Annotated in this window: 50 protein-coding genes (2 of these 50 cut by a window edge); 22 read left to right on the forward strand and 28 right to left on the reverse strand. The window is 64.3% G+C overall.

All coding sequences use genetic code 11. The annotated features are described in order from the left end of the window. The 9 genes from llg_RS00700 to llg_RS00740 form a co-directional block, all read left to right on the forward strand. Window positions 1-11 carry the 3' end of a FecR family protein gene (locus tag llg_RS00700; RefSeq protein WP_338287579.1) on the forward strand. The gene continues 814 nt to the left of window position 1, outside the view, so 11 of the gene's 825 nt are visible here — the last part of the coding sequence; the start codon falls outside the window, past its left edge; its stop codon occupies window positions 9-11. A gap of 98 nt (window positions 12-109) precedes the next feature. Next, window positions 110-388, forward strand: a complete 279-nt coding sequence (locus llg_RS00705) for a BrnT family toxin (protein WP_338287580.1) — start codon at window positions 110-112, stop codon at window positions 386-388. 15 nt (window positions 389-403) lie between these two features. Continuing rightward, window positions 404-676: a CopG family antitoxin gene (locus tag llg_RS00710; RefSeq protein ID WP_338287581.1), complete on the forward strand. Its 273-nt coding sequence runs from the start codon at window positions 404-406 to the stop codon at window positions 674-676. A gap of 12 nt (window positions 677-688) precedes the next feature. Continuing rightward, on the forward strand, window positions 689-1,075 hold the full coding sequence (locus llg_RS00715) for a VanZ family protein (protein WP_338287582.1): 387 nt from the start codon (window positions 689-691) through the stop codon (window positions 1,073-1,075). A gap of 19 nt (window positions 1,076-1,094) precedes the next feature. Then, a complete protein-coding gene (gene lepB / locus llg_RS00720; protein WP_338287583.1) occupies window positions 1,095-1,661 on the forward strand; it encodes a signal peptidase I in 567 nt (188 codons plus the stop codon). A 61-nt stretch (window positions 1,662-1,722) separates the two neighbouring features. After that, window positions 1,723-4,671, forward strand: a complete 2,949-nt coding sequence (gene ligA / locus llg_RS00725; protein ID WP_338287584.1) for an NAD-dependent DNA ligase LigA — start codon at window positions 1,723-1,725, stop codon at window positions 4,669-4,671. A gap of 121 nt (window positions 4,672-4,792) precedes the next feature. Further along, complete coding sequence (locus llg_RS00730) at window positions 4,793-5,311, forward strand: hypothetical protein (RefSeq protein WP_338287585.1); 519 nt, start codon at window positions 4,793-4,795, stop codon at window positions 5,309-5,311. A gap of 50 nt (window positions 5,312-5,361) precedes the next feature. Further along, a complete protein-coding gene (locus llg_RS00735) occupies window positions 5,362-6,027 on the forward strand; it encodes a response regulator transcription factor (RefSeq protein WP_338287586.1) in 666 nt (221 codons plus the stop codon). Continuing rightward, window positions 6,024-7,382, forward strand: a complete 1,359-nt coding sequence (locus llg_RS00740; protein WP_338287587.1) for an ATP-binding protein — start codon at window positions 6,024-6,026, stop codon at window positions 7,380-7,382. The genes llg_RS00735 and llg_RS00740 overlap by 4 nt, the downstream gene beginning before the upstream one ends. A gap of 10 nt (window positions 7,383-7,392) precedes the next feature. Here llg_RS00740 and llg_RS00745 read toward each other — a convergent pair whose 3' ends face one another. After that, on the reverse strand, window positions 7,393-7,839 hold the full coding sequence (locus tag llg_RS00745) for a hypothetical protein (RefSeq protein WP_338287588.1): 447 nt from the start codon (window positions 7,837-7,839) through the stop codon (window positions 7,393-7,395). 466 nt (window positions 7,840-8,305) lie between these two features. Between llg_RS00745 and llg_RS00750 the strand changes: the two genes are divergently transcribed. From llg_RS00750 to llg_RS00760, 3 genes are all read left to right on the forward strand, one after another. After that, window positions 8,306-9,514 carry a DUF3142 domain-containing protein gene (locus tag llg_RS00750; RefSeq protein WP_338287589.1) on the forward strand — a complete coding sequence of 403 codons (1,209 nt, stop codon included), beginning with the start codon at window positions 8,306-8,308 and terminating at the stop codon, window positions 9,512-9,514. Next, window positions 9,511-11,826: a hypothetical protein gene (locus tag llg_RS00755; RefSeq protein WP_338287590.1), complete on the forward strand. Its 2,316-nt coding sequence runs from the start codon at window positions 9,511-9,513 to the stop codon at window positions 11,824-11,826. Before llg_RS00750 ends, llg_RS00755 begins: the two co-directional genes overlap by 4 nt. Window positions 11,827-11,895: 69 nt before the next feature. Beyond that, window positions 11,896-14,181, forward strand: coding sequence for a hypothetical protein (locus llg_RS00760; protein WP_338287591.1), 2,286 nt, complete (start codon window positions 11,896-11,898; stop codon window positions 14,179-14,181). A gap of 55 nt (window positions 14,182-14,236) precedes the next feature. Here llg_RS00760 and llg_RS00765 read toward each other — a convergent pair whose 3' ends face one another. Then, window positions 14,237-15,199, reverse strand: coding sequence for a cysteine synthase family protein (locus llg_RS00765; RefSeq protein WP_338287592.1), 963 nt, complete (start codon window positions 15,197-15,199; stop codon window positions 14,237-14,239). Window positions 15,200-15,315: 116 nt separating this feature from the next. On the opposite strand from llg_RS00765, the gene llg_RS00770 reads away from it, so the two are divergent. Continuing rightward, the gene (locus llg_RS00770; protein ID WP_338287593.1) at window positions 15,316-16,023 is read left to right on the forward strand and encodes a DUF1080 domain-containing protein; all 708 of its coding nucleotides are present in this window, start codon (window positions 15,316-15,318) and stop codon (window positions 16,021-16,023) included. 263 nt (window positions 16,024-16,286) lie between these two features. Here the strand turns inward: llg_RS00770 and llg_RS00775 are convergent, their stop codons facing one another. From llg_RS00775 to purD, 5 genes are all read right to left on the reverse strand, one after another. After that, window positions 16,287-17,567 (reverse strand): dihydroorotase, encoded by a 1,281-nt coding sequence (locus llg_RS00775; RefSeq protein WP_338287594.1) that lies wholly within the window; start codon window positions 17,565-17,567, stop codon window positions 16,287-16,289. Window positions 17,568-17,641: 74 nt separating this feature from the next. Further along, window positions 17,642-18,571, reverse strand: coding sequence for an aspartate carbamoyltransferase catalytic subunit (locus llg_RS00780; protein ID WP_338287595.1), 930 nt, complete (start codon window positions 18,569-18,571; stop codon window positions 17,642-17,644). Then, window positions 18,561-19,112 carry a hypothetical protein gene (locus llg_RS00785; RefSeq protein ID WP_338287596.1) on the reverse strand — a complete coding sequence of 184 codons (552 nt, stop codon included), beginning with the start codon at window positions 19,110-19,112 and terminating at the stop codon, window positions 18,561-18,563. Before llg_RS00785 ends, llg_RS00780 begins: the two co-directional genes overlap by 11 nt. Continuing rightward, window positions 19,109-19,639: a bifunctional pyr operon transcriptional regulator/uracil phosphoribosyltransferase PyrR gene (gene pyrR, locus llg_RS00790; protein ID WP_338287597.1), complete on the reverse strand. Its 531-nt coding sequence runs from the start codon at window positions 19,637-19,639 to the stop codon at window positions 19,109-19,111. The genes llg_RS00785 and pyrR overlap by 4 nt, the downstream gene beginning before the upstream one ends. Before the next feature lie 8 nt (window positions 19,640-19,647). After that, window positions 19,648-20,901: a phosphoribosylamine--glycine ligase gene (gene purD, locus llg_RS00795; protein WP_338287598.1), complete on the reverse strand. Its 1,254-nt coding sequence runs from the start codon at window positions 20,899-20,901 to the stop codon at window positions 19,648-19,650. An 85-nt stretch (window positions 20,902-20,986) separates the two neighbouring features. Between purD and llg_RS00800 the strand changes: the two genes are divergently transcribed. Next, entirely contained in the window at window positions 20,987-21,397 is a 411-nt protein-coding gene (locus llg_RS00800) for a DUF6210 family protein (RefSeq protein WP_338287599.1), read from the forward strand. Between the two features lie 177 nt (window positions 21,398-21,574). On the opposite strand, the gene llg_RS00805 is transcribed toward llg_RS00800, so the two are convergent. The 7 genes from llg_RS00805 to llg_RS00835 form a co-directional block, all read right to left on the reverse strand. Beyond that, window positions 21,575-21,976, reverse strand: a complete 402-nt coding sequence (locus llg_RS00805) for a hypothetical protein (protein ID WP_338287600.1) — start codon at window positions 21,974-21,976, stop codon at window positions 21,575-21,577. A 190-nt stretch (window positions 21,977-22,166) separates the two neighbouring features. Continuing rightward, entirely contained in the window at window positions 22,167-24,713 is a 2,547-nt protein-coding gene (locus llg_RS00810; RefSeq protein WP_338287601.1) for an ATP-dependent Clp protease ATP-binding subunit, read from the reverse strand. Continuing rightward, window positions 24,710-25,837, reverse strand: a complete 1,128-nt coding sequence (locus llg_RS00815; RefSeq protein WP_338287602.1) for a protein arginine kinase — start codon at window positions 25,835-25,837, stop codon at window positions 24,710-24,712. Before llg_RS00815 ends, llg_RS00810 begins: the two co-directional genes overlap by 4 nt. Before the next feature lie 44 nt (window positions 25,838-25,881). Beyond that, complete coding sequence (locus llg_RS00820; RefSeq protein WP_338287603.1) at window positions 25,882-26,337, reverse strand: UvrB/UvrC motif-containing protein; 456 nt, start codon at window positions 26,335-26,337, stop codon at window positions 25,882-25,884. A gap of 263 nt (window positions 26,338-26,600) precedes the next feature. Beyond that, entirely contained in the window at window positions 26,601-27,470 is an 870-nt protein-coding gene (gene ilvE, locus llg_RS00825) for a branched-chain-amino-acid transaminase (protein ID WP_338287604.1), read from the reverse strand. Window positions 27,471-27,545: 75 nt separating this feature from the next. Continuing rightward, the gene (locus tag llg_RS00830) at window positions 27,546-28,013 is read right to left on the reverse strand and encodes a CYTH domain-containing protein (RefSeq protein ID WP_338287605.1); all 468 of its coding nucleotides are present in this window, start codon (window positions 28,011-28,013) and stop codon (window positions 27,546-27,548) included. A 3-nt stretch (window positions 28,014-28,016) separates the two neighbouring features. After that, entirely contained in the window at window positions 28,017-28,574 is a 558-nt protein-coding gene (locus tag llg_RS00835) for a hypothetical protein (RefSeq protein ID WP_338287606.1), read from the reverse strand. 111 nt (window positions 28,575-28,685) lie between these two features. Here llg_RS00835 and llg_RS00840 point away from each other — a divergent pair, with 111 nt between their 5' ends. Beyond that, window positions 28,686-29,201 (forward strand): 5-formyltetrahydrofolate cyclo-ligase, encoded by a 516-nt coding sequence (locus llg_RS00840; protein WP_338287607.1) that lies wholly within the window; start codon window positions 28,686-28,688, stop codon window positions 29,199-29,201. On the opposite strand, the gene llg_RS00845 is transcribed toward llg_RS00840, so the two are convergent. Next, window positions 29,179-29,565 (reverse strand): ApaG domain, encoded by a 387-nt coding sequence (locus llg_RS00845; protein WP_338287608.1) that lies wholly within the window; start codon window positions 29,563-29,565, stop codon window positions 29,179-29,181. The genes llg_RS00840 and llg_RS00845 overlap by 23 nt on opposite strands. Before the next feature lie 178 nt (window positions 29,566-29,743). Here llg_RS00845 and thiD point away from each other — a divergent pair, with 178 nt between their 5' ends. Genes thiD through llg_RS00860 form a run of 3 tightly spaced genes read left to right on the forward strand, consistent with a single transcriptional unit; the run spans window position 29,744 to window position 33,138 of the window. Beyond that, a complete protein-coding gene (gene thiD / locus llg_RS00850; protein ID WP_338287609.1) occupies window positions 29,744-30,550 on the forward strand; it encodes a bifunctional hydroxymethylpyrimidine kinase/phosphomethylpyrimidine kinase in 807 nt (268 codons plus the stop codon). Between the two features lie 48 nt (window positions 30,551-30,598). Next, a complete protein-coding gene (gene coaD / locus llg_RS00855) occupies window positions 30,599-31,084 on the forward strand; it encodes a pantetheine-phosphate adenylyltransferase (RefSeq protein ID WP_338287610.1) in 486 nt (161 codons plus the stop codon). A gap of 5 nt (window positions 31,085-31,089) precedes the next feature. Further along, the gene (locus llg_RS00860) at window positions 31,090-33,138 is read left to right on the forward strand and encodes a carbon starvation CstA family protein (RefSeq protein ID WP_338287612.1); all 2,049 of its coding nucleotides are present in this window, start codon (window positions 31,090-31,092) and stop codon (window positions 33,136-33,138) included. On the opposite strand, the gene llg_RS00865 is transcribed toward llg_RS00860, so the two are convergent. Beyond that, window positions 33,139-33,801: a hypothetical protein gene (locus tag llg_RS00865; protein WP_338287613.1), complete on the reverse strand. Its 663-nt coding sequence runs from the start codon at window positions 33,799-33,801 to the stop codon at window positions 33,139-33,141. A gap of 440 nt (window positions 33,802-34,241) precedes the next feature. After that, the gene (locus tag llg_RS00870; RefSeq protein WP_338287614.1) at window positions 34,242-36,278 is read right to left on the reverse strand and encodes a UvrD-helicase domain-containing protein; all 2,037 of its coding nucleotides are present in this window, start codon (window positions 36,276-36,278) and stop codon (window positions 34,242-34,244) included. Window positions 36,279-36,459: 181 nt separating this feature from the next. Between llg_RS00870 and llg_RS00875 the strand changes: the two genes are divergently transcribed. After that, the gene (locus tag llg_RS00875; RefSeq protein WP_338287615.1) at window positions 36,460-37,623 is read left to right on the forward strand and encodes a substrate-binding domain-containing protein; all 1,164 of its coding nucleotides are present in this window, start codon (window positions 36,460-36,462) and stop codon (window positions 37,621-37,623) included. 52 nt (window positions 37,624-37,675) lie between these two features. Here llg_RS00875 and llg_RS00880 read toward each other — a convergent pair whose 3' ends face one another. After that, window positions 37,676-40,765: a hypothetical protein gene (locus llg_RS00880; protein ID WP_338287616.1), complete on the reverse strand. Its 3,090-nt coding sequence runs from the start codon at window positions 40,763-40,765 to the stop codon at window positions 37,676-37,678. 350 nt (window positions 40,766-41,115) lie between these two features. Here llg_RS00880 and rlmN point away from each other — a divergent pair, with 350 nt between their 5' ends. Further along, complete coding sequence (gene rlmN / locus llg_RS00885) at window positions 41,116-42,195, forward strand: 23S rRNA (adenine(2503)-C(2))-methyltransferase RlmN (protein ID WP_338287617.1); 1,080 nt, start codon at window positions 41,116-41,118, stop codon at window positions 42,193-42,195. A 107-nt stretch (window positions 42,196-42,302) separates the two neighbouring features. Here the strand turns inward: rlmN and llg_RS00890 are convergent, their stop codons facing one another. The 3 genes from llg_RS00890 to clpB all read right to left on the reverse strand — a co-directional run bounded on the left by llg_RS00890 (window position 42,303) and on the right by clpB (window position 46,705). Then, a complete protein-coding gene (locus llg_RS00890) occupies window positions 42,303-43,190 on the reverse strand; it encodes a GAF domain-containing DNA-binding protein (RefSeq protein ID WP_338287618.1) in 888 nt (295 codons plus the stop codon). 220 nt (window positions 43,191-43,410) lie between these two features. Next, window positions 43,411-44,037 (reverse strand): metallophosphatase domain-containing protein, encoded by a 627-nt coding sequence (locus tag llg_RS00895; protein ID WP_338287619.1) that lies wholly within the window; start codon window positions 44,035-44,037, stop codon window positions 43,411-43,413. 91 nt (window positions 44,038-44,128) lie between these two features. Beyond that, on the reverse strand, window positions 44,129-46,705 hold the full coding sequence (clpB, locus tag llg_RS00900; protein ID WP_338287620.1) for an ATP-dependent chaperone ClpB: 2,577 nt from the start codon (window positions 46,703-46,705) through the stop codon (window positions 44,129-44,131). Between the two features lie 177 nt (window positions 46,706-46,882). Between clpB and llg_RS00905 the strand changes: the two genes are divergently transcribed. Further along, window positions 46,883-48,403, forward strand: coding sequence for a phosphopentomutase (locus tag llg_RS00905; protein WP_338287621.1), 1,521 nt, complete (start codon window positions 46,883-46,885; stop codon window positions 48,401-48,403). A gap of 57 nt (window positions 48,404-48,460) precedes the next feature. Here the strand turns inward: llg_RS00905 and llg_RS00910 are convergent, their stop codons facing one another. Then, entirely contained in the window at window positions 48,461-48,853 is a 393-nt protein-coding gene (locus llg_RS00910; RefSeq protein ID WP_338287622.1) for a helix-turn-helix transcriptional regulator, read from the reverse strand. Between the two features lie 188 nt (window positions 48,854-49,041). Here llg_RS00910 and lpxD point away from each other — a divergent pair, with 188 nt between their 5' ends. Beyond that, window positions 49,042-50,058 carry a UDP-3-O-(3-hydroxymyristoyl)glucosamine N-acyltransferase gene (gene lpxD / locus llg_RS00915; RefSeq protein WP_338287623.1) on the forward strand — a complete coding sequence of 339 codons (1,017 nt, stop codon included), beginning with the start codon at window positions 49,042-49,044 and terminating at the stop codon, window positions 50,056-50,058. A gap of 223 nt (window positions 50,059-50,281) precedes the next feature. On the opposite strand, the gene llg_RS00920 is transcribed toward lpxD, so the two are convergent. From llg_RS00920 to llg_RS00945, 6 genes are all read right to left on the reverse strand, one after another. Further along, a complete protein-coding gene (locus llg_RS00920; RefSeq protein WP_338287624.1) occupies window positions 50,282-51,337 on the reverse strand; it encodes a response regulator in 1,056 nt (351 codons plus the stop codon). A gap of 1 nt (window position 51,338) precedes the next feature. Further along, entirely contained in the window at window positions 51,339-54,068 is a 2,730-nt protein-coding gene (locus tag llg_RS00925; RefSeq protein WP_338287625.1) for an ATP-binding protein, read from the reverse strand. Then, window positions 54,061-55,476, reverse strand: a complete 1,416-nt coding sequence (locus llg_RS00930) for a class I SAM-dependent methyltransferase (RefSeq protein WP_338287626.1) — start codon at window positions 55,474-55,476, stop codon at window positions 54,061-54,063. Before llg_RS00930 ends, llg_RS00925 begins: the two co-directional genes overlap by 8 nt. A gap of 144 nt (window positions 55,477-55,620) precedes the next feature. Then, on the reverse strand, window positions 55,621-56,298 hold the full coding sequence (locus tag llg_RS00935) for an ElyC/SanA/YdcF family protein (protein WP_338287627.1): 678 nt from the start codon (window positions 56,296-56,298) through the stop codon (window positions 55,621-55,623). Beyond that, complete coding sequence (locus tag llg_RS00940; RefSeq protein WP_338287629.1) at window positions 56,295-57,263, reverse strand: diacylglycerol kinase family protein; 969 nt, start codon at window positions 57,261-57,263, stop codon at window positions 56,295-56,297. Before llg_RS00940 ends, llg_RS00935 begins: the two co-directional genes overlap by 4 nt. Before the next feature lie 113 nt (window positions 57,264-57,376). Next, on the reverse strand, window positions 57,377-57,490 hold the 3' end of the coding sequence (locus llg_RS00945) for an outer membrane beta-barrel protein (protein WP_338287630.1). The gene runs 615 nt beyond the window's last position; only the last 114 of its 729 coding nucleotides appear in the window; its start codon lies off the right edge, out of view; it ends in the stop codon at window positions 57,377-57,379.

Below are 57,490 nucleotides of genomic sequence, written 5' to 3' on the forward strand. Positions count from 1 at the left end.
CCGGCCCGTGACCCACCCGGGCGAAATGCCCGCCGAAAGGGGGATTTACCGCTTCCCCCGCGCCCTCCGATCCGCTTTTCTTTCCCCGCATCCCATTCAATCAAGCCACATGGAACTCGACATCATCGACGTGCATTTCGACCTCCGGGACATCAAACCGAAGGAGATCGAGGAAGCGCTCGAGGATCCGTTTTCCGTCCGCTTCATGCCGGATGTGGACCGTTCCGATGGCGAGGCCCGCTTCTACGCACTGGGCCGCACGGTTTCGGACCGCTACTTGTTCCTGTGCTTCCGCACCGATGGCAAGGCCACGCGCATCATCGCCGCCCGCAACATGAGCGATGGCGAGCAGCGCTTCTACGACCGCAAGTACAACGAACTCCGCTGACCCCTTTTCCGCCTGATGAAACCAATCACCCGCTGGTCCGATATCCCGGAGTTCGCCGACGAGGAGGCCGAAGCCATCTTCTGGCGCGAGCACGAACTGGATTCCCGCCTCATGGCCACCTCCGTGCAGGAGTCCGACACGAAGGAATCGACCACCATCACGCTGCGCTTCGACCCGCGCATGCTCTCCCGCATCAAGCGCATCGCCCGCTCCCGCTTCCTCAACTACCAGTCGATGATGAAGCAGTGGCTCGCCGAGCGCCTCGAGGACGAGATGCGCAAGCAGTAAGCGGCCTCCCGCATGCGCCTGCCCCGCCATCCAGTCTTCTGGTTGATCGCGTGGATCGCCTGGGGCGGGACCCTGTGGTGGCTGTCCTCCGCGTCCCGTGAGATCCCGGGGACGCAGGACATCGTCAATTTCGACAAGCTCTGCCACTTCGGCTACTTCTTCGGCGGTGCGGGCCTGTTCTCCGCCTTCGTCTACCGCCTCCGCCCGGCCAAGCCGGACTGGGGCACCCTCTTCGCCCTCTGCATGCTCGCCGGCATGGCCATGGGCCGCCTCGACGAGTGGCACCAGATGTCCGTCCCGAACCGCTCGGGCAACGACATCAACGACTTCCTCGCCGACATGACCGGCACCCTCTGCGGCGCGTTGGTCTTCCGGCGGCTGCACCGGTGGGTGGGGTGATTTGTCACGTGCCGAGCCCATGGCAACCGTTCGAATGATCAAGAAGCTCACTTGGTGGCAGGCTTTTCTGGGTCTCCTGATAGTGGCTTTCGTGGGCCTCCTCGTTTGGGTCCGTCCCAAAGCCTACCGCATCCCCACCAGCGCCATGGAGCCCACGCTCCAGGGAGGGGACACCATCCTATCCGGTCGCCCTTTGAAATCCGGCGACAAGCTCTTCCGAGGCTCCGTGGTGATCTTCGATGGCCCCAAAACCCGCATCAAGGGGCTCGGTGGCTCCCAGATCAAGCGGTTGATCGCCTTGCCGGGAGATCGCATCGAGGTCTTGAACGGAGAACTCACGGTCAATGGTATCCCCCTCCCCACCCGCGGAGGGGAGCACGCCAAACCACCCGGAAACGCCTACACGCCAGCGATGTCCACTCCGCGCTATCCCTTGGTGGTGCCTGAAGGAACCGCCTTTGTTTTGGGAGATCACTATTCCAACAGCCTGGACAGCCGCTACTACGGTCTCATTCCAATCATCGCGATCGAGCGAATCGCGTGGGCACGGTTGTTTCCAATGCGGCACGCGGGAAAAATCGAATAAGGGTCCGGCGGGAAATCCGGTTGGAGAGAGGGGAACCCTGCGCTCTAATCGCGGGAGCCGCATGGACGACCTTTTCAGCCAGACTTCTCCGGAATCCCGCATCCGCCAGCTCCGCGCCGAGCTGGCCCACCACAACCGGCTCTACTACACGGATGCCGCGCCGGAGATTTCCGATGCCGAATACGACAAGCTCTACCGCGAGTTGGAGGAGTTGGAAGCGAAGCACCCGGAGTTCGACGATCCGGATTCACCCACCAAGCGCGTGGGCGGCGAGCCGATCGAGGGCTTCCAACAGGTCCGCCACCGGGTGCCGATGCTGAGCATCGACGATGTCTTCGAGCTGAAGGACGCGGAGGTGCCGGAAGCGGAGTTGATCGATTTCTACAAGCGTCTCCAGAAGGGCCTCGGGCGTGAAAACGTCGAGGTCACCATCGAGCCGAAAATCGACGGCGTGGCGGTGTCCCTGCTCTATCGCGACGGCAAACTGGAATACGCCGCCACCCGCGGCGACGGCACGACCGGCGACGACATCACCCACAACGTGCGGACGATCCGCAGCATCCCGCTTTCGCTGACCGCCAGCATCAAGGCCGGAACCGGGCAGGACGTTGACTTGGAGGTCCAGCTCCCTTACCTTCCCGCCGATGGAAGCCACCAATCAAGCGAAGGCCATGGCGGAACGTTTGCACCGGGCACGGCAGAAAGCCTCGGAGCAAGGCTCGCGCATGACCTCCGCGGAAGCGATGGCGCAGATTTTTCGGAACGGCTCAGACAGGAAGCCCAATCCATTCTTGAATGGGGAGCTGAAACTGGCCGCATCCTCGACCCGGAGCGCTTCCTCGAAGTCGTAAGCCACTGGCAGGAACTCGGAGGCCAGTCCGAGCACACGGTATTCCATTTGGCCGGCCTGAACCGGGTGGTGAAGTTCACCCTCCCCCCGAACTTCGGAGCCCAAGGCGCAGAGGCGTATTTGAGAAACCTGGGAGCGAGCAACCGGCTCTTCGGGGATAGTATCCGCTTCCACGGGATCCTACCCACCGACAAGGGACCCGCATTCGTCATTTCCCAGCCTTTCATCAAAGGGGATGTACCGTCCCAGCAGGAAGTCGAGGAATGGTTCACGGCCGACGGCTACCGGTCGATCGGCCACAATAGGTGGATCAACGATGCAACCGGCACGGAGATCGCGGATGCCCATGTTGGAAACCTGATCAAGGCCGAAGACGGGGAGCTTATCCCCATCGATCTCCAGGTTCTGAAGGAGGGAGCGGTCAAACTGACTCAGGAAGTCCCCCCTCTCATCGAAGTCCGCGGCGAGATCTTCATGCCGAATGAGGGCTTCGCGGCGATGAACGCGGAGCGCGACGAGGCCGGGCTGCCGACCTTCGTCAACCCGCGCAACGCCACCGCGGGCACCTTGAAGCAGCTCGATCCGAAGATCGCGGCGAAGCGCCCGCTGCGGTTCCTGGCCCACGGGCTCGGTGCCTATGACGGTCCCGAGCTGGCGAGCGAAGACCAGTTCCACGACCTCCTCGACGCGCTGCGCCTCCCGCGCAACAAGCCGGTGATCCACGCGGCCGGCCTCGATGCCGTGCTCGCCGCCATCAAGGAGATCGACACGCTGCGCCACCAGCTCGACTACGGCACCGATGGCGCGGTGGTGAAGGTGCTGGCCCGCGCCGAGCGGGAAAAACTTGGCTTCACTTCGCGCGCGCCGCGCTGGGCCGCCGCTTACAAGTTCCTGCCGGAGCAGAAGGAAACCCGCCTCCATTCCGTCACCGTGCAGGTCGGCCGCACCGGCGTGCTCACCCCCGTGGCGGAGCTCGATCCGGTGTTCGTGTCCGGCACCACCGTCTCCCGCGCCACCCTCCACAACGAGGAGGAGATCCAGCGCAAGGACGTCCGCCTCGGCGACACGGTGGTCATTGAGAAAGCCGGCGAGATCATCCCCGCGGTGGTGAAGGTGGTGATGGAGAAACGCGATCCCGCGTCGGTGCCGTTCTCGCTCTTCGACCACGTCGGCGGCAAGTGCCCGTCCTGCGGCGGACCAATCACCAAGGAGGAAGGATTCGTGGCGTGGCGCTGCCTGAACTTCGAGTGCCCCGCACAGGCGGTTTCGAAGATCAAGCAGTTTGCCTCCCGCAAGGCGCTGGACATCGAGGGCGTCGGTGAAACGGTGGCCGAAGCCCTCGTTGGCCGGGAAATGTGCCGCACGCCGCTCGACCTCTTCACCCTCACCGAGGAGTCGCTGGGCGCCCTGAACCTCGGCACCGACACCGAGCCGCGCCGTTTCGGCGAGAAGAACGCCGCGAAGGTGATCGAGGCGCTGGCTGCCGCGCGCTCGAAACCGCTCGACCGCTGGATCTTCGCCATGGGCATCCGCCAGGTCGGCGAATCCGCAGCCAAGGAACTGTCCCGTTTGTTCTCCAGCCTGAGCGAGCTCACCACCTCGGAGTTGCTGCCCGCGATCGGCGAGCGCGGTTTGAAGGACACCTGGCTGAAGGCCAATCCGGTGAACCCGAAAAAGGAAAAGCTGGACGACTCGGAGAAGGAACGTCGCAAGCAGATCGCCACGGAATACAAACCACGCATCGCTGAACTGACGGAACTGCTCGCGCCCTACGGCATCAGCCCGGAGCTGGGCGGCGTGGCGGCCCAGAGCACGGTGGACTATTTCGCCTCCGAGGCGGGTCGCCATGTGTTGGAGCGCCTGCACGAACTGGGCATCGATCCGAAATCGGACAATTACCTGCCGAAGGCGGCCGAGGCCGACCTTTCCGCGCTACCGCTGGCGGGCAAGACCTTCGTTCTCACCGGCACGCTCAGCATCGACCGCGATGACATGAAGCGCCTGATCGAGGACAAGGGCGGCAAGGTTTCCGGCTCGATCTCGGCGAAGACCCATTTCCTCGTCGCCGGGGAAGGCGGCGGCTCGAAGCGCACCAAGGCGGAATCGCTCGGCGTGGCGGTGATCGACGAGGAAACCGTGCGCGGGATGATGGAAGGCTGACCGGCGGAAAAATTCCAAACCCGCGCGGTTTTTCCGCCACGTCATCCTGCGATCATCTGGACCCCGCTAGCGTTCGCCTCATCCGGCCACCCGGCCGCATGAACCACAAACCAATCGATCCATGAAAATCGCCACCACGCTCATCGCCACCGTCCTCGCCCTGCCTCTCGCGGCCAGCGCCAAGGACGGCGGGCTCACGCTCGAACAAATCCCCGCCAAGGCCGCCGCCGCGATCCAGGCCGCCGCGGGCAAGGAAGCCGTCAAGATCGAAGCCGAGAAGGAAGACGGCACCGAATCCTACGAGGCCAAGTGGACGGCCGGCGGCACCAAGCACGAGATCTCCGTCACCGCCGACGGCACCGTGCTGCTGCGTGAGGATGTGATCGCGCTGGAAGCCGCCCCGGCCCCGGTGCAGGAGGCGATCAAGAAGGTGGCCGCCGCCGGCAAGCTCGAGAAGGTGGAGCAGGAAACCGGCAAGAAATACACCGGCACGGTCTACGAAGCGGAAATCAAGACCGCCGAGGGCAAGCTGGAGGTGAAGTTCGATGCCACCGGCAAGGAGATCGAACGGGAAACCGAGAAGGAGAAAGAGGACGAGGAAAAGGAAGACGGGGAAAAAGACGACGACGATAACAAGTAAGATCTCCCCGGGCCACCCGCTTCCGGGTGGCCCGACTTCCCCATCTCCGCGTGCGCGTCCTTTACGTCGAAGATTCCGAAAGCCTCCGCCGCACGGTGAGGAGGGCGCTGGTGCATGCCGGCCACGCGGTGGATGTGGCTGCGGATGGGGAAAGCGGCCTGGAAGCCGCGGAGCTGAACGATTACGAGGTGATCGTGCTGGACGTGATGATGCCGAAGCTCGACGGACTCGCCCTGCTGAAGCACCTGCGGGCGGCACGAAAGAACGTCCATGTCCTGCTGCTGACCGCCCGTGATACGGTGGAGGACCGGGTGACCGGTCTGCGGGAAGGGGCGGACGATTACCTGGTGAAACCCTTCGCCCTGGAGGAACTGCTTGCCCGTGTGGACGCACTGGGACGGCGCCTGCGGGGGGACAAGTCGAGCCTGCTGGAACTCGGGCCCATGACCGTGGATTTCCACAAAAAAAAGCTCGCCCTGGATGGAAAAGACATCGACCTGACCCCCCGCGAGTGGCGCTTGTTCGAGTGCCTGGTCCACCGCCGCGGGCAGGTGGTGTCCCGTACCGAGATCGAGGAACGGATCTACGATGAACGGGTGGAGCCGATGAGCAACGTGGTGGACACCGCGGTTTATGGCCTGCGCCGGAAGCTCGGCCGGGATTGCATCCACACGCGCCGCGGCCTTGGATACGTGCTGGAAGTTCCCGCGTCATGAATTCGCTGCGGTTCAAGCTGACCCTCCGGTTTCTCGTCGGCGGCATGGTGCTGCTGGGGATCGCGGCGCTGGTCTTCGAGTGGAGCATGCGGGTGGCACTCACCCGGGATTTCGATTCCTCCCTCTCCCTGACGCTCGAGACCCTGCGCCCCTTCGTGGAGGAGGAGAACGGCAAGGTGCGGATGGATTCCGACGTGAAGGAGATGCCGGAGTTCAACCAGTCCAAGGGCAGCGCCGTGCATTTCCTATTGGTAGACGGGGTGGAGGTCTCGCGGTCCAAGTCGCTGGGAAACTCGCGGGTATTCGTGTCCCTGCCAGCCGACCAAACCTCCGCGTCATTCGATGCGCGCTTGGGGGACGGGCGCAAGTTCCGCTTCCTGGCGCGGGCCTTGCCGACCGTCGAAGGCCAGCGTCCGGTGCTGGTGGTGGGGCGCTATCAAAAGCCCCTCGAACACACCTTGGAGAACCTCGGCGAAAGCCTGATGACTGCCGCCTGCGCCAGTCTGGCGATGCTGGCCGCGCTGGTGTGGTGGAGCGTCCGCGGCGGACTCAGGCCCCTCAACCGGCTGGTGGTGGAAATCGACGCGGTCAAGGCCGAGTCGCTTGGCACCCGGTTCGCGTCCACTCCCCTGCCCGCCGAGCTGCGCCCCATCGCGGAACGTCTGAATGAACTCCTGGCCCGACTGGAAGCGGCCTTCGCCCGCGAGAAACGTTTCACCGCGAACGTGGCCCATGAACTCCGCACGCCCTTGGCGGAACTGCGCGCGCTCGCCGAGGTGAGCCTCATGGCCCCGGCCGACACACCGGAAGAAAGCGCCGCCTGCTGGCGGGACGTGAAGGACGTGTCCGGACACATGGAAGCTCTCGCGCTCCGCTTGTTGGAACTCGCCCGGGCGGAAAACCCGGCACTCGCGATCCAGCGAAGCGAGGTGAATCCCGCCGCCCTTCTCGATCAGATCTGGAAGCGCCATGCCGCACGGGCCGCCGAACGGGGGATCACCTTGCAGCAAGGGATTCCGGAAAGCCTGGTGCTCGAAAGCGATCCGGTGCTGCTGGAAATGGCGCTTTCCAATCTCTGTGGCAACGCGGTGCAGCACGCACCGGAACACTCCCTGCTGCGCGTGGCGGCGGACGAGCACACCATCCGCTTCCTCAATCCGGCACCGGCACTTTCGCCGAACGACCTGCCGCACCTCTTCGAGCGTTTCTGGCGCAAGGATGCCTCCCGCACCGACCGCCGCCACCACGGGCTCGGCCTGGCTCTAGCCGCGGAAACCGCAGTCCTATTAGGGGGGCGCCTCGAAGCCCGGCTAACGGGACAGGGTGAGCTGGAAATGAGCATCCATCTCCCCTGAGTCTACGCGTTCATTTGTCTCCTGGACCGTCGGTAAAGCTGACCAGCACGGTCACCGGATCATCGAGTTCATTCCGGACTTCATAGGAACCCTTCCCATCGGCAACGGCCAGGCCCTGCCCGACCTTGTATCTCGTTCCGGCAATGAACCTACCCGACTCCCCATCCCGCAATATCACCGACTTCTCGGAGCCCCGGTACTTATCACGCAGATCCCACGCCTCCTTCACCCAGAGCCAAATCGAGACCTCTTTCCGCGCTCCGAAATCCGCCTGAAGCCGGATGGAGCCACCTGGTGCCAACTGAACCACACCAATCGGTTGCTCCTGAGGGCGGAGAGTGAAGCCCTCGTAGCTGGAGGCTTCCGTCCCATTCCGCTGGCCGCCGTTCTCATTCGCCCGTTCGCATCCCGTAACCATCGAACAAACGAGGCAGGCCACCATCAGGGCCGTTTTCATGTTCCGCCCGGGAAGAGACCGGAAGTGGAGGCTCAAGCGCGGCATGCAGGAGAGACATAGCCATTCTTTCCGGCTGCACCAAGGTCGAACACCCCCAGCCTGCCGAACGCAAAAACGCCCGATGACAGCGGACTGCCACCGGGCGTGATCATTGCTCTATTGCTATTACCCAAGAAAGGGAGCGGGGCGATGGAAGGCGTCGCCGGGGCCGTTCGTTTCCATGGATCCCGGCACCGCGCAAACAACGGCGGTGGCAACACTCGGATGGAGCGGCAAAGTCATCGGGATTCGGAAAACAAACGGCAAAAGGAACGAGGCCATGGTTACGCGGCAAATCGCATCCAACAATCAGGCTGCTGCTTGAAAATCTGCTCAGCTCTGTTATCCAGATGACAAAAGCGCGGATTTTTTCTCACCCGCTATTGGCAAGCGGGAGGCTTTGCCTCACATCGCCCCTGTCACCGCCGTGCCACACCGTTGGCTGATTCTCCTGGCCCTTTTCCTCACCGCCTGCCGGAAGGAAGCACCGCGCCCCGCCCCTGCCATTGAAGCCTACGTCTGGCAATCGCCCGCACGGTCCGGCGTGGCCACGGCGATCGAGCGCAGCCGCGGCGCGGTAGCCACCCTCCACGTCCGCGCTGCCGAGATGCGCTGGACAGGGAAGACCTTCGACACGAACCGGGCGATCACCGGCAGCCTGCCGACTCCCGGCTGCGGGCTGGTGCTCCGGATCGGAGCCTCGGCCTCGCAACTGGAATGGACGCCCGACCAGATCGCACCGGTGGCAAAGGTGGTGAAGGAACTCGCCGCCCTCGGTCCGAAGGAGATCCAGTGCGACTACGATTGCCCGCAGTCGCGGCTCGATCGCTACAGCCGCCTGTTGGACTCCCTGCAAACCAGTGCCGGAAACGTGCCGCTGGTTCCCACCACCCTGCCCTCGTGGCTGGATGAACCGACATTCCGCAAGCTGGTGGCGAAGCACCCCGGTTACGTGCTGCAGGTTCACTCGCTGCAACTCCCCAAGCAAGCCGGACAGCCGGTGATGATCTTCGATCCATCCGCCGCACGTTCGGCGGCGAAGAAGGCCTCGGCCCTCGGCGTGCCCTTCCGGATCGCCATGGCCACCTATGGCTGCGAGGTCTGGTTCGGCTCCGACGGCAAGGTGATGGAGGTCGTCTCCGAAGACACCGCGCCCCTGACCAAGGCCCCCGCCAGCCGGGCGTATGCCTTGGCCGATCCCACGGAAAGCGCGCGCCTCGTCCGCGAGTGGAGTGCTTCGCCTCCCTCCGGTCTCCAGGCCGTGATCTGGTACCGACTGCCGGTGGAAGGCGACCGACGGAACTGGCCGTGGGTGACCTTCCAGCACGTCATCCGCGGTGAGGAGGCCGCGCCCGATCTCACGCTCGAAAGCACGGATCACGATGGCACCTTCGATTTGCACATCGTGAATCGCGGGGATTTTCCCGTGCCTCTTCCCGCCGACGCCATCGTCACCACTCCCGTCATCTCCGCCGATGGCGTGGGTGCCTATCGTCTGGAAAAACGGGCGGATGGCATGCATTATCTCCGCCGCGACGGCATCTGGCCCTGGCTCGATCCCGGGAAGAAAATTCCCGCGGGATGGTTGAGAACCCACGAGCCGGTTTCACGTATTGATTGGCACTTCACTCCATGAACCTCCGCGTTCTTCCCGGGCTGCTTGCCTGGACCGTTCTCTCCCCCATCGCGACCGCCTGCGGCCCGTTCTTCCGCGATACCGTATTGGACAAACCCCAAGCCGCAATGGCCGTGCCCTTGGTATCCTACGTCACGGAACTATCCAACATCGCGGGGGTGCCTTGCCCACCAGAATCCCCTGATCCACACGATTCCACGTTCCTTGCCCAGATTCCCGAGGAATTGAAGGAGCTGAAACAGCTCTGGACCGAGCTCAAAGTAGAGCCGACGGAGATCGAACGCCGGCTCACGCGTTACGCGGAAGTGAGGAAGACCTTGCTGGAGGACGTGGGGCCGACATGCATCAACCGGTTCCCCACCCAGACCGGAGCTCTGGTGCACTCGATGCGGGAAAGACCATTGGACTTCAGTTTCCCACCGGAAGTAGCGGATTACGTGGAAGCGGCCCGTCTCCATGCCATTGGCCAAGGTGAGCAAGCTCGCGCGCTGTGGAAGGCCATTCTCGATCGCCCCATCGAGCAACGGAAATTGAGGTGCATCTGGGCGGCTTGGATGCTGGCGAAGACCTCGCCTGACGAATCCGAATCGTTGTCTTGGTATGAGCGGGTCGAAAAGGAAGCAGCAGCAGGTGGCACCGATGCCGTCGGACTGGTGGCAGCCTCCATGGGCTGGAGGGCAATGTTGACAAACGACCTGAATGTAAAACTCCGCCTCTATTTCGAGGGGGTGCGCCGCGGCCACGCCAAGGACATCACCGAAGTCAGACAGTGCTCGGAGGCCATCCTGAACTCTACCAACCCGGATCAACTCGCCGCGGCTGCGGCCGATCCCCTCCTGCGACAGCTCATACACCTCCAATTGCAGGCGAAACTGGATCATCCACGTCCTGAAATCCGGGCCGATCATGCACCATCGTTGGTTCCCGAGGCATGGCTAACCGCCGTCCAGCAGCACGCAAAAGCCCCCTTGCCCGATGGACCGCGTCTGGCATGGGCGCTCTACGCCTCAGGTCAGTTCGACGAGTCCAAGCACTGGCTGGATCTTTCGGATCCCGGTGCTCCGCTTGCCCTTTGGCTCCGTGCGAAATTCGACCTGCGAGCAGGCAAGCTGGAAACCGCCCAGCTTCACCTCGATGCAGCGCTCAAGAAACTGCGGGCCACCGCACACTGGAATCCGGGCAATCCCCACCGGGACGCAGGCTGGAGTGAATCCGAGCTCATGCGGTCCAAAGCAAACCAAGGCCGCCTGTTCGCGGATGCGGGCTTGGTCGCCCTCGGACGAGAAGACTATCTACAATCCCTCGAACTGTTGCGCCAGGGCGGCTACGATGCCGACGCCGCATACATCGCGGAGCACCTCGTTTCGACGTCCTCCTTGCTGAAGCATGTCAAAGCGGTGGCTCCCCATGACTCGGATCGACCGGCAGGGGAGCAGGGCTACTTTGAAAGGTATTCCCTCGAAGACGCGCCACCGGAAGTCGATCCGGCCACCTGCCTGGAACCCGACCGGATCGGCGTCTACCAGTGGCTCAGAAATCCCGACAACCGCTTGCGCTATGAACTGGCCCGAAGACTGGGCCGCGAAGGCCGGCTGGACGAAGCCATCGCGTTCATGCCCCCCCAGTTGAAAAAACTCTCGCTCCACTACGCCGACTTGGATCGAGCCAGACGTTCGAAACGTTACAAAGGCCCGGCTCTCGCCGCCATCATCTGGCGGCAAGCCCGGATCCACCGGTGGTGGGGAGCTCAGCTTTTTTCGACGGACAGCAGCCCGGACGGCGGGATCTACGATTGGGGATATCCGGCTCCCGATTTGAAAAGCATGCGGCGTTTCCGTGAAGGATGGTCGATCACCTGGCCGGACCGCTACCCGACTTTCCCGACGGCGGCGCAAATCGGCCCAGCACTCCAACCTGCCGATACCGCGGTGCCCCGCGTCACGGCGGACGAAGTCCGGCGGATGTCGATCGAACGGCTACCCTACAACCTGCGCTACCACTACCGCATGGTGGCCGCCGACCTCGCATGGCAGGCAGCAGCCCTGTTGCCCGACGACGACCCGAACCTCGCGCCCCTTTATCACACCGCCGGATTGTGGGCGGTGGCCGGCGATGGAGGGAAACGGTTCTATGATGCGATGATGAAGCGTTGCCCAAGAGCGGAAGCCGCTATCGCAGACGCGCGTGCCGGCGGGTTCGATTGGCAGCAGCCCCATTTGGCCGAACTGCCGGGATTCCCCACCGCGCTTGCGCCGAAGAAATCCGATCATCCGTGGACTCCCCGCAAGGAACCTTTGCTGCCGGAAAATTGAGTCTCCACATTGGCCCGCTTGAATGAGAAGCCGCTCCTCGAATCCCTGTATTCCTCCTGACCCCACCCCATGAACCGCCGCGTTCTCCCCGGGCTGCTTGCCTGGACCGCCCTTGCTCCCTTCGCGGCCGCGTGCGGACCGTTCTTTCCGGACACCGTCCTCGACAAGCCTCAGGCCGCACTCGACGTGCCGCCGGTTTCCTACATGGCCGAGCTGCACCGGATCGCGGGCACGCCCATGGCCCGGAACAACCCGATGCAGGCCGATACCCCGTTCCTCGCCCAGATTCCGCTGGAGGAGGCGCAGCTCCGTCTGGAATGGCAGACGGCCGGGGTGCCGGCGGCCACGATCGACGAACGACTGAAGCTCTATGTGGCGGTGCGCACGACCTTGCTGACCGGCATCGATGGCGCCGGCCTGATGGATTTTCCGGTCGGCCAGGGCGGCGCGGCCGGCCTGATCGTGCGTCCCATCGGAGACGGATTCCCGGCGGATGTGTCCGACTACGTGGAAGGCGCGCGGCTGCTCGCGACCGGCCATGCCGTGGAGGCGCGCACGCTTTGGAAATCCATCCTGGGACGCCCGGCCGCGGAAAAACGCCTGCGCGGCACCTGGGCGGCCTGGATGCTGGCGAAGACCTCCACCGAAATGCCGGAGTGCCTGGGTTGGTATGAACGCGTGGAAAAGGAAGCCGCGGAGGGAGGCATCGACATCCTCCGCCTCTCCGCCGCGGCGAAATCCTGGCGGGCCTCCCAAGCGGAAAAGCCCGTCGAGCGCCTGCGCCTGTTCTACGATGCGTTCCGTAGCGGCAAGGACTCGGCCGCGCTGGACGTGAGACAGACCACCGAGGCCATCCTGGCCACGAAGGACGCCGAAACACTGGATGCCGCAGCCGGAGACCCGGTGATCCGCCGTCTCCTGAACCTCCACCTCCAGGCCCTCCTCGATGGCCCGCGGGTGACCGACCGCCTCACGGAGGAAAGCGAGCCCGGGGACGGCGAGGAGAAGAAAGACGAACCCCTGCCTCCGGACGAATGGCTTGCCGCGCTGGAAGCCCACGCGCCCCTGCCTCTGGAGGAAGGTGCCCGTCTCGCATGGGCGCTGTATGCCGCCGGGCGCTATGACGAAGCCTTCCACTGGCTGGAAATTTCGGTGCAAACCGAGCCGCTGGCCCAATGGCTGCGGGCGAAGTTCGACCTGCGCTCTGGCGACACCGGGGCCGCCCGCCAACATCTCGCGTCCGCCATCCGCGCCTACTCCGCCACCCCGGACTGGAAGCCGGACAATCCCTATCTCGCGGACCTTTGGCTGGACGGCGGGCAGGAACGCCTCCGCGGCTTCCAAGGACGCCTGTTGGCGGATGCAGGCATGGTGGCGCTCTCGCTGGAAGACCGCTCGGCCGCCCTCGATCTGTTGGCGACGGGTGGCTACGACGAGGACGCCGCCTACATCGCGGAACAGGTGCTATCCACCGATGAACTGCTGAAGCACGTTCGGGAAAAGGCCCCGATGTGGGAACAAGCCACTCATCCAAGAGCTGAGGACGAGGATGCCTACGGCCTCGATCACGATTCCGATCCCGTCGATCCCGCCACCTGTCTGGAGGGAGACTCGATCGGCAACTACTCGTGGAACATCACGCCGAAGAACCGCCTGCGCTACGAACTGGCCCGGCGGCTGGCGCGTGAGGGACGTCTCACCGAAGCCGGCGATTTCATGCCACCCGCCTTGAAGCCCTTGTTTGCCCACTACCGGGCCCTCGATGAAGCGCGGCTGTCCGGACGTTTCACAGGAGAAGCCCTCGCCGCCATCACCTGGCGGGAAGCCCGCATCCACCGCTACTGGGGTGCCGAGCTGTTCTCCTCGGACGGAGCGCCGGACGGCGGCATCCATCAATGGGCCTTCGAGGCCACCGATTTCGCCGCTCATCGCGCCCACCGCGATGGATGGACCGTCGAATGGAAGGAGACCATTGAGATCCGGGATGCGGAGCTGGAAGAGGACCGTGCCGTGCCGATGATCCATGAAAGCGAGCTCCAGCGGGTGAAGCAGCACCCGATGCCGAACACCAACCGTTTTCACTACCGCTACATCGCGGCGGAGCTCGCGGGCAAGGCCGCCGACTCGCTGCCGGACAACCACCCGCAGCTCGCGCCGCTCTACAACACCGCCGGACAATGGCTCGCCGCCCGCGATCCCAAGGCCGCCGACGTCTACTATCAGGCGATGGTGAAGCGCTGCAAAGAGACGGAAATGGGACAGGCCGCGGACAAGAAGCGCTGGTTCCTCGGCGAGGCGGAAACGCTGAAGGACCTACCGGGACTGCCCGCGGAGCTGATGCCGAACCAGCCTTAGCGTCTCTGTGTGTCCGTGCCCGGGAGAACGCGGCCACATCATTCGATCTGAACTACTACATCCGTAGTCCGTCGAAGATCTTGTGGGAGAAGTAACGCTCCATCCGGTCCGGGAACACGGTCACCACCTTCGCATCGGGCCCCTTTTCCCGCAGCACCTCGAGCGCCGCGGCATAGTTCAGACCGGAGCTGGGCCCGACCGGGAAACCGAGCTTCCACAACTCGCGGGTCAGCTCCAGGCAGCGGCGGTCATCGATCCGCCACTCCCGCAGGTTCCCGTTGTCCCCGCCCTGCTTCCAGGATTCGTAGATCGCGGAGAGGCATTCCACCACCCCCGGCACATCGGAGCTGAAAGCCAGGCTGCAACATTCCGCGTTCGCGCCGAAGACCTCGCCGCAGCAGGGAATCGCGGCATGCGCGGACACATCGCAGCCGGCATCGCGGAAGGCTTCCCACAATCCACGCAGCGTTCCACCGGTGCCCACACCGCTCACCACGGCATCCACGGACGAGCCCCCGATTTGCGACAGAATTTCCGGACCGGTGAACAACCGGTGCGCCTCGGTGTTGTCCGGGTTTTCAAACTGCCGGGACTCGAACCAACCCTCGGTCGCCGCCGCCTCGCGCGCCGCCTCCAGCACCCGCGCCATTCCTCCCTCCACCCGGATCACCCGCCCGCCCAGCGCTTCGATCATCAGGCTGCGCTCGTTGGTGGCGGACGAGGGAATGAACGCGACGAACTTCATGCCCATCTGCGCACAGGCCAGCGCGAGCGCGATGCTGGTGGAACCGCTCGAGGCCTCCACCACCGTGTCGCCCGGTTTCAACACGCCGCGGCGGCGCGCCTTCTCCAGGATATGGCGGGCGATGCGGTCCTTGGTCGAGCCGCTGGGATTGAGAAACTCCAGCTTGCACCACACCGGGCCCAGCGCCGGATCGAGCGTCACCGCCGCGAGCGGGGTCGGGCCGGTGCGATGGAGGAATTCGCCGGTGGGAGCAAACGACGGAGCGGAAAGCATCCCGTCATTCCACACCCCCATATCCCGACAGCCAAGCTGCAATGTTTTCCTGACTTTCCCGGGCAATCTCCTCTGGTAGCAAGATCCCTCCTCGGGTAATCGTTATATCCACGACCATGACCCGCTCATTCATTGCACTCGCCTGCTGCCTCGTCCCCCTCGCCCACGCGGAGGAAAAGAAGCTCTTCAACGGCAAGGACCTCACCGGCTGGGAAGGCCAACCCGGCTTCTGGTCCGTGAAGGACGGCGTCCTCACCGGCCAATCCACCGCCGAGCACCCGGTGAAGGAAAACACCTTCCTGATCTGGAAGGACGGCGAGGTTTCCGATTTCGAACTGACCTTCAAATACCGCATCGTCGATCAGGACGGCGGCACCAAGGGCTTCGGCAACAGCGGCGTGCAGTACCGCAGCCGCATCGTGAAGCCGGAGTATTCCGTGGTCGCCGGCTACCAGGCGGACTTCGAGGTGGGCACCACCTACAGTGGCATCCTCTACGAGGAAAAGGGCCGCGGCATCCTCGCCAAGCGCGGCGAGAAGGTGACCATCACCGACGGCGAGCAGCCCGGCAAACCGAACATCCAGGTCACCGGCCAGCTTGAGAAGTCCGAGGAAATCCAGGCCGCCATCAAGCCCGGCGATTGGAACGAATACAAGGTCGTGGCCAAGGGCGGCCACCTCCAGCACTTCATCAACGGTCACCAGACCGTCGACGTGCAGGACAACTCGGAGATCGGCGCGCTCAAGGGCGTGATCGCCCTCCAGCTCCACGCCGGCAAGCCGATGACCGTCCAATACAAGGACCTCGTCTTGAAGGCGGATTGAAGTAGCACAAGTTTTTAACTTGTGAGTGCTAGCGGCGGACCGTGCGGAGATGGCTGGAGCCTCTCTACCGGTCCGCTTTTCATTTCACATGAAAGGGACCGCGGATGACGCAGATTGAATTCAAGAATCTGATCTCTTAATCAGCGTAATCCGTGGTCAAATCATGCTGAGGATCAGACGCCCGTGATCCTACTTCACAGGAAGCTTCGAGTCTCGCGAGAGCGATGAACCGCACCGTTCGCAAGTTGCAAACTTGCGCTACTTCACCTTTCCAGCAGCACCTGGTCGCCGAGCACGACCAGATCGACACGGCCCTTGAGGGTCTTGTCGAGGAACGGCGTGTTGCGGCTCTTCGACCTCATGAAGTCGAGCGAGAAGGTGGTTTCCGCTTCCGTGTCGAAGAGGATGAAATCGGCGGGCTTGCCCTCCTCCACCGGCACCGGCTCGAGGCCCATCATGCGGCGAGGTTCCGCGGAGTAACGCTTCACCACCAGATCCCAGCCGAATTTCCCGGTGGCGACGAAGTAGTGGTAGAGCGAGACGAGCGCGGTTTCGAGGCCGGTGATACCGTTCGGCGCGCTGACGAAGTCCTGCGATTTCTCGAACGGAGTGTGCGGCGCGTGATCGGTGGCGATGAGATCGAACACACCCTCGATGAGTCCCTGCAGCAGCGCCTCGGTATCGGCCTTGGTGCGCAGCGGCGGGTTCATCTTGTAGTGGGTGTCGAAGTCACCGATGTCCTCCTCGGTGAAGAGCAGGTGATGCGGTGCGACCTCGGCGGTGACCTTCACGTCGCCGCGCTGCTTCCACCAGCGGATGGTTTCCATGCCGACCTTGCTGGAGACGTGCTGGATGTGGATGTGCGCGCCCGCGGCATGGGCCAGGCGGATATCGCGGTCGATGATGATTTCCTCGGCGGCGGCGGGCGTGCCCTTGATGCCGAGGCGGTAGGAAACGACGCCCTCGTTGAGCGCGCGCGGACCGGCCAGCTCCGGCACTTCACAGTGGCTGGCGAAGAACATGCCGAACTCGGTGGCATACTGCATCGCGCGCAGCAGCACGGCCGGATCGGCCACGCTGTCGCCATCGTCAGTGAGCATCTTCACCCCCAGCCCGCGCATGCCATCGATGCCCGCCAGCTCCTTGCCGGCGCGGTCCTTGGTGATGCAGCCGGAGGTGTAAACGGGGATGCGGGAATTCTTCGCGGCGCTGTCCAGCACCATGCGCACCACCGGCGCGGAGTCGATGGCGGGCTTGGTGTTCGGCATCATCACCACCCCGGTGATGCCACCGTTGATCGCGGCCTCGGTGCCGGTGGCGATGGTCTCCTTCGCCTCCTGGCCCGGCTCGCGGAAATGGACGTGCGCGTCGAACATCGCCGGCATCAGCAGGCGGCCCTTGGCGTCGATCACCTTCGCCCCCTCCGGCGCGGACAGGCCGGTGCCGATGGAACAGATGATGCCGCCCTCCACGAGCACGTCTCCATCACGGAGCGAGGTGGAGTCTTCGGAGGCGATGCGGGCGTTGCGGATGAGGAGGGACATTTGGTTATACGTTAAAAGTTACGGGTTATAGGGAAGAGGCGCGGGGAACTCACTTCCCCAATCACAAATAACCTCTAACCGACAACCTCCCCGCCCGGCTTCAGCCAGTAGAGGACGGCCATGCGGACGGCGATGCCGTTCTCGACCTGGTCGTTGATGAGGCTGCGCGAGTAATCGAGCACGCCGTCGCAGAGCTCCACCCCGCGGTTCACCGGGCCGGGGTGCATGATGTAGAGGCCCTCGCCATCGATGCGGCGCAGGCGTTCCTCGGTCACCCCGTAGAGGCGGTGATACTCGCGGAGGCTGGGGAAATACTGGACGTCCTGGCGCTCCATCTGGACGCGCAGCAGATAGACGATGTCCGGCTTCCACTTCATCGCTTCCTCGTAGTTCGTGAAGCGGAGGACATTCTCCGGTCCGACCTTCGGCACCAGCGAGCCCGGCCCGAGGTAGGCGACCTCCAGGCCGAGCTTCTTCAGAATGGTGCTGGTGGAACGGGCCACGCGGCTGTGGAGGATGTCGCCGACGATCAGCACGCGCTTGCCGGTGGGATCGGGGAACTTCTCCTTGATCGTGAAGGCATCGAGCAGCGCCTGGGTCGGGTGGGCGTGCGCGCCGTCACCGGCGTTGATCACGCTGGCCTTCGTCATCCGCGCGATGGTCGAGGGCAGGCCGGAACGGCTGTGGCGGACGATGATGTAATCGGTCCGCATCGCCTGGAGCGTCTCGACCGTTTCGCGGACGGATTCGCCCTTCACGATCGACGACTGGGCGACGGCGAAGTTCGTGACATCCGCGGAGAGGCGGTTGGCCGCCACCTCGAAGGACGAGAGCGTGCGGGTGCTGGGCTCATAGAACAGGGTCAGCACCGACTTGCCCTTCAACGCCGGGACCTTTTTGACCGATCGTGTGAAGAGTTCTTTGAAGGGAACGGCTTGATCGAGGAGGCAATCGATTTCCTCCCTCTCAAGCGACACGATATCGAGCAAATCCTTACGAGGCATGGACCGGGTTGAGGTTCGGGAACAAGTACAGGGCACCGAAGGCGACGACAAGCACGGCGATCATCACCATCAAGCCGGCGTGGTGCCGCGAGTAGGGTTTCTTCAGGGCGATATACAGGGCCACCGGAAATGCGCCCACTCCGCCGCCAAACGCCAGCGCGTAGCCGAGCGCGATCAGAGCGGGATGGGCGAGCGATTTCTTCAGGTGGGCCACGGCCGGCGGCACCTCGGCGCTGAGCGCCGTCATTGCCTCCTGGCGGCGCATCCGGTCCAGCTCCCGCTCGCTGTGGCGGCGGGCGGGAATCGCGGACGAACCGGCAGGCGCAGAAGCCGGGGAGACCTCCGGAGCCGGCTGGCGTTCGGAGCGTCTCAGGGAACGAACCGCCTTGGCCGCCGGCTTCGGGCGCGGCGGCTCGGGTTCGGAAACGTCTTCCTTGGGAGCCTCAGCGGGAGCATTCGTCGCCGCCGAGGGAAGGCCCATCTCCTCGCGGAGCTTGGCGATTTCCTCGGCCGACTTCTTCCGCTGGGGCAGCGCGCTCATTTCGATTCCGGTTCGACGACCTCGATGAAGTCCTTGCCGTCGGTGTTCTCCAGCGAGACGTAGACGTGATCGAGACGGTTGGTTTCCAACACCAGCCCGACGTAGTCCGGCTGGATCGGCATCTCGCGGTGACCGCGGTCGATCAGCGTGGCGAGCTCCACCCGGCCCGGACGGCCCCAGTCGGAAAGCGCGTCCAGGGCCGCGCGGATGGTTCGGCCGGTGAAAAGCACGTCATCGACGAGGATGATGTGCGCGCCATCCACGGTGAAGGGAATGTCGCTCTCCTGGAGCTTTGGATTCTCGTGGAGGTGCTCGAAATCGTCGCGGTAGAGGGAAATGTCGAGAATGCCGAGGTCCAGCTCGCGGTCCTCGTCGGCGAGGAGGTTGCAGAGGCGCTCGGCCACCTCGTCGCCACGGCTGCGGATGCCCACCAAGGCGATGGCCTTGCCTTCGGTGCGGGAACGGATCGCCTCGGCGAGCGTTTCGACGGCCTTGGCAATGTCTTCGGCGGAAAGGGTGCGGTTCATGGAGGAAATCATTCGAAGTGCATGATGCCGATGTCACGGCGGCGCTGCGAGCCGGGGAACGTGACGAGATCGGTGGCGGCGTGGGCCTTGCCAACCGCGTCTTCGCGGGTCTCCGCCCCGGCCACCACCGCCAGCACGCGGCCACCGTTGGTCTCCCAAGCGCCGTCCGCGGTCTTGCGGGTGCCGGCGTGGTAAACGCGCGCGCCGTCCACGGCATCGAGGCCGCTGATGCGGTCGCCGCTGCGGGAGGTTTCCGGGTAACCGGCGGAGGCCAGGATCACGCACACGCTCCAGCCCTCGCTGAAGCGGATCAACTCCGGGGCCAACTCACCCTTCGCGCCCGCCAGGCAGAAGCCTGCGAGATCTCCGGACACCAGCGGCATCACCGCCTGGCACTCCGGATCGCCGAAGCGGCAGTTGTACTCGATCACCTTCGGGCCCTGCGGCGTGAGCATCAGGCCGAAGTAGAGGAACCCGCGGTACGGCAGGCCATCGTGGCGCAGGCCGAGCACGGTCGGGGAAACGATGTCGCGCTCGATGGTTTCGAGCAGGTGGGCGTCGATCAGGCGGCGGCTGGCCACCGCGCCCATGCCGCCGGTGTTCGGACCGGCGTCCCCTTCCCCGATGCGCTTGTAATCGCGGGCCGGGGTGAAAATCAGGAACCCGTCATCGACCACGGCGGCGAAAATCGAAACTTCCGGGCCGACGAGGCACTCCTCGACCAGCAGGCGGCCCGCGCCAAAGCGGCGCTCGACCAGCACCTCCTTCAGGAACTCCTCGGCGGAGGCCTCGTCCGGGCACACCGCCACGCCCTTGCCCGCGGCCAGGCCGTCGAACTTCAGGACCGTCGGGTAGACGCCATTGATGGCCGCGCGGGCTTCCTCGATGGTGTCCACCACCGTGACCAGGGCGGTCGGGATCTTGTGGCGGAACAGGAACTGCTTCGCGAACTCCTTGCTGGCCTCGAGCTGGGCGGATTGCTTGTGCGGCCCCCAGCACGGGATGCCGGCCTGCTCGCAGAGATTGGCTAGGCCCTCGTTTTTCACGAGGTAGCTCTCCTCGCCGGCCACGCAGAGGTCGATGGCATTGGCCTTCATCCACTCCACGAGGGATTCCAGGCCGTCGGCGGGCACCGGTTTTGCGAGTTCCAGGATCGCGTCGCTGCCCGGGAAACAGAACAGCTCCGGGGAACCCGGGGATTCCGCCAACGCGCGGACCAGCGCGTGCTCACGCCCACCTTTGCCAACAACGAGAATTTTCATCCGGGCCGGTTTTCCGGGAAAGCAGCGGAAGACGCAATAGCGGATGCTTGAGAACACCTGTTTACCAATCCAAAGTTTCCCGGTCATGGCCCGCCCGACGCCCCTCATCGATCTACACGAATTCCACGGTCTGGGACTCATCGTTCAATGGCCCAGCGGAGTCAGATACACCAACCAGACAGGAGGGTTCGCGTGCGATCATCCGGAAATGGAGGGAGTCTTCGCCCCACTGTTCGACGGCATCGGCCATCCAGCCTTGCATGCGATAACACAACATTTCCGAGGTGATTGGCACCCATTGGAAATCAAAGATGCCGATATTCTGGATCGCATCCTTGCGAGACACGATCTCGACTTCATCCGCACACACCGAGCCCTACTCACGGAGTCCCGGGAAGCATGGATTCATGTCACGCTCTCCGGAAAGGAAAGCCAGCTATTCTCGGGATTCGGAACCGCGTCATCCGCAATTCTGACTTGGCCAAATAGCGATTGATTACCGGCAACCCAAAAGTGGCAAAAAAAGAAGCGGCCCGACCGATAAACCTCAGGAAAAACCCATTAAACCTGGAGGCTCTTCGGCCGGACCGCCTTGTGTGTCGCGACACAGGAATATACGCAGATCCAGGGCCACTTTATCGATTATTTTTCCGGCGCGCTTTTCCAACCGGCCTCATCCATTCCGGTTCCATAGCTCACGCATGAACGGAGTCGCGTGAAAGGCGTCCGCGGCATCTTCCCCGTCGAGCAGGCTCCAGTAGCGGATCGTCCACCGATGAAGGTTGAACTCCGCGACAAGGTGCTGCCGAATCCGCGCCACCATCGCGTCATCCGTTCCGCCATCGGCGAGCCAATCATCGAATGAGGAGACTATGAGAGCCATCAACGCGAAGCGATCGTCTTCCACCAGATCCCTGCGTTCATAGGCATTCAGAAAATCCTCCAGCCTCCCGGCATCCGCGCACGCCAGCTCCCAATCTTGCATCTGCGGCGAGTCCTTCAAACCCAGGAGCACGCAAAGCCGCGAACGTGACGCCGCAGTGATCCATCGGTATTCGGTTGGCTGATCGGTCATTCGCTCAAGAGATTATCTCCCGACGAGTCAGATCCACAAACCCCAACGGGACGGAAATGCGGAAGGGCCAATCAAACGCGAAGCGGTGACTGGCATGGCCGCAGCCAATGTCCCTGCTCCCCGCCATCAAAAAACCGGCCGGAGTTTCCCCCGGCCGGTTTTTCGTTAAACAATCTGACTCAGCTTCGTCTCACGGCATCGGCACGTTCGCCTCGTCCGGCGCGGACTTGGAGTCGACCGGCAGGAACAGGAGCTCCTCGGTCTCGCCGCGGCGGACGACCTGAACGGTGTCCCCGGACTTGATGTCGCCGCGGAGCAGCGCTTCGGCCAGCGGATCTTCCAGGTAGCGCTCCACCGCACGGCGCATCGGACGCGCGCCGTAGGACGGATCGTAACCCTTCGCGATGAGCAGGTCGCGCGCGCCATCGGTCAGCTCCATGAGCATGCCCTTTTCCTTGAGGCGCTTGACCAGCTTGCTGACTTCGAGGTCCACGATCTGCGAGAGATCCTTCTTCTCGAGCACGTGGAAGACCACGAGGTCGTCGAGGCGGTTGAGGAACTCCGGTTTGAAGTAGCGCTTCGACTCCTCCATGATCTTCTCCTTCATGCCTTCGAAGTCGGCTTCGTCGGCGTTCATGGCACCGAAACCGAGCGCGGTCTGGCGCTTGATGGACGAGGCCCCGACGTTGGAGGTCAGGATGATGATCGTATTGCGGAAGTCGATCTTGCGGCCCAGCGAGTCGGTGACCATGCCTTCCTCCAGGATCTGGAGCAGGAGGTTCATGACATCCGGGTGCGCCTTCTCTACCTCGTCGAAGAGCACGACCGAGTACGGGCGGCGGCGGACGGCTTCGGAAAGCTGACCACCTTCCTCATAGCCGACATAGCCCGGAGGCGAGCCGATGAGGCGGCTGGAGGTGAATTTCTCCATGTACTCGGACATGTCGATCTGGATGAGCGCGTCCGGATCGCCGAACATGAACTCGGCGAGGTTGCGGGCCAGATAAGTCTTGCCGACACCGGTGGGGCCAAGGAACAGGAACGAGCCGATCGGGCGGCGCGGATCCTTCAGGTCGGCACGCGAGCGGCGCAACGCCTTGGAGATCGCCTTGACCGCCTCGTCCTGGCCGATCACGCGGCCCTGGAGTTCGGACTCCATCTTGAGGAGCTTCTCGGTTTCCTTCTCCTCCATGCGGCGGAGCGGGACGCCGGTCCACTTCGAGACCACCGCCATGATGTCATCGTCGGTGACGGTGACGACGGTCTCCTCGGACTTGGAGCGCCAGTTCTTGAGGGTGTCCTCGAGTTCCTTCTTGGCGTGCTTCTCCGAATCACGGAGCGCCGCGGCCTTTTCAAAGTCCTGCTCGCTGATCGCGGAGACCTTGTCGCGGTTGATCTGCTCGATGTTCGCCTCGAGCTGCTTGATCTCCGGCGGGCGGGTCATCTGGCCGATGCGCGCGCGGGCGCCGGCTTCATCGAGCACGTCGATGGCCTTGTCCGGCAGGAAACGTCCGGTGAGGTAGCGGGAGGTCAGGCGCACCGAGGCCTCCACGGCTTCCGGGGTGAACCGGGCCTTGTGGTGGGTCTCGTACTTCTCCTGCAGGCCCTGCATGATCTTGATGGCGTCATCCACGGAGGGCTCGTCCACCTTGACCTGCTGGAACCGGCGCTCGAGCGCGGCGTCCTTCTCGATGTACTTGCGGTACTCGTTGAGGGTGGTCGCGCCGACGACCTGGAGCTCCGAGCGGGAAAGCGCGGGCTTGATGATGTTCGAGGCATCCATCGCGCCCTCCGCCGAACCGGCACCCACGATGGTGTGCAGCTCGTCGATGAACAGGATGACGTTCTTCACCTTGCGGATCTCGTCCATCACCGCCTTGATGCGCTCTTCGAACTGGCCGCGGTACTTCGTCCCCGCCACCATCAGGGCGAGGTCGAGCGTCACGACCTTCTTGTCGCGCAGGATCTCCGGCACGTTGCCCGAGGAAATCTCCTGGGCGAGGCCTTCGACGATGGCGGTCTTGCCGACGCCGGCCTCACCGACCAGCACCGGGTTGTTCTTGGTGCGGCGGCACAGGATCTGGATCACGCGCTCGATCTCGGACTCGCGGCCGATGACCGGGTCGAGGCCGCCCTCGCGGGCGAGCTTGGTGAGGTCGCGGCCAAAGGCGCGCAGGGCGGGAGTCTTCGACTTGCCTTCCGTTTCCGGGGCTTCGGATTCGCTCTTCACTTCTTCCTCCTCTTCGAAGGGACCATCGTCGTCCTCGATCTCGTCGTCATCATCTTCATGATCGGGCGAGAAGTTCGGGTCGATCTCGGCGAGGATCTCGTTGCGGGTGCGCTGGATATCGACATCCAGGCGCTTCAGGACGCGGGCGGCCACGCCCTCGCCCTCACGGAGCAGGCCGAGCAGCAGGTGCTCGGTGCCGACATAGGAATGGTTGAGCGCCTTGGCCTCCTTGTTGGCCAGCGCCAGCACCTTCTTCACGCGCGGGGTGTAGGGGATGTTTCCGGGGGCCTTCTGGGGCGCGCCGGAGCCGACCTCTTTCTCCACCTCCATGCGGACGGTTTCGAGGTCGAGACCCATTCGTTCGAGAACATTGACCGCCACTCCCTGGCCCAGCTTGATCAGCCCGAGCAACAGGTGCTCGGTGCCGACATAGGAGTGGTTGAAGCGGTCCGCTTCCTTGCGCGCGAGCGCAAGGACCTGTTGGGCGCGTGGGGTGAAGTTGTTCATGCGTCGCCGGAATTTTCGGGGGTGTTGGAACTGTCCCCGTTTCTGGTTGTAGGACGAATATCAGGGGGTGGAAGAGAATGCAACCGGGAGCGAATGATTTCCGCGCGAATTGCATCACGCTCCTCGGGCGAAAGTTTGCGCCCGCTGTGGAGCTGGAGATGCGCCGGCTGGATGTCCATCAGCAGCGCGTCGGCGAGACGCATCGTCTCGTGCGCGAAGAACCCGAGGTCCGCGCCAAGGCGCAGCAGCGAGACATGGTTCAGAGCTTCCTTGGAATCAATGACCCACGCATGGCGGAGCACGCCGTAGGCGCGGCCGATCTTGTCCGCCACCATGTCCGGATCGTCTTCCAGGAGCTTCTCGCGGGCATTCCGCTCGTGCTCGGCGACCTGCGAGATCACTCGCTCCAGGCGGCGGATGATGGTATCTTCACTCTCGCCCAGCGTGGACTGATTGGAAATTTGGTACAAGTTTCCAAGCGATTCGGTGCCCTCGCCATAGATGCCGCGGACCGCCAGACCGATCTTGTTCACCGCCTGGAGAACCTGGCCGATCTGATCGCTGAGGACCAGACCGGGAAGGTGGAGCATGGCCGAAGCACGCAGGCCGGTGCCGAGGTTGGTCGGGCAGGTGGTGAGATAGCCAAGCTTCGGATCGAAGGCATAGGGCAGCGCCTGGGCGAGTTCGTCGTCCAGCGCGGAGAGGCCTTCGTAGGCCTCGCGCAGCTCGAGCCCCGGACGGATCGCCTGCATGCGCAGATGATCCTCCTCGTTCAACATGAGGCTGTACATCTGGCGGCGCTCGATCACCGCCGCGGAGCCATCGCCGCGCGCGGCGTGCTCGCGGGAAATCAGGTGGCGCTCGACGAGCACCTGCTTCTGCACGGAGCTCAGATCACCGAGGGCCTGGGAAAAGCCATCCTTCATCGGAGCCAGCGCCTCCACGGCGGGGCGAAGCTCCTCCAGGGTGCTGGCCCGTTGTTCACGGGTGGCCCAACCGGGAAAAGGCTCGTCGCGCAGATTGCGGGCGAGACGGATGCGGGAAGTCAGGACGACGCTGTTATCGGCATTCGCGCCGGTCATCCAATCGGCGGGATACTTGATCAGCGTGGAGAAACGCATCATATGCGGAACACTGGGTCAGGGGTGTAATAGCGGAAAGCGTGCCATCAACCGGAAATGCCGGTGTGAAGCTCGATCTGGCGGATTTCATCCCGCAGGCCGGCGGCCTCCTCGTAATTCTCGGAAGCCACGGCTTGGTCAAGGCGGGCGCGGAGTTCCTCCAACCGCTGGTCGCGCACCTGCTGCTCCATGAGGCCCTTCGGCACCTTGCCGACATGGAGGTTGCCCTTGTGCATGCCACGCAGGATGCCGGTCAGCTCGTCCGCGAAGATGCGGTAGCACTCGCTGCAACCGAACCGGCGCACGCGGCGCAGGTCCTCGATCGTGAACCCGCAGGCCGGGCACTGCTTCCCAGCCCCCGCGGCGGGCGGGGTGTGGGTCTGGGTCACCACGGTCTTCTGCCCCGGCACGCCGCCGAGCAAAACGTCCGCCAGCGAGAACCCGGTCGGATCGGTCACCCCGCGCTCCTGGGCACAGGACTCGCAGAGGCAGACTTTTTTCATCTGCCCATCAACGAGTTGCGTGAGGAAAACGGATGCCTTTTTGTCGCAGAAGTCGCAGACCATGCCTGACAGAAGCTAAGACCCCCGACGCCCGATGCGAAACGAAAACTTCGCGTAAGGTGAGGGTTTTTGACCCGTGGTGGCGATTTTCAGCCATCCGGACCTCCTGAAAATCAAATTCCCCGGGGTTCTCCCGGGGAATTTCGAAAAGACGGGGTGTTTTGACCCCCCAGGCAGGGCGGACAAAATCCGCCGCCACGGCTTCAGTAAACCGGCGTGCCGGTCGAATTCGCCTCCTCGCGGAAGGCTTCGATGAAACGCTTCGTGATCGGGCCGGGCTTGCCATCGCCGATGGTGCGGCGGTCCAGCGAGATCACCGGAACTACCTCGGCGGCCGTGCCGGTGAGGAAGCACTCGTCGGCGATGAAGATGTCGTAGCGGGTCAGCGACTGTTCGCGGACCTCCACGCCGAGCTTCTTCGCCACCTGCAGGATCACCGCGCGGGTGATGCCGTCGAGGCCGCCATCCGAGATCAGCGGGGTGAGCAGCACGCCGTTCTTGAGGAGGAAGATGTTGTCGCCGGTGCACTCGGCCACGTAGCCCTGCTCGTTGAGCATGATGGCTTCCAGCGCGTTGGCCTGGATGGCCTCCACCTTCGCCATGATGTTGTTCAGGTAGTTCAGCGACTTCACCTGCGGCATCAGCGCGGCCGGGGCCGGGCGGCGGGTGGCGCACGTGATCAGCGCGAGGCCGTTGTCGTAGTGCTCCTTCGGGTAAAGCTGGATCGTGGAGGCGATGATGAACATCGACGCCTTCGGGCAAAGGTACGGGTTCAGGCCCAGGCCGCCGGTACCGCGGGTCACCACCAGGCGGATGTAGCCGTCCTTCAGGCCGTTCGCGGCCACGGTTTCGACGGTGGCCTTGATGACCTCCTCGTAGGTCCACGGAATTTCCAGGACGATGGCGCGGGCGGAGTCGAACAAGCGGCGGATGTGCTCCTCCAGGCGGAAGACGCGGCCGTTGTAGATGCGAATGCCTTCGAAGACGCCGTCACCGTAAAGAACACCGTGGTCGAACACGGAGATTTTCGCTTCGGATTCGTCCACCAGGTTGCCATCGAGCCAGATTTTCATGCGGGGCAGGGAGCGTAGCGGCGGAAGCCCGGCTGGCAAGCCACTTAGGCCGCGACGTTCATACGAGACACAGCCTCAGCAAGCCCAGTCCTTGAACGGGCACTGGACCAGCCGCGAATTCAAATACCGAGTGTCATCGGAAACCTCGGCCCCCACCCACTCCGGCAGCTCGACCTGGGTGTCCTCCGCTTCCATTTCAACCTCGGCGACCACGAGGCCGTCGTTGTCGCCGTGGAACACGTCGATTTCCCACGTGTGCCCGGCGTGTTCCACGCGGTGGCGGGTCTTGTCGATCACCGAGCCGGTGCACAACGCGAGCAACTCGCGGGCCTCGGCGGCGGGGATCGGGTATTCGAACTCCGCACGCGCCAGCCCCTTCGAACGGCCTTTGATCGTCAGCCAAGCCTCCTCGCCCGCCAGCCGCACCCGCACGGTGCGGTCCGGATCGAGGCTCAGATAGCCCTGCGTCATCCGAGCGCCCGGCGAGCCATCCGCCCATCCGAAGCCGGACACCAGGAACTTGCGTTCGATTTCCACCCCCATGGCTCAGGGCGTCTGGCCGCCTGCGGCGGTCTTGTCCTTCGGCTTGAAATCCGTGATCGCCGCCCAATCGACCGCCCCATTGTCCAGCCGCTGGGTCTCGCTGGCATAGACGGCGTCCTCGTTCTTCGGGTCCATGCCCGCCGCCAGCTCGATGAATACCCGGGCCAGTTGCTTGTTCTCCGCTCCACCTTGCTTGAGCAGAAGCTGGCCACGGGTGATCAGCAGCCGGGCCAGCACCTGCGGGCTGTAATCGCCGGTCGCGGCCTCGGGCATCACCCCTTTGCCGAGCTGAAAGGTCGTCACCAACGCCTTGCGGTTCCGCGGCGACAAATGGAGGGCCACCGCCAGCAGGCGGCGCGCTTCCTCCAGCGAGGCCGGGGTGGCCTTCGCTTGGATCACGCGGTTGGTGGCGTAACCGGCCAGGTTCGTCGCGTAATCCTCGCGCTCGCTGTCGAGCATGCCGAGGTCATTGGTGAACATGCCGTTCCCCACCTTGGGTGGCGTCCAGGTGAATGGCTTCGCCTCCTCGGCGCCGGAAACCGACGCGAGTGCCACCATCACGACCGCTGCTTGCCACGCACCCCTCATGGCCGCTAACCTCGAAAGCGCTCCGGCGCTTGGCAAGTGGCAAATCCCGAGACATTCCCGAACAAATCCGCGCTCCGCCAGGCGATGCGCCGACGGCTGCGCGAAACCCCGGGCGATTCCGCCGCGCTCCGCGAGGCCATTGGCCGCTGGCTGGCCGATCACCCGGATGCCCGCGTCATCGCCGCCTTCGCCGCCCTGCCCGGCGAGCCCGATCTCCTGCCGCTGGTCGCCCTCCACCCGGAGCGCATCTGGGTGTTTCCCACCGTCCGCGGCGAACATCTCACCTTCCATCCGGTGACCGACACCGCCCGGGACTTCGAAGCCGGAGCCTTCGGCATCCGCGAGCCGTCCCCGTCCCTTCCGGAAACCCCGGCCCGCGAAATCGATGCCTTCCTTTGCCCCGGGCTGGCCTTTTCCCCCACCGGCGGTCGGCTCGGCCGCGGCCGCGGGTTCTACGACCGAATGCTGGCCCTCGCCCGCCCGGACACGGTGAAACTGGGCGTCTGCTTCCCGTTCCAGATCGTCGAAAACACCTTCGCGGAAGCCCACGACATCCCGATGGACGGGATCCTCGGCCTCACGCCCAATCCGGCACCTTGAGCTGGAATTCCGGGATCCGGGCGAACACCCACTCGCCGGTCACCGTCTCCGCGAAAAACGCCCCCTCCACCTGGGCTCCCGCCTTGGTGACGTGGTAGCTGTTGTAGGAAAAATCCTCGCCGGGAGCCAGCACAGGGGTCTGACCGATCACGCCCTCCCCCTCCACCACGGAAACCTCGCCGCTGTTCTCGCGAACCACCCATTTCCGACCACGGATGGTCACCCGCTCGCCGGAATTGTTCCGGATCGAAATGAAATACACGAACGGATGGGGCTTGTCCTGCGGAGCCTCCAAGCTCGGCATGTAAAGGACGTCATCCACCTTGACGCTCAGGCCTTTCAGTTCACGGATCGTTCCCGGCATGGGACGATCAGTATCCCGCTTCTAACGCATTCTGCCAAGTCGGAAAAACCGTGGAATACGACACATTCCACACAATTTGGTCATCTTAGGCTCATTTTGCGCCAGCGTCCCGGAATCCCACCCCGCCCGGCACCGCGGAAACCCTTGCGCGGGCAGGCATTCCTCCGGATCGTGCGTCATGCACCCGTCACCCCCGGTCGCCCTGACCATCGCCGGTTCCGATTGCTCGGCCGGCGCCGGCATCCAGGCCGACCTGAAAACCTTCGAACATTTCCGCGTCCACGGCCTCACCGCGGTCACTTGCGTGGTCTCGGAAACGGCGAACGTGGTGCGCGCCGTCCACCCGGTGCCCCCGGAAATCGTGGCCGATCAGGTGGACCTGCTGCTCGATGCCTTCCCGATCTCGGCGATCAAGACCGGCATGCTCTACTCCGCCCCCCACATCGAGGCGGTGCTCGACGCCCTCTCCCGCTACCCCGCCATCCCGCTGGTTGTCGATCCGGTGATGATCGCCTCCACCGGCGATCCCCTGCTGGAACCGGACGCCATCGCCGCCCTGCGCGACGAACTGCTGCCGCGCGCCACCCTGGTGACGCCGAATCTCCACGAGGCCGAGGCCCTGGCGGGCGAGAAGATCCACACTGTCGACGACCTGGAACGAGTCGCGCTGCGACTTTCGGAGCAATTCGGCACCGCCTTCCTGCTCAAGGGCGGTCACCTGGAAGGTCCGGAATGCACCGACCTGCTGGCGGATGGCGGCCATCTCCACCGTTTCACCGCCGCCCGTGTCGCCGTGCCCGGCTCGCATGGCACCGGCTGCACCTTTTCCGCCGCCATCGCCGCCCACCTCGCCCTGAACCACCCGCTGGCCGAGGCCGTGAGCCACGCGAAAGTCTACCTCACCGAGACATTGGCGAAGTCCTTCACCCACCAATCCCCGGCCGGAGGCACCGTCCACGCCCTGAACCAAGGGACGACGCTCTGATCCTCCTCTTCTCTTGATTCTGGATTCTTGATTCTGGACTCTCCTCCCATGCGCACCGCGGTCTACGCCGGCTCCTTCGATCCTCCCACCAACGGTCACCTCTGGATGATCGAGCGGGGCTTGGAATTGTTCGACCGCCTGATCGTGGCGATCGGCAACAACCCCTCGAAGGCCTACACTTTCACGGTGGAGCGCCGGGTGAAGCTGCTCCGCGAGTCCGTGCCGTCCTGCGAGCGGCTGACCATCGACCATTTCGACAACCGCTTCCTCGTCGACTACGCCATGACGATGGACGCCCACTACATCCTGCGCGGCATCCGGTCGCCGGACGACTATGAGTACGAGCGGGTGATGCGCCACATCAACAGCGACATGGCCCCGCAGATCACCACCACCTTCCTGATGCCGCCGCGCGACATCGCCGAGCTTTCCTCCAGCATGGTGAAAGGACTCATCGGGCCGCAGGGTTGGGAGGAAATCGTCCGCCGCTACGTGCCGATTCCTGTGTTCGAAGCGCTGTCCCACGACACCTGATTGCGATGAAACGCCTGCTTTCCATCCTCCTCTGGATCTTCATCTCGCTCCTCGGCATGACCGCCGTGGGCGTCGCCGCCTTCCAGCGGGGGGAACCGGTCAACGCCCTGTGGCTGGTGGTCGCCGGTCTCTGCACGTTCGCCGTTTCCTACCGCTTCTACTCCGCGTGGCTGTGCGCGAAGGTGCTCACGATCGATGACCGCCGCGCTCCGGCCGCGGTGACCTGCGCGGATGGCAAGGACTTCGTCCCGACCTCGAAGTGGGTCGTCTTCGGCCACCACTTCGCCGCCATCGCGGGTCCGGGACCGCTGGTGGGGCCGGTGCTCGCCGCCCAGTTCGGCTACCTGCCGGGCGTGCTGTGGATCCTCATCGGTGCCACCCTCGGCGGCGGAGTCCATGACGCGGTGATCCTCTTCGCCTCGATGCGCCGGAACGGCAAATCGCTGGGCCAGATGCTGAAGGAGGAAATGAACCCGGTCATCGGCTTCATCTCGATGATCAGTCTGCTGGCAATCATGACCATCCTCCTCGCCGTGCTCGGCCTGGTGGTGGTGAAAGCCCTCGCCGAAAGCCCGTGGGGCCTCTTCACCATCGCCGCCACGATCCCGCTGGCGTTCATCATGGGGATCGCGATCAAGAGCGGCAAGGTGGGCGTGACGCCCGCCACCATCTTCGGCGTGATCGGCCTGCTGGCCGCGGTGGTCGGCGGCAAGTATCTGCCGGAATCCTGGAACCACGCGCTGACGCTTGATTCCAAGACGCTCGCCTGGGTGATCATGATCTATGGCTTCGCCGCCTCGGTGCTGCCGGTGTGGATGCTGCTCGCGCCGCGCGATTACCTCAGCACCTTCCTCAAGCTCGGTGCGGTGGGCGTGCTGGCGGTCTTCATCGTGGTCCTCGCCCCACCGCTGCACATGCCGGCGATCACCCCCTTCGTCCACGGCGGCGGTTTCATCGTGCCGGGCCCGGTGTTCCCCTTCGTCTGCATCACCATCGCCTGCGGCGCGATCAGCGGCTTCCACGCCCTCATTTCCTCCGGCACCACGCCGAAGCTGCTGTGCCGCGAGAAAGACATCCGCCTCGTCGGCTACGGCGCGATGGTGACGGAGATGCTGGTTTCGCTGATGGCGATCATCGCCGCCTGCGCGCTCGCGCCGGGCCAGTACTTCGCGATCAACTCGCCGGTGAACCCGAACGACAACGTCGCGGTGGCCGCCCAGATCGCGAAGATCAATTCCTACGGCCCCGAGTATGCGGTGACCCTGCCGGAAATGCAGCAGCTCGCCAAGGATCTCGGCGAACCGCACATCATCGGCAAGACCGGCGGCGCCCCGACCTTCGCCGTCGGCATGGCCCACATGTTCGCCAAGGTGATCCCCGGCAATACCGCGCTCTCGCTGTGGTATCACTTCGCCATCATGTTCGAGGCGCTGTTCATCCTGACCACGCTGGATGCGGGCACACGGGTGGGGCGTTTCATTCTCCAGGACCTGCTCGGGCAGGTCGTGCCCAAGCTGAAGGACACCGGCTCGTGGATCGGCAACGTCACCGCCACCGGCCTGCTGGTGGCCGCCTGGGGATTCTTCCTTTATCAAGGAGCAAAAGAACCGGAAGGAATCGCGAAAAGCCTGTGGCCGATCTTCGGCATCTCGAACCAGCTCTTGGCCGTGATCGCCTTCTGCTTCGGCACCACCCTGCTGATCAAGATGGGCAAGGCCCGCTACTGCCTGGTCACCGCCGTGCCACTGGTGTTCCTCACTGCCGTCACCTTCACTGCGGGCTACCTCAAGATCTGGGACCCTAACTCGGCGGGCTTTCTGCCAGCCATCGCCAAGCAGCAAAAACTCATCGAGAGTGGCATCCAAGGCAAAGCACTCGAAGCCGCCCAGACCTCGCTGTTCAACGCCCGCATCGATGTGGCCGTAACCGCGATGTTCCTGCTGTTCGTCGCCGTCATCGTGCTTGGCACAGCCCGCGAATGCTGGCTGCTGCTGCGGAAGCGCAAGCAGGCCGTGCTCCAGGAAAGCACCTACGTGGCGCTGACCGAAGGCTGATCACCGGTAGCCGGACTGGACCCACGTCAGCGCGTACGCCAGTCCCATGCCGAGGCGTTGCGACACCAGATAGTAGTCGTAGCCGTTCTCGTCCGCGCTGCCCGCCGCCAACCCCTTCAGCAACTGCTCCGATTGCCGGAGCTGCCGGATCGTCAGCTTCGGCACCTGGTGGGGAGCGGCAGCCTTCTCCAAGACGGCACAGGCCGATCCAATGGATTCCGCCAACCGCGTGAACTCCTTCCGGGTTTCGTCCTTCAACTGGATCTTCATCGTCTCGGATGGCGACGACCACGGCTGGGGAATCTGCGACTGTCTCTCCTGTCGATAACCGGGCAGTATGCCATTGAAATCCGCCACCACCCGGCCGAGCAAATCGAAAGCCGGTTGATAACGCGCGTCCGTTCCCGCGGTCCGGAACATCTCGGAAATCGAAGGCGTGCGAATCTCCGTGCCGGACGGAACGGCCGTGGCTTTCAGATGGTTGAAGCGCAACAGTAGATCGAGCATGGCCGCGTCGCCGTAGGCCTCACGGGCCATCTCCTCGAGGATCATCCCGGATTTGAACGTCACCGCCGCCTTGGACGGCCGCGGTTCCGGCTTGGGAACGGATTCCTGCCCTTGCGCGAAAACCGCCGCCCCGGAAACCCAAACCGCAGTCACCATCCATCGCATCATCCTCGTCTCCTACCAACGCCTTCATCGCCTGACGAGAACGGAAGCACACGATCCATGTGGGTATCCATATCGAATGGGCGGCTTACAGATGAACAGCCAGCCCCGCCAGGGGCGACGTATCCTAGCCGGTGGCGCAAGCCACCGGGCCCGGAACGAAGGGAAGATCAAGTCCCGGAGGGACGACGCAACGGAGGCTCCCGATGGTTATGCAGGAAAAGCCTCCGCCGTTCAGGCCATCAGCGTTGCCTCGATCTCGAAACGAATGGAATTGTTCGCGTGGGAGAACCCGGGCAGCGTCGTCCCTACGGGACTTGATTTCATCCCCTCTGTCCACCGGTGGCTCGCGCCACCGGCTAGGATACGTCGCCCCTAACGGGGCTTGAAACCAGAACGGGGATGCAGGTCATGATTGCGGAGACCGCCCCCATTCAAAACGGATCCTCACCCCACCCGCCCCTGCCGACGTTCCACTCCTCGATCAAATCCGCCGGGCAATCGTCCAGGAACCGTGACGGGCGCTGGATGACGTCACCGGTGTAGGACTTCGGGTTGATCATCGGATAGCTGAGGTAAAGCTCGTCCTTCGCGCGGGTGATGGCCACGTAGAACAAGCGACGCTCCTCCTCCAGCATCGCGTCGTCCTCGGCCTCGAGGATGCGGCCGTTCGGGAACTGTCCATCCGCCAGCCAGATCAGGAACACGGCCTTCCATTCGAGGCCCTTCGCTTGATGGATCGAGGACAGCGTGACGCACTCGTCATCGCGCACCGACTTGTCGCCGCTCGGCTCGCCATCGACCGAGCCCATCAGCGAGAGCTGCGCCAGGAACTCCAGCACATCGTCGAACCCCTGGCCGTAGGAAATGAGCTGCTCGATGTCGCTGCGGCGGTTCTCGTAGTTGTCGAAGCTCGCCTTCAGATACTCGTCATACACGCCCTCCAGCACGCTGAAGAGCATGTTCGAAGGCGGCACGAACACCCCGCCGGGCGAAAGCTCGTCCATGGTGTACCAAAGCTGCTCCCAGTCCTTCGCCGCCTTCTTCGGTGCCTTGAATCCGAGCATCACCTCGGACCACGACGCGGGCGGCTCGTCCTTTTCCGCCCAGCCGGTGGCCAGCCAGTTCTGCCACAGTTTCTCCGCCGCCGCCGGACCGACGCCCGGCATGAGCTGGAGCATGCGCTTGAAGCTGACCTCGTCCTTGCGGTTGGTGGCGAAGCGCAGGAACGCCGAGACGTCCTTGATGTGCGCCTGCTCGAAGAACCGCAGGCCGCTGGTGATGGTGAATGGAATGCCCGCGCGGGTGAGTTCCATCTGCACCTCCAGGCTCTGGAAGTGGGCACGGTAGAGCACCGCCATTTCCTCCAGCGGGATGCCCTCGTCCCGCAGTTCCAGGATGCGCTGCGCCACGAACGCGGCCTGCGTCGCCGGATCGTCCAGCGGCACCAGCGCCGGCTTCACGCCCAGCGCGTCCCGCGAGGAACGCAGGTCCTTTTCAATGCGGCCCTGGTTCACCCGGATCGCCGCGTTCGAGAGATCGAGGATCTCCGGCACGCTGCGGTAGTTCGTCTCGATCTTGAAAATCCGCGAGTTCAGGTAGCGCCGCTGGAACGACAGGATGTGCTCCAGGTCCGCTCCTCGCCACGAGTAGATCGACTGCGCGTCATCCCCCACCGCCATCAGGCTGTTCGCATCCCCGGCCAGCAGGTCGATCATGCGGCTCTGCACCGAGTTCGTGTCCTGGTACTCGTCCACCAGGATGTGGCGGAACTTCCCGCGGTAGAGGTCGAGCACGTCCGGGCGGCTCTCGAAGAGCTTCACGGTGAGGACCAGCAGGTCGTCGAAGTCCATCGAGTTCGTCTCGCGCTTCTTCTTCGCGTAGCCGGCGCGGACCTGGTCGATTTGCTCCAGCCAGTCGTCGAAGTAGGGATAGCGGGTCGCCAGCACGTCCTCCAGCGATTCGCCGGTGTTCTCGATCAGGCTGAAAATGGTGGCCAGCACGTCCGCCTTCGGAAACCGGCGCGACTTCGTGTCGATGTCACAGGCGGCCACCACCGCGGCCAGCAGCGATTTCTGGTCGTCGCGGTCGAGGATGGAAAAGGAACGGGTAAACCCGAGATCGTCGGCATGGCGGCGCAGGATCCGGTTTCCGATCGAGTGGAAGGTGCCCGCCCACAGGTCCGAGGTATCGGTGGTGACCAGTTCCTGGACGCGGCCGATCATTTCGCGGGCGGCCTTGTTGGTGAAGGTCAGCAGCAGGATGTTCCGGGATTCCACGTCATGGTCCAGCAGCCACGCCACCCGGTAGGTCAGCGTGCGGGTCTTCCCGGAGCCCGCCCCGGCGATCACCAGCGCCCGGCCGGGCGGCGAGGACACGGCGGCGTATTGCTCGCCATTCAGCTCGGCGGCATAGTCGATCCCGGACCGCGGGGCGGTCTGTCGCCGGTGGAGGGTGTATTCGCGCGCCATGTGTCCCCGCCACGATGCCGCATGCCCCGGGGCGATCAAGCGCCGAGACGCCCCGCCCCGACCACGATGCGCCTTGCCTACCCGCGGCCCGGTGTAGTTTAACGGACAAACCCGAAGGCGGAAAACCCCAAGATTCTCCAGACCCGGCAAGAATCCGCCCGACCCACCGTTGAAAGCCCCCGTGATCGCCCCCGCCCAACCTGCACCCGCCAAACGGGTCTTGTTTGTCACCGACTTCTACCAGGAAGAGGTCCTCGACGGCATCGTGGACCACGCCGGTCCGGCGGGCTGGGAGCTGATCGCGAACATGCGCTTCCACGGCATGTTTCCCGGGGAAACGGAGGCCGACGGCATCCTCGCCGTGGCCATCGGGAACCGGGTCCGTGAATGGCTCCAGGACTGGGAAGGCACGCCAGTGGTCAACATCGGCTCTCCCTACGCCGGGTTGGCCGGCCCCTCGGTGGACACAGACTACATCGAGGCCGCCCGCACCGGGGCACGCCACCTCATGGAACTGGGCCACACCAGCTTCGCCTTCTATTCGCTCACCGATTTCTACGAATCCCAGCGGATGTTCGATGCCTACGAAGCCGAACTGGCCAAGGCCAACCTCCGCGCGGCCCACGTGAACTTCGCCGCCATCCACGGCCCCCGGGCCATCGACATCCCGCGCGAGGAACGCCTGCGCTGGCTGGCCGGGCGGCTTTCCGCCCTCAAAAAACCGCTGGCCATCATGAGCGACGACGACCGCCGCAGCCTGGAACTGGTCGCCGCCTGCGACATCGCCGGGCTGCGGGTGCCGGAGGACGTCGCCATCCTCGGCTGCGAGAACCGTTCGGTGGAATGCCGCATGTCCCCCGTCCCGCTGTCCTCCGTGGACATGAACTGGCGCGGCGTGGGACGCGAGGCCGCCGTCATGCTGGAGGCGATGATGGCCGGGGAATCCCCCGCCACCCCGCACCTGCGGATGCCCACCCGCGGCGTGGTCGCACGGGCTTCCACCGCCACTTTCGTGACCGAGTCCGCCGGCATCACCCGGGCGATCCTCCACATCCGCGAGAACTATCCGCAGCCGATCAAGATGACCGATCTGGCGCGGATGGCGGGCATGGCCGAGCGCCAGTTCCGCATCGACTTCAAACGCCTGGTGGGGCGCAGCCCGCGCTCGGAGATCCAGCGCGCCCGGCTGGCCCGGGCATGCAGCCTTCTCCGCGACACCGATCTCAAGCTCGATGCCATCGCCATGGAAAGCGGCCTCGGCACCGCGCAGAAGCTCTGCGAGATCTTCGCCGAGATCCACAACGTGACCCCGGTGGGCTGGCGGCAGCAGGCCCGGAACGTTTGAAAAGAAAAACCCGTGGCCGGAGCGCATCCTCCAGCCACGGGCCGCGGTCCACTCAGGGCACCGTCAGTTTCAGGCGCGCAAACAAGCCCGATGAGGGCGCCAGAGAACGGGGTAGGGTCACCGTCACCACCGCGGGCGAGGTGCTGTTGTTCGTCGAGACACTGACTCCATTCGTGCCATCGACGGCGGCCGTCCAGGTGACCAAATCCGAGCTATACTGGACACCCGGCTGGTAGCCGCTGGAGTCGGCGGAAAGGAGGAAGGTGAACACCACGGTCGTCGGGTTGACCACGCTTGTCGGCAGCAGGGCACGATCGCCGGACACCGACGGGTTTCCTCCGATCACAAACTCGATGCCGTTCGAGATACCGTCGTGGTCGTCATCCGCATCGGCCGCGCCCACGCCATGAGCCAAGGCCCAGGTCGCATAGGCTCCGGAAGCGGCCACCATCAGGCGTCCGGAACCGGCGAAATGCGCGTCATCGATGAAGGTCGCGCCGGACCCGGTGGCCCCGTAGGTTCCCGGGGCCTTGGTCACGCCATCGATCACCAGCGAGCCGACGGTATCGGTCTGGCCGTGGGTCAGGCCCAGTTTCGCAGCGGCGGCGATCGTCACCACCGAGCTGTTGTCCAAGGTGGCCTCCCCCAGGGAGAGGGTGCCATCGCTGACGGTGGTGTTGCCCGTGTAGGACGGATGGGCCACGGTCGCGGTGTTCGCGCCGGTCTTGGTCAACGATGCGGTGCCGGTCACGGAGCCCGTGACCACCAGGGCCTGGTTGGCCGCCTCGAAGGTGACCTCTCCAGCCAAGGAGATCGCGCCGGTCCACGTGCCGACACCGCCGTTGTTTTCCACGTACAAAGTACCTCCCGATTCGATCGTCACCGGTGTGGCGATCGTGCGCGTGCCATAGGTGCCGAGGCGGGCGCCGTTTCTCACCAGCACATCGCCGGTGAGCCCGCCGAGGGAGTTGTCGGTGCTCTCCGCCCACACGCGGCCGCTCGCCACCACGTAGTGGATCGGGGTGCTGGAGGCATCACCACGCACGCCAATGCCTTGGTTCGCATTGAGGGTGAGCGTATGGTTGTTGCCGACGATGGTACCGACGTTGCCGGGGTTCGCCGTATTGTGGCCGATGTCGAAACGCCCCGTGTTCGCATTCAACGAAGCATCCGCGGAGAGGATGAGCGACCGGACCCCGGCACCCTCATTGATCGCGCCGCCGCTGTTCGCCAGCGCCCCCAGGCCATCCACGCCGGCACCGGCGATGGTGTAATCCGCCCGGTGCCCGACCCCACCGGGCGACTGCCCGTTGAAATCCACCGCCCCCCCGGCGGCCACCACGACCCCGGAGGTGAACCCGAAGGCCTCCGCGTTCAACAGCTTGATGGTGCCCGCGCCCACATACACCTGGCCGGTGTAGGTGCTGTTCTGTCCCCCGAAGTTCACGGTGCCGGTGCCGATCTTCGTCACGCCGGTGGTGCCGATGATGCCGTTGCCGAAACCGTTCAGGGTGTAGGTCGTGGTGGTGTTGTTGAAGGTGACCGAGCTCGGCTGGAGCAGACCCACCAGCGCGACGGTGTTCACGGTGGAGGTGTCGTTGAACTGCACGTCATCGCCGTGCAGGAAAACGGACCCGCCGAACATCGACTGCCAGTTCAGACCGGCGTTCACGTCCCAGTTCCCGGAAGCCGCACCGGTCCACACCAACGGCAGACCGCTGCCGGACACATTCACCGCGACGACTCCTGGAGTGGAGGTGTCGAGCGACACGCTCTTGCGGTAGATGGAGGTGTCGATGCTGACATTGCCCGCACCGGTCAGGCTGCCGGTGTAATTGACGAGCGTGGTGGTGCCATCCGCCGGGAGGGACGCCAAGGTGATCTTGCTGGTCCCCCCGAAACTGAGGTTCCCGCCCACGGCCAAGGCGGCCGCCGGGTTCAACGCCAGGGTCGCCCCGGCGGTATCCCCCACCGCCAGGTTGCCCTGGATGGTTCCCGTCGCACCAAGGGTCAGCCCGTCGCTGGCATGCGCGCTGCCGCCAAGCGTGGTGTTCAGGTTCAACCGACCGCGGGTCAGGTTGATCGTGCCAGTGTAGGCCGAGGCGTTTCCGGTGACATTGAGCGTGCCCGTCAGGTCGATGGTGGTGGCGGGAATGCCCACCTCCAGGTTCGCCGTGCCGGACAGCGGACCACTGATCGTGCCGGTCATGCCGCCATTCAGAGCGATGCGGGACGCACCGGTCAGGGTCACTCCGCCGCTGAGGATGGCGTTGTTCTCGAAACGGATCGCGCCGCGCTGCTCGGTGCCCTCCGCCCAGCCGTTGCCCTGGATCTGGACGGCATTCGGAAAGGTGCCTGCCACGGCGAAATCGAGCTGCGAGTTCGTCCCCAGCACCCGGGCCACGCCGGTGCCGAGGGCTCCGGTGTTGCTCAGCGCCAGGCGGCCGTTGTTGACCCAAGTGCCGCCGGTATAGGTGTGGCCCACGGAAAAGCGCATCGGGTCCGGGCCGGTCTTGATCACCTTCAGCGGCGTGGAACCGTCGTAGTCCTTGATGACCACGTTGTTCACCTGGTAGTCCGTGCCGCCGCCGTTCGCCACGATCGAAAGCGTGCCGGACGAGGACGTGACGAAACCGCTCCCGGTGCCCACTTTCATCCAGTGGCTGTTGTTGTGGAACATCAGGCCGCCGAGGGCGAGGTTGAGGGTCACCCCGTTGCTGATGAGGAAATCCCGGCTCGTCTCGATGTTCCCGATCGACTGGTTGCTGGCCAACGTGGTGGCCGCGACGTTGTCGTAGTAGGTCGAGGTGGCCGTCGCCGTGCCGAGGTTCGCGGGCCCGAGCACCTTTTCGGCATTCGGAATCTCCAGCACCTGCGTCCCGTTGTATTTCAAGAAGCTCCAGCGGGTGTGCGCCCACCCCGGCAGCGGTCCGGTGGTGGGCGTGGCGCCATTGATCGTCTGGAGAGCGATCGCGGCGTTGGTGTTGTTCGAATCGAACCACACGCTGTCGCCCGCCGCCACCGCGATGTTGGTGGTGGTGGCGTTGACGGTAGTTTCAGCCGCTGTGGATAGCCCCGGCAACAGGGCAAGCGAGGACGCCGTCCGTAAAAGGGAGGCGCGGAGGGATGTTGGGATTTTCATGGGTACGTGCGATGAACGACTCCCATCCGTTGATCGTCAGGGGCAGGGGAAACGCGGGTCGTTTTGCCGCCAAGGCGGCCGTCGAAGCGGCTCCCGATCAGCCACCATCTCCGTTGCCACGAATCCATCCCTCCTGCCTCACCGGCCCGGAACCGGGCATGCACGCCCGCCGGACCGAATTTCACAACGATCTACAAATGAAAGTCTCTGGCACCTTAGCGGGATTGCCCGTCACGGGAAGGGACCGGGATTCCCCTTTTCGGATGAAAATCTTTCCCTTTTTGACGAAGCCGCCCGCGCCCGCGGCAAAACACGCTTGAACCGCCGCGGCACGGGTGAGATGGACCGGCATGAGCGCGCCCGCCCCACAATCCCTCCACGACCTCGGGTTCTCCGGGATCGAGCGGGTCTTGGAGGAGCACGGCGTGTTGCCCCACCACGCCAAGGCGCTGTGGAAGGCCCTGCAACGCGAGGGCGAGCTCGACCTGCTGTCCCGCGACTTCTCCCCGCCGCTCAAGCGCTGGATCGAAGACCACGTGGGCGAAGGGAAAACCTTCTTCCTCGATGCCCCGGAGGTAACCGAGGAGATCCGCAGCAGCGACGGGCTGACCCGCAAGTTCCTCCTGAAACTCCGCGACGGCCAGACGATCGAAACCGTGCTCATGGGCTACGATGGCCGCCACACCGTCTGCGTGAGCACCCAGGCCGGCTGCGCGATGGGCTGCGTGTTCTGCGCCACCGGCCAAATGGGTTTCGTCCGCCACCTCCGCCCCGGCGAGATCGTGGCCCAGGTCCTCCACGTCCGCCGCGTGCTCGCCGCCGACATGCCGGACCGCAAGCTCCGCAACATGGTGATGATGGGCATGGGCGAGCCGCTTCACAATTACGACTCGGTGATGCAGGCGCTGGACATCATTTCCAATGTCCGCGGCATCAGCCTGGGCCCCAGCAAGATCTCCGTCAGCACCGTGGGCGTGATCCCGAACATCCTCCGCCTCGCGGAAGAAGGCCGCCCCTACAACCTCGCGGTGAGCCTCCATGGCGCCACCGAGGAACAACGCTCCGCGCTCATTCCGGTGAGCAAGAAATGGAACCTCGCCGACCTGGTGGATGCCTGTCGGCAATATGGCACCATCACCGGCCGCCGGATCTTCTTCGGCTGGACCCTCATCGCCGGGAAGAACGACACCGAGGAGCAGGCACACCAGCTCGCCGAGCTGCTCAAGGGCATCGACGCCCACGTGAATCTCATCCCGCTCAACCCCACCCAGGGCTACGAGGGCGCGGCCAGCGCGAACAAGGCGGGTATCGCCTTCCAACGCATCCTCCGCCAGGCCGGGTTCCCCTGCACCTTCCGCCAGCGCCGCGGCATCGACGTCGCCGCCGGCTGCGGCCAGTTGAAAGCGGAGAAGAAGCGGGTGGCGAAGTAGAACAAGTTTTCAACTTGTTCATCGGGGCAGCGGACATTCCCGCATCATTCGGACTTCCCCCGATAATCCGCCTCACCCACACGCAAGTTGGAAACTTACGCTACTTCTCAAAACCCCAGCACCTGCCGCACCCGGTGACGGTAGGTGCGGCCCACCGGGAGCGGTTCCGGCCAATCGTGGAGATGCACTTTCCATCCGCTCGCGGTAGAGCGATCGAGGCGCTGGATGCGGGCATTCCGGATCAGGTGGCGCTGGCTGACGCGGAGGAACTCCTCCTCGGGCAACTGCGATTCCCACGACTTCAAGCTGCGCAGCTCGGTGCAGCGCGGGCGGTTCGCGAAATGGAGGTGGGTGTAGTCGCCATCCGCCTCGATCAGCACCAGATCACGGCGGTCCAGGGCGATCACCACTCCCGCGGCCCGGACATGCAGCAGGTTCGTCGATGGCTCGACCAGCGGCACCGGCACGTCACCACCCCGACCGTAAAGGAGCGCGGAAAGGTATCCAGCGGTTTCTGTTAGAACCGACTCCATCCCGGAGCTCCATGTGCATTTCCGGCGGACCATGTCATAGCCGAAAATGCCGCGAAGCCGCCCTTCATGGAGCAGCGGGACATTGATGCTCGAACGGATCGCCTGGCGGCGGAGCTCCGACTGGAAGGCCCGCGCCTGGCGGGGCAACAACTCCGTGTCCGGATTCGCCACGACCTTTCCGGACGCCAGCGATTTCTGCATCCAACGGATCATGTCCACCGAGGCCGCCTGCAGGTCGTCGACGTGCTGGGTGACTCCGTTGACCGCCCATTCGTGGGTGTTCCAGAAATGGGTCAGCTCGTCGTTGTAACGCACGATCCAGGCGCGGTCGGCACCGTGCCCTTTTCCCAGGCAGGCGAGCGCCAGATCCACCGCCTCTTCCGCCGGATGACCCGCCGCGATCAAGGCGAGCCGCTTCCAAATGTTTCTGTTAGATACGCCGTCGGCGGAGGGTCCGGACATGGGCCGAGCATGGGATGAACCGGTGCAGAATATCGAACACTATTGCCGGAAATCGGGCCGGGCATCGACAGACGACCTCGCGTCCGGTTGATAGGCCACGGAACCGGTCGGCAGCCCCCGCCGGCCCGACCGACACTCACCCTGGGTAAGCTGAACACAACGGCTTCATGCGGGGGGCCCTCACGCTCATGACGGCCTCCCGCATGGTTCCCTGATTCTGTTAGATCTCCACCACCCACGGCGGACGCGGCTCATGGCTTCCGGTGGAGAAGGACGCGGCGTTCACGAACAAGGTGTCGCCCACCTGCTGCCGCCCGTATGCGGCATGGACATGCCCGAACACGTGCAACCGCGGACGGATGCGCTTCAACTCCTCCAGCAGAATCGGGCACCCGAGATGTTTCTGGCTCCGCGACGGCGTGTCGAGGATGCCATGCGGCGGCGTGTGGGTGACGAGGATGTCGATCCCCTCGGGAATCTTCCGCCAGTGTTCACGCAGTTGCTCGTCGGTGGCGTAAAACGCGAACCCCGGAAGGTTCGGACACCACGGCGAACCGTAGATCGTCAGCCCGCCGATGGTGGTCGCGGAATCCTCCAGATACGTCGCATGGGGAAAGGGCGGCGGACTGCCCGCTGGCCGCCGTTCGAGCGACCGGTCATGGTTGCCGCCGATGCAGATCACGTTCTTCGCTGGAGCCGCCTTGAACCAATCATCCATCTCGCCGAGCGGATCGGGCCGCGGGTCGCTGAACTCGCACATGTCCCCGCAGTGGATGAGCAGATCCGCTTCCGGCAGCGGAAGGTAGTCGTGTTTCCCGTGGGTGTCGGCGATCAGACAAATACGCATGGTTTGGAAACTATAGCATGTTCCGATCCAACGGAAGAGTACTCCCAAGAGACATAACGCCCGCGGTTTCCCGCGGGCGTCGTGAAGCCTATCACGCCTTCCGGAACAGCATCGTGCCGTGGTCCACATCGGCTTCGATCACGTCGCCGTCGGTGAACTTGCCATCGAGCAGATCCAGGCTCAGCGGATCGAGCAGGTGGTGCTGGATCGCGCGCTTCAGCGGACGCGCGCCATACACCGGATCGTAGCCCTGGTTGCCCAGGAACTCCTTCGCCTGCTCGGTGAGTGCCAGCGCGAGCCCCTGCTTGGCGAGGCGCTTGCGGACGCGGTCGAGCTGGATGTCCACGATCGAGGTCAGCTCCTCGCGCTGCAGGCGGTCGAAGATGATGGTCTCGTCGATGCGGTTGAGGAACTCCGGACGGAAATGCGCGCGCAAGGCCTCCAGCACCTTCGCCTCGCGCTGCTCGGCGTTCTCCTCGCCGAGGATGTACTGGCTGCCGATGTTCGAGGTCATGATCAACACCGTGTTGCGGAAGTCCACGGTGCGGCCCTGGCCATCGGTGATGCGGCCATCGTCCAGCACCTGCAGCAGCACGTTGAAGACATCCGGATGGGCTTTCTCGATCTCGTCGAAAAGCACCACCGAATACGGCTTCCGCCGCACCGTCTCGCTGAGCTGGCCACCCTCGTCGTAACCGACGTAGCCGGGAGGCGCGCCGATCAGCCGGGAAACGCTGTGTTTCTCCATGTACTCGGACATGTCGATGCGGATCATCGCGCCCTCGTCATCGAAGAGGAATTCGGCGAGCGCCTTGGACAACTCGGTCTTGCCAACCCCGGTGGGGCCGAGGAACAGAAACGACCCCAGCGGGCGGTTCTCGTCCTGGAGCCCGGCGCGGGCACGGCGCACCGCGTTCGACACCGCCTTGATCGCCTTCTTCTGGCCGATCACGCGGTCGCCGAGGCGTTGCTCCATGTGCACGAGCTTCTCCTTTTCCCCCTCCTGGAGGCGCGACACGGGAATGCCGGTCCACGATGACACCACGCGGGCGATGTCCTCCTCGGTGACCTCCTCCTTCAGGATCGCGCCATTCTTCTGGAGTTCCGCAAGCTGCTGCTGCGCGGTTTCCAGTTCCCGTTGCGCGGCGGGAATCGATCCATAGGTGATCTCCGAAGCACGGCTGAGATCACCGATGCGCTGGGCCTTCTCGGCGTCGGTTTTCAACGCATCGATCTTCTCCTGCGCGCTGCGCACCTGGTCGATGACGCTCTTCTCGTTGCGCCACTGGGCCATGAGTCCGGCGGACTGTTCCTTGAGATTGGATTGCTCCTCCTTGACCTTTTCCAAGCGGGCTTGGCTGGCCTTGTCGGTTTCCTTTTCGAGCGCCTTCTTCTCCATTTCGAGCTGGAGCACCTGGCGCTCGATCGCGTCGATCTCGGTCGGCATCGAGTCGAGTTCGATCTTCAGGCGTGACGCCGCCTCGTCGACGAGGTCCACCGCCTTGTCCGGCAGGAAACGGTCGGCGATGTAGCGGTCCGAAAGCATGGCCGCGGACACCAGCGCGCCATCCTGGATGCGGACGCCGTGGTGCACTTCATAGCGCTCCTTCAAGCCGCGCAGGATCGCGATGGTGTCCTCCACCGAGGGCTCGCCCACCATCACCGGCTGGAAGCGGCGCTCGAGCGCGGCGTCTTTCTCGATGTACTTGCGGTATTCATCCAGCGTGGTCGCGCCGATGGTGCGCAGCTCGCCGCGGGCAAGCTGCGGCTTGAGCAGGTTGGACGCATCCACCGCGCCCTCGCTGGCTCCCGCGCCAACGATGGTGTGCAACTCGTCGATGAAGAGGATGATCTCGCCGTTCGATTCGGTGACTTCCTTCAAGAAAGCCTTGAGACGCTCCTCGAACTCGCCGCGGAACTTCGCCCCGGCGAGCATGCCGCCGAGGTCCATGACGATCACGCGCTTGTTCTTCATCGAATCCGGCACGTCACCGGACACGATGCGGCGCGCGAGGCCCTCGACGATGGCGGTCTTGCCCACGCCGGGCTCGCCGATGAGGACGGGGTTGTTCTTGGTGCGGCGCGAAAGCACCTGCATCACGCGGCGGATCTCATGGTCGCGGCCGATCACCGGATCGATCTTGCCGGCACGGGCACGCGCGGTGAGGTCGGTGCCGTATTTCTCCAGCGTCTGGTATTTCCCTTCCGGATCCTGGTCGGTGACCTTCTGGGAACCGCGGACGCTCTGGATGGCTTCGAGGGCCTTCTTCTCATCGAGACCCGCTTCCTTGAGCAGCTTGCCCGCGGGCGTGTCCGCCTTGAGCAGGCCGACGATGAAATGCTCCACGCTCAGGAAATCATCGCCGAGCGATTCACGGACCTTGTCGGCCTCGTCCAAGGTGGAGCGCAGGCCGTAGCTGAGCTGCGGCTGCGAGGACGCGCCGCTCTGGCGCGGCTCTCGGTCGAGCGAGGTCGCCACCGAGGCTTTCAGCCGCGGCACGTCGACCCCGGCCTTCTGGAGAATGGGAACGGTGATGCCGCCCTCCTGCTGGAGCAGGGCGAGCAGGACGTGCGCGCCTTTCAGCTCCGCGTGGGCGGATTTGGAAGCAAGCTGCTGGCCGGATTGCAGGGCTTCCTGGAGTTTGACGGTCAGTTTGTCGAGAGGCATGGCTCTGATGAATTTGGGGAATCTATCAGGGGTTGGTGGCGGTGCCACCCCCTTCCTGCTGTTTTCTGGGGATAGGATGCCCTAGCATGAACTTTATTCAAAAAATTTAACCGAGTTTTTGTCAGGATTCGCGGATGAATGGCTGCAAAATCCTCCGACCCGTGCCACATATGAGGCATGCCAAAGCGCGCGTTGTTGATGGTTCTGGATTCGGTCGGGTGCGGCGGTGCCCCCGATGCGGCGGTGTATGGTGACGCGGGCGCGGACACGCTGGGCCACTTGTTCTCACGGATCCCCGGGCTGGAGCTGCCCAATATGGCGTCGATCGGGCTCTACGAAGCGATGCGCCGCAGCCATCCCGATTTCCCGCTCGCCACGCCGATGCTGCGCCCGCACGCCAGCCACGGCGTGCTCACCGAGCACTCCGCCGGCAAGGACTCCACCACCGGCCACTGGGAGCTGATGGGTGCGGTGCTGCCGAAGCCCTTCGCCACCTTCCCGTCCTTCCCCCTGGATCTGGTGCGGGAGATCGAGCAACGCGGCGGCGCGAAGTTCATCGGAAACGTGGCCGCCTCCGGCACCGAAATCCTGAAATCCCTCGGCGGGGAACACCTCACCACCGGCAAGCCCATCCTCTACACCAGTGCCGATAGCGTGCTCCAGATCGCCGCCCATGAGGATCCCGCCATCTTCGGCCTCGACCGCCTGCTGGCGCTCTGCCGGATCGCCCGCGAGGTGCTGGACGAGCGCGGCGTGAGGATCGGCCGGGTGATCGCCCGCCCTTTCCTCGGCGACTCCCCGGCCACCTTCCACCGCACCGCGAACCGCCACGACTACTCGCTGCGCCCGCCCGCCACCACGCTGAACCGCCTGCAGGCCGTCGGCGTCCAGACCATCGGCGTGGGCAAGATCGACGACCTCTTCGCCGGTTCCGGCCTCGACGTTTCCCGCCCCACCGTCTCGAACGCCGATGGCATGACCACCATCGCCAACCTGTGGTCGGAACAACGGAGCCAGCCCCACTTCATCTTCGCCAACCTGATCGACTTCGACAGCCTCTACGGCCACCGCCGCGATCCGGCCGGATACGCCCAGGCGCTGCGGGACTTCGATGACTGGCTGGGCCGCTTCCTCGGCAACGTCGGTCCGCACGACCTGCTCATCGTCACCGGCGACCACGGCAACGACCCCTATCACCGCGGCACCGACCACACCCGCGAACAGGTGCCGCTGATGGTCCTGAATGGCGAGGCCCCCGCCGAGGGCACCTTCAAGGACGTCGCGGTGCTGGTGGAGCGTCACCTCTTCCCGGTGCCGCCGGAGTATTTCCAAACCCGCTTCAAGGGCGAGCCCCCGGCCAGCGGCTGGCCGGACACCTTCGCCGTGGTGACCGCCTGCAATCCGCGATCGAATCCCCGGGCCACCGACGAAGAGAACCACCAAGCCGATCTGGAACTGCACCGTGCGCTCTCCGAGCGGGGCCTCCAGCCATTCCGCGTCACCGGCGGATCTCCCGATTTCAGCCACCAGGAGCCCGGCTGGGGATTCGCTGGCCCGGACCTCGAGACTCCGGCGGAGTTCGCGCGGCAGTTCGATCAGGTCGCCTTCTTCCGGATCGAGGACGGGGACATCTCCATCCACCCCGATGCCAGCGGCACCCGCTGGCCGGTGGACCGCTGGACGAACCGCCTCGGCTGAAAACAAGAAAGGCCACCGGTGTCCGGTGGCCTTTCTTGCATAAGGGTGGAGCAAATCTCAGGACGCGACCGGCAGGCGGTAGGAGAAATCCTTCCGCTGGAAGTCGGTCGGGGAGACCTCGTAAAATTGCTGGAACTCGCGGGCGAAGATCTTCGGCGACGCAAAGCCGAGATCGATGGCCACCTCCTTCACGGAGTGGCCCTCGCGCAGGAGATTGCGGGCGGCGACCATGCGCTCGCGACGGAGCCAATCCTTCGGAGTAATTCCGAGGCCATCCTCGAAAACACGCCGCAGGTGGCGCTCGGAAATGCCCACTACCTGACACATCCGGTCAACCCGGTAGCAGGTGCTGCGGGCGACCGTTGCCAAGGACAATGGCAAGGGTTCTCGTGCGCAAAGCACGAGGATCTGGCCGTTGCGATGAACGACCTCGACATCACGACGTTTCACGGTTGGGGACAAGGGGCTGGTTGTGAACAGGACACTGCCCTTATACCACGTAAAGCCAGACTGTCAAATTTGCAAAAAGTGGGTAACCAGGGCGTTCCGCGCTTGTTTTCGCAAGGCCACCTCCGGATTTCGGCACATTTGCCTGTCATTCGCCCTCCGCCCTGCGACAAGGCGCGATGAATCTCACCGTGGCAGACCTCGTTGACCAGCTTTCCGCCACGTTGTTATCGGGTTCGGATGCATCCATCATCCAGGGGTTTGCCTCCCTTCGCGAGGCGGGACCGGGCGATCTGAGCTTCTTCAACGATGCCCGCTACAAGCCCCTCCTCCATACCACACGGGCCACGGCGGTCCTCGTGCCGCCTGGCATGGCGGAGTTGCCGCGGAACGTGGCCTGCCTGGAGGTCCAGAACCCCTCGATCGCGTTCGAGGCCATCACGGATCAATATGGACTCCAGCCGCAACCGTTCGAGCCTACCATCCATGATTCCGCGGTGATCGGCTCCTGCGTGTCCACGAACCTGGCCAAAATCAAGGTCGGAGCGCACGCCGTGATCGAGGATGAAGTTCACCTTGGCGACGGGGCCGAGATCGGAGCCGGCTGCTTCGTGGGGCGGGGAGCCTCGATCGGAGCCGGCTGCCGGCTCTTCGCAAACTCCACCGTCCATGAAGGGTGCGTCCTGGGCAGCGGGGTCTTGATTCATTCCGGCGCGGTGATCGGCGCGGATGGTTTCGGCTACGCGTTCCAGGATGGCCGCCACCGGAAGATCCGGCAATCGGGGGTGGTTCAACTCGATGACGACGTGGAGATTGGCGCCGGAACGACGGTGGACCGCGCCCGCTTCGGCCGAACATGGATCGGAGAAGGCACCAAAATCGACAATCAGGTCCAGATCGGCCACAATGTCGTCATTGGAAAGCACTGCATCATCGTCGCAGGTTCCGGCATCGCTGGCAGTTCCCAAATCGGCGATTATGTGGTGCTGGCCGCCCAGGTGGGAGTGGCTGGACACGTCAGCATCGGATCCCACTGCACGATCACGGCACGCACCGCGGTGACCAAAAGCCTGCCGGCGAACTCCGGTTCCTACATGGGCTTCCCCGCGGCACCGGCTGCCGAGGAACGTCGGCGCATCGTGGCGTTTCGCCGCCTTCCGGAGTTGTTCGAAAGGGTGAAAAAGCTCGAACGCGGTTCCCAATCTTGAGGCGACGTCCGGAGCCCGCCATCGGAAAGGAAAGCGAGCGCAGACCGGATAGCGGGTGTTGAAGGGCTCCCCTCGTCGCCAGGAGCAGGAGCCCTTCCTCAAGGCAGGATAGGGGACTTCACAGGCAGCCCCGTGGCAGCAATCACAGCACGCAAAAAGGCGGCAACGCCATCGCGCTGCCGCCTTTGTAAAACTCGCTCCCTCCGCAACCGGCTGGCTTGGATCAGATCAGGCCGAGCGCGGACGAGATCAGGAGATCGTCATCAAACAGCCAGCGGGCGGTTTCCGCACCAGCGGCAGCCGCCGGCTTGACTGGAGCGACCACGACGTCGAGCAGGAGCCCGGCACCGCGGACGCGGCGGACGCTGCCGCCCGCATCGTACACCGCCATCAGCGCGGCCAAGGTTTTCACCGAGGCGCGGGTGGCAGTGGTATCGTCACTGCGGCCGAGCAGCACGTCGATGAGGACCGGGGCCGGGTCCGCATCGGAGGAAAGGCGGCTGGCATCTCCGCTCGGAGCCACGGCCACCCTGCCGGTGCCAGCCGATTCGAAGGCGGTGGCAAGCGCGGTGGTGCGGGCCTGCAGGCCATCGACCTGGAGTGCCAGCGGCAGTTCGCGCTCGAGCGCGGAAGCGAGTTCGACCTGACGGTCGTGCAGTTTCCCCCAATCCGGCGAACGCAGGCCGGCGTTGCCGGTGTCCTGGTTGGTGCGGCCGGAGACGCCGATCTTGATGAACGAGGCCACGGCCTCACCGGCGCGGTCGACCTTGATGCCGGCGCAGACCGGAGCCAGCGAGAAGGCGGCGAGACGGCTGGACATCAGCACATTGCCCATCGCCTGCATCTTCGCGGACAGCAGGGCATCGCGCTCGCGCTTCACGCTGAAGAACTCCATGGCGCGGCGCAGGGTGACCTCGAGCTGCGGGATGTCCCACGGCTTGGTGATGTAGCGGAAAATCCCGCCGTCGTTGACCGAGCCGATGGCGGCATCGATGTCCGAGAAGGCGGTGGAGAGGATCTTGATGATGTCCGGATAGTCCCCGGCGATCTTCGACAGGAAGCCGACACCGGTTTCATTGGGCATCCGCTGGTCGGTCACGATGATGCCGATCTCGGAGGCATGGCGGCGGAACACGTCCAAGGCCTCCACGCCATCCCCAGCCTCCAGGATGCGGAACTTGTCGCCAAACAGGCGCCGGAAATACTTCCGGGTCTTCTCTTCGTCATCGACGAAGAGAATGGCGTAACGCTGGTAGTCGTATTGCTCGAGGTCAGGCATGTCAGTCTGGGCTGGATTGAGAGTGGGAAGAGGAAAGGGCTGGGGCCGGGTTTTCTCCGGAAATGGGGAACAGCAGGCGGAACCGGGTGAAGTCGAAGGGTCGGCTCTCCACCTCCACCTGGGCCCGGTGCCGCTGGAGGATTTGATGGGTGATGCTCAGGCCGAGGCCCATCCCTTTCCCCACATCCTTGGAGGTGAAGAAAGGGTCGAAGATCTTCTGTACGTTTTCGGGCGGAATGCCAATACCGTTGTCGAGAACCGTGACCATCCACGAGTTTCCGGCTGCCTCGACCGAGATATCAAGTTTGCCCGCCACCTTGGCGTCCGGCTCGGCCTCGTTCCGCATCCGGATCGCATCGATGGCGTTCTGGAAGAGATTGATGAAGACTTGGACCAGTTGATTGGTGTTGCCGCGGATCGGAGCCATTCCCGGGGCATCGACCTTGAAGGCCACGTCGCTGCCGGTCTGGTGGCTGACCATGCGGCGGGACCGCTCGACGACGTCCACCAGATCGGCATCGCCCTCGACACCGGGGTCCTCGCGGGTGAACTGGCGCAGGTCCGCGATGATCTGGGACACACGTTCCACGCCCTCGCGGATGTCGCCGACGATGTCCGCGTAGTCCTCGCGGTCGTTCTCCGGCAGCACTTTGGAGAAGGTTTCCAAGGCGTGCAGACCGGCGCGGGAGTAGTTGAGCGGATTGTTGATCTCGTGGATCAGACCCGCGCTCATGCGGCCGAGGGCGGAGAGCTTCTCGTTCCGGACCAGCAGCACCTCGTTCTCCTTGATCTGGTCGAGGGCGGCCTGGAGCTCGTGGTTGAGGTCCGACATCTCGCGGCGGACGCGGGCCATGGCGAGCTGGTTCTCAAGGCGCAGCGCCAGTTCGGCGGTGGAAAACGGTTTGGTGAGGAAGTCGCTGGCACCGGCCTCCAGCGCCGCCAGCTTGGTCTGCTCGTCGGCGCGGGCGGTGAGGATGATGACCGAAACGCCGCGCGTGGCGTGGTGGTCGCGGATGCCCTTGCAAACCTCCACCCCGTCCATCTCCGGCATCATGTGGTCGAGCAGCGCGAGCTGGGGCTGATGCTGGCGCGCGAGCTGGAGGGCCTGGGCGCCATCGCCCGCCTCGATCACGTCCACGTCATCCATCTGCATGCGCAGGAAGCGGCGGATGTCCGGCTCGTCGTCCGCGATCAGCACCAGCGGGCGGATGCCGGTCCGGCGACCGATCGACATCGGCTGCTTCGTCCCGAAACCATTGACCGGTCCCTGCGTCGTGGTGGACGAGCGCGAAGGAATCGAAAGCGCGGCCTTGCGGTGGAAATCGGCGATCACCGAATCGCCCGGATCGTGGGCGACCTCCCCGGCCTCCACCGTGGCCACGGCAGCCGGAGCCTCCTCGACCGGGAACTCGATGTTGAACGTCGTGCCCCGTCCGAGCTGGCTCTCCACCTTGACCCCGCCGCCCATGGCTTCCGCCAGGCTGCGGACCAGCGCGAGACCGATGCCCGCGCCTTGGAACTTGCGGGTGGACGAGGTGTCGACCTGCCAGAAGCGTTCGAAAATACGCGGCAGCACGTCCGGCGCGATGCCGACGCCCGTGTCCGCCACCGACAGGTGCAGCGTGCCTTCCACGACTTCCGTCACCACCTCGATGCTGCCACCGGAGGGGGTGAACTTGATCGCGTTGACCACCAGGTTGAGGACGATCTTGTCGAACTTGTCGCGGTCGATCATCCACGCGCCCTCGTTCTGGACCTGCCAGACGAGCGCCACGTGGTCCTGCTCCGCGAGGTGGCGCAGCGACCGCAGCATGCCATCGAGGTGCGGCTGCAACTCGGTGGGCTGGCGGACGACATCGGCGTGGCCGGTGTCGAAGCGGACCAGATCGAGGAGGTCGTCGATGAGTTTGAGAAGGCGCAGGCCGTTCTGGCCGAGGAGAGTGGTCATCTCCGCGCCACGCGGATCATTCTGGAGCGGCGGCAGTTTGGCCAGGCGCTCGGTGATGCCGAGCATGACCGTCAGCGGCGTGCGGAGCTCATGGCTGATGTTGGCGAAGAACCGCGTTTTGGCCTCGTCGAGCTCGCTGAGCTGGCGGTTCTGCGACTCGAGCAGGGTGCGGGCGCTCTCGACCTCCTTGCGCAGGGCGAACTCCCGGAACCGCAGGCGCTCGTAGGCGTGGTTCCCCACCAGCACGAACACCGCGGTGACGAACAGGAAATAGGCGTTGTTGAAAAGGATCCGCCCGTTCGGCGAATAGCGGGAGACGAGCACCGCCAGCGCGTAGAAGACGAAGCACACCAGCACCATCACCAGTGTCTTCTTGAACGACCAGCGCAGCAGGATCGAAAGCCCGAGCAGCACCAGGTTCAACCCGGCGTAATAGAGCGAGTCCCCGCCGCGGGTCATGGCGATCATCGCGCAGATCGCCAGCGTCGGCAGACCGGGAATCGCCTGGGAAATCCACTCCGGCGGCCGGGAAACATCCGCCCGGGACAGCAGGAAGAACACCACCCCAAGCAGCAACGAGCTCACCGCTCGGAGCGCCAGGAACTGCCACGCGAACTCGGGAAATACCACCCAGTCCAGAATCGAGCCGGCGAGCATGAACAGCCCCGCCAGCACCGCGGCGCGACGATCGTTCGCCACCGCGACGTTGTATTCGTAGTCGCGGAACTCCTGCTCCAGCACGGCGGGGTCGACCGCCACCTGGCTCTGGACGGGTTCAGCCATTCGCCAGTTCGATATCCAGGAAGAGGTTCACCCCGGTGGCGTCCGCCGTGATCGTCGTTGATTTCACGGGCAAGCCGTCCGGCACCAGATCCTGCATCTCGCTGTCATCGCGGTAGATCAGGTTCCACTCCATCAGATACTCCATCCACGCCTTGCGCGGGTTGCTGGCCGCCACGTTGGTGACGATCACGCGGCCGCCCGGGCGGACCATCGTGCAGAACAGCTCGACGAGCTTCTTGCAGACACGCTGGGAAAGGTAATCGAACAGGCCCGCGCAATAGACCACGTCGTAGCCCGTGAACTCCTCCTCGCCGCCCTGCGAGGCCGCGCGGAGCAGCTGGTGCACCGAGCGCTGGAAGTAGCGGACCGTCGTTTCACGGCCCCCCGCCATGCGCGCCTCCTGGATCCGCTCGCGGGTGTATTCCAGCGTTTCGGCGTTGAAATCGAGCAGGTCGATGTCGATCAGGTCGCTCTCGTCGTGCTCGCGGAGGAAGCGCTGGATCTCCACCGCCGGGCCGCAGGCGAGGTTGAAGACACGGGTCTTCGAGCGGCCGACACGGCTGCGGGTTTCCCGCATCAAGGTCTCAATGAGGTAGTCGATGCGGTTGCGGTGGGCCACCACCGGCTCGGTGTGGAGCAGCGCGTAGTTGAGGATTTTCGCGAACGCCGAGGAACCCTCATATGGATTCCGCAACATCATGTTCACCATCTCGTAGTCACCGGCATAACCCAGCGGCTTGGTGTAAGTCCGGTAGAGGAACGGCGAACACAACACGATCGGATGCAGCTCGCGGCGGACGTAGGACTTGTGGACCGCCGCCTCTTCCTCGCCCACCTCGCGGGCGACCTTTTCGAAGCGCTCCATCGAGGGCAGCACCTCGTCCACCACGCGGGCCTGGACGTTGGAGAAGATCTCCTGCTCGAGCTCGTCGCGGCGGCGGGTGACCGTGGTGCGGATGCCCACATCGACGCCGGTGAGCCAGTGCTGGACACCATTGAGCATGTTCGCCATGTCCGCGACCACCAGCTTGAAGGGGTCCTGAACCTGGTTCGCGGACTTCCATTCCGACATGAACGAGGTGAATTGCCCTCCGATGTCCGCCCCGCCGGTGACCGACGAGAGGAAATCGACCTCGACCCACCCTTCGTCCAGGGTGGCCTCGCAAACCAGCACGATGCCGGTGTTCAGCAGGTTGCTGATGACCGCCTTCCCGTGGTACAAAAGCCGCCGGGAGGCCATGATCCGGAAGTCGGAAAGCACCTCCGAGAGCTGGAGGATACTGTAGGGATTGTAGACCTCGAAAACAACGGAATACCGCTTGATTCTCAACAGATTAGCAGTCAGCTCGGTGCCTTGGCTATTCCGGCAGGTAATGACGCTTTGTGAGGTATCCCCTACGAGTTCCATTGCTTTTGTTAAATTCAAGAAGTTCTAAACCGACCGGGGGCCCCCACCGCAATAACGCGATCACGTCGCGCACCCGTGCGACGTAAGCAGTTAGTCTTCCAAAAGACAACAACGGTCGGTCCGGATGACCATTTTGCCACCGATTCAGTGAAAATCAGGCAATGTGACCTTCTCACCCAGGTGTTTCGGGCGGGTCGAGAGGACCCGCACATCGAGCCACATCTTCACCCGGGCCCCGATCTCGCGGAAATGGGTCTTGTAGCCCCCGCTGCCGGCCACGTCCCGGGCATCGAAACCCATCGCGGACATCCCGTTCGCCTCCGCCAAATAGATCGCCCGCTCGTTCTGGAAGCGCTGGGTGATGAACAGCACCTCGGTCGCCCCGAACACCTCCTTCGCCCGGACCACCGAATCCAAGGTCCGCAAACCGGCGTAATCCGGCACGATCCGGTCGGCGGGCACCCCGCGCGCCACCAGCGCCTGGCGCATGGCCTCCGGCTCGTTGTAATATCTTTCCCGGTTGTCCCCGGAAACGATCAGACAATCGACCTTTCCCGCCTTCCACAACTCGGCCGCGGCGTCCATGCGATAACGGAAGTAGAGGTTCTCGCGACCATCGATCCGGTGATCGCAGCCGAACACAAGCCCCACCCGGTGGTGCGGCACGGATGCGACGTCATCAAACAATCGCCCGCGCGAGGCAATCATCGGTGCCACGTTGGCGTAACCGAGGAACAGCAATGCGGCCAGCACCAGCAGGCCGCAGAGCTTCAGGAAACGTTTCAGGAACCGCCTCCAGAAGGATGGTGCGCGGCCTTTCATGCCCCCGCCTTGGTGGCCGGATCGGCGATCCGTTTCGGCCACAACATCATCGCCTTCATCACCTCGACGAACCGGCTGCCAGGCAGCGGGTCCTCGGGCGCGAGCACCCGCAAACGCCGGGGACTCTCCGAAAACGCCACCTCCTTTGCCCGGCCGAGCAGCTCGCCATCCACCTGGATCGGCACCTCGCGCTCGGCGACGACGGTGAAATCCTCCGCCTGGAAGTATTCCGTGGAGGCCGCGAGATCGACGCCTCCAAGCGCCAGCCCCTTGAGGGAATCCAGCACCAGCTTGTAGCCCGCCTCTTTGAACACCAACACGTCGAGCATCGAGTCCTGGTTGTCGGCCTTCCGGAACAGGCGGAACTGCCCGCCATAGAGCGAGCCATTCCCGGCCAGCACCGCCACGCCCTCGACCCGGCGGCCGTCCCGGCAGATCACCTCCATCCGCGGCGGCTTCTCGCCGAGCACCTTGACCGCGGAGAGCAGGTAAGCCAGCGGCCCGAGCATCTTCTTGGTCTCCCAGGTGGTTTCCTCGATGACCATGGCGTCGAAGCCGACCCCGGCCATCTGCATGAAGGGCGCACGGTTCGCCTCGAACAGGTCGATCTCCCGGACATGGCCGCGGTCGATGACCTCGAAGGCCTTGGAAAGATTGTCGAACGGGATGCCCAGCTCACGGGCGAACACGTTCATCGTCCCGGCCGGCAGCACGCCGAGCGCGGTCTGTGAACCCGCCAGCCCGGACACCACCGCATTGAGCGTGCCATCCCCGCCCGCGGCGATCACCACCGGCTCGCCTTCCGCCGCGAAACGGGCGGCGAGGTCGCGGGCCTCCTCGGACGAATTGGTGGCGCAGAGGTAGAACCGGCTCGCGTTTTCCATGAGGAAACGGAACGTCCGCTGCCCCTTCTGGCTTCTGGCCTTCGGGTTGAACAACAGCGGATAGCGCGGCGGAAATGCCATGCGCGATTCATCGTCCAAACCACCCATTCCGGCAAACCCGATTTGCGGGGAAACCGATCGGAATCCCCCGCAGCCCGGATGCCGGATGGACGGCCCCAATCCGGCAGGCAGCCTCAGAACTTGTAGTTGATGCCGAACTGAACGGTGTCGTAGCCATCGCAATCGGCCCGGAAGGTGCGGAAATCGCTACGACCGGGACCCTCGGTCTCGACCCCGGTGACATCCTC

The organism is Luteolibacter sp. LG18 (assembly GCF_036322585.1).
In the GTDB taxonomy this organism is placed as follows: domain Bacteria; phylum Verrucomicrobiota; class Verrucomicrobiia; order Verrucomicrobiales; family Akkermansiaceae; genus Luteolibacter.

Excerpts from the sequence above, each read along its gene's own strand:
- thiD (WP_338287609.1), top strand. The coding sequence starts at position 29,744 with ATGCACCCGTCACCCCCGGTCGCCCTGACCATCGCCGGTTCCGATTGC.
- llg_RS00890 (WP_338287618.1), bottom strand. The coding sequence starts at position 43,190 with ATGTCCGGACCCTCCGCCGACGGCGTATCTAACAGAAACATTTGGAAG.
- coaD (WP_338287610.1), top strand. The coding sequence starts at position 30,599 with ATGCGCACCGCGGTCTACGCCGGCTCCTTCGATCCTCCCACCAACGGT.
- llg_RS00755 (WP_338287590.1), top strand. The coding sequence starts at position 9,511 with ATGAACCTCCGCGTTCTTCCCGGGCTGCTTGCCTGGACCGTTCTCTCC.
- llg_RS00780 (WP_338287595.1), bottom strand. The coding sequence starts at position 18,571 with ATGCCTCGTAAGGATTTGCTCGATATCGTGTCGCTTGAGAGGGAGGAA.
- llg_RS00830 (WP_338287605.1), bottom strand. The coding sequence starts at position 28,013 with ATGGGGGTGGAAATCGAACGCAAGTTCCTGGTGTCCGGCTTCGGATGG.
- llg_RS00920 (WP_338287624.1), bottom strand. The coding sequence starts at position 51,337 with ATGCCTGACCTCGAGCAATACGACTACCAGCGTTACGCCATTCTCTTC.
- rlmN (WP_338287617.1), top strand. The coding sequence starts at position 41,116 with ATGAGCGCGCCCGCCCCACAATCCCTCCACGACCTCGGGTTCTCCGGG.
- llg_RS00860 (WP_338287612.1), top strand. The coding sequence starts at position 31,090 with ATGAAACGCCTGCTTTCCATCCTCCTCTGGATCTTCATCTCGCTCCTC.
- llg_RS00930 (WP_338287626.1), bottom strand. The coding sequence starts at position 55,476 with ATGGAACTCGTAGGGGATACCTCACAAAGCGTCATTACCTGCCGGAAT.
- llg_RS00810 (WP_338287601.1), bottom strand. The coding sequence starts at position 24,713 with ATGAACAACTTCACCCCACGCGCCCAACAGGTCCTTGCGCTCGCGCGC.
- llg_RS00775 (WP_338287594.1), bottom strand. The coding sequence starts at position 17,567 with ATGTCCCTCCTCATCCGCAACGCCCGCATCGCCTCCGAAGACTCCACC.
- llg_RS00935 (WP_338287627.1), bottom strand. The coding sequence starts at position 56,298 with ATGAAAGGCCGCGCACCATCCTTCTGGAGGCGGTTCCTGAAACGTTTC.
- clpB (WP_338287620.1), bottom strand. The coding sequence starts at position 46,705 with ATGCCTCTCGACAAACTGACCGTCAAACTCCAGGAAGCCCTGCAATCC.
- ilvE (WP_338287604.1), bottom strand. The coding sequence starts at position 27,470 with ATGAAAATCTGGCTCGATGGCAACCTGGTGGACGAATCCGAAGCGAAA.
- llg_RS00940 (WP_338287629.1), bottom strand. The coding sequence starts at position 57,263 with ATGGCATTTCCGCCGCGCTATCCGCTGTTGTTCAACCCGAAGGCCAGA.
- lepB (WP_338287583.1), top strand. The coding sequence starts at position 1,095 with ATGGCAACCGTTCGAATGATCAAGAAGCTCACTTGGTGGCAGGCTTTT.
- llg_RS00715 (WP_338287582.1), top strand. The coding sequence starts at position 689 with ATGCGCCTGCCCCGCCATCCAGTCTTCTGGTTGATCGCGTGGATCGCC.
- llg_RS00765 (WP_338287592.1), bottom strand. The coding sequence starts at position 15,199 with ATGCTTTCCGCTCCGTCGTTTGCTCCCACCGGCGAATTCCTCCATCGC.
- llg_RS00905 (WP_338287621.1), top strand. The coding sequence starts at position 46,883 with ATGCCAAAGCGCGCGTTGTTGATGGTTCTGGATTCGGTCGGGTGCGGC.
- llg_RS00770 (WP_338287593.1), top strand. The coding sequence starts at position 15,316 with ATGACCCGCTCATTCATTGCACTCGCCTGCTGCCTCGTCCCCCTCGCC.
- llg_RS00745 (WP_338287588.1), bottom strand. The coding sequence starts at position 7,839 with ATGAAAACGGCCCTGATGGTGGCCTGCCTCGTTTGTTCGATGGTTACG.
- llg_RS00820 (WP_338287603.1), bottom strand. The coding sequence starts at position 26,337 with ATGAAAAAAGTCTGCCTCTGCGAGTCCTGTGCCCAGGAGCGCGGGGTG.
- llg_RS00880 (WP_338287616.1), bottom strand. The coding sequence starts at position 40,765 with ATGAAAATCCCAACATCCCTCCGCGCCTCCCTTTTACGGACGGCGTCC.
- llg_RS00740 (WP_338287587.1), top strand. The coding sequence starts at position 6,024 with ATGAATTCGCTGCGGTTCAAGCTGACCCTCCGGTTTCTCGTCGGCGGC.
- llg_RS00785 (WP_338287596.1), bottom strand. The coding sequence starts at position 19,112 with ATGAGCGCGCTGCCCCAGCGGAAGAAGTCGGCCGAGGAAATCGCCAAG.
- llg_RS00865 (WP_338287613.1), bottom strand. The coding sequence starts at position 33,801 with ATGGTGACTGCGGTTTGGGTTTCCGGGGCGGCGGTTTTCGCGCAAGGG.
- llg_RS00705 (WP_338287580.1), top strand. The coding sequence starts at position 110 with ATGGAACTCGACATCATCGACGTGCATTTCGACCTCCGGGACATCAAA.
- llg_RS00895 (WP_338287619.1), bottom strand. The coding sequence starts at position 44,037 with ATGCGTATTTGTCTGATCGCCGACACCCACGGGAAACACGACTACCTT.
- purD (WP_338287598.1), bottom strand. The coding sequence starts at position 20,901 with ATGAAAATTCTCGTTGTTGGCAAAGGTGGGCGTGAGCACGCGCTGGTC.
- llg_RS00730 (WP_338287585.1), top strand. The coding sequence starts at position 4,793 with ATGAAAATCGCCACCACGCTCATCGCCACCGTCCTCGCCCTGCCTCTC.
- llg_RS00710 (WP_338287581.1), top strand. The coding sequence starts at position 404 with ATGAAACCAATCACCCGCTGGTCCGATATCCCGGAGTTCGCCGACGAG.
- pyrR (WP_338287597.1), bottom strand. The coding sequence starts at position 19,639 with ATGAACCGCACCCTTTCCGCCGAAGACATTGCCAAGGCCGTCGAAACG.
- llg_RS00845 (WP_338287608.1), bottom strand. The coding sequence starts at position 29,565 with ATGCCGGGAACGATCCGTGAACTGAAAGGCCTGAGCGTCAAGGTGGAT.
- llg_RS00925 (WP_338287625.1), bottom strand. The coding sequence starts at position 54,068 with ATGGCTGAACCCGTCCAGAGCCAGGTGGCGGTCGACCCCGCCGTGCTG.
- ligA (WP_338287584.1), top strand. The coding sequence starts at position 1,723 with ATGGACGACCTTTTCAGCCAGACTTCTCCGGAATCCCGCATCCGCCAG.
- llg_RS00800 (WP_338287599.1), top strand. The coding sequence starts at position 20,987 with ATGGCCCGCCCGACGCCCCTCATCGATCTACACGAATTCCACGGTCTG.
- llg_RS00760 (WP_338287591.1), top strand. The coding sequence starts at position 11,896 with ATGAACCGCCGCGTTCTCCCCGGGCTGCTTGCCTGGACCGCCCTTGCT.
- llg_RS00815 (WP_338287602.1), bottom strand. The coding sequence starts at position 25,837 with ATGATGCGTTTCTCCACGCTGATCAAGTATCCCGCCGATTGGATGACC.
- llg_RS00840 (WP_338287607.1), top strand. The coding sequence starts at position 28,686 with ATGCGCCGACGGCTGCGCGAAACCCCGGGCGATTCCGCCGCGCTCCGC.
- llg_RS00805 (WP_338287600.1), bottom strand. The coding sequence starts at position 21,976 with ATGACCGATCAGCCAACCGAATACCGATGGATCACTGCGGCGTCACGT.
- llg_RS00870 (WP_338287614.1), bottom strand. The coding sequence starts at position 36,278 with ATGGCGCGCGAATACACCCTCCACCGGCGACAGACCGCCCCGCGGTCC.